The 57671-nt window shown below is 40.8% G+C and carries 37 protein-coding genes, 1 tRNA gene and 1 pseudogene (2 of these 39 cut by a window edge); 12 read left to right on the top strand and 27 right to left on the bottom strand.

Going from position 1 to position 57671, the window contains the following annotated elements:
* From ACYIB7_RS06840 to ACYIB7_RS06820, 5 genes are all read left to right on the top strand, one after another.
* Window positions 1-53 carry the 3' end of an HdeD family acid-resistance protein gene (locus tag ACYIB7_RS06840; protein ID WP_099464010.1) on the top strand. The gene continues 532 nt to the left of window position 1, outside the view, so 53 of the gene's 585 nt are visible here — the last part of the coding sequence; its start codon lies beyond the left edge, outside the window; it ends in the stop codon at window positions 51-53.
* 385 nt (window positions 54-438) lie between these two features.
* A complete protein-coding gene (locus tag ACYIB7_RS06835) occupies window positions 439-1695 on the top strand; it encodes a carboxypeptidase-like regulatory domain-containing protein (RefSeq protein WP_103983078.1) in 1257 nt (418 codons plus the stop codon).
* Between the two features lie 54 nt (window positions 1696-1749).
* Window positions 1750-2292: an RNA polymerase sigma-70 factor gene (locus ACYIB7_RS06830; protein ID WP_103983077.1), complete on the top strand. Its 543-nt coding sequence runs from the start codon at window positions 1750-1752 to the stop codon at window positions 2290-2292.
* Entirely contained in the window at window positions 2289-3146 is an 858-nt protein-coding gene (locus ACYIB7_RS06825) for a FecR family protein (RefSeq protein ID WP_480338376.1), read from the top strand. Before ACYIB7_RS06830 ends, ACYIB7_RS06825 begins: the two co-directional genes overlap by 4 nt.
* A 10-nt stretch (window positions 3147-3156) precedes the next feature.
* Window positions 3157-4710: an STN and carboxypeptidase regulatory-like domain-containing protein gene (locus ACYIB7_RS06820; protein WP_480338375.1), complete on the top strand. Its 1554-nt coding sequence runs from the start codon at window positions 3157-3159 to the stop codon at window positions 4708-4710.
* A 288-nt stretch (window positions 4711-4998) separates the two neighbouring features.
* Here the strand turns inward: ACYIB7_RS06820 and ACYIB7_RS06815 are convergent, their stop codons facing one another.
* From ACYIB7_RS06815 to ACYIB7_RS06770, 10 genes are all read right to left on the bottom strand, one after another.
* Window positions 4999-6294: a TolC family protein gene (locus ACYIB7_RS06815; protein ID WP_103983074.1), complete on the bottom strand. Its 1296-nt coding sequence runs from the start codon at window positions 6292-6294 to the stop codon at window positions 4999-5001.
* 5 nt (window positions 6295-6299) lie between these two features.
* Entirely contained in the window at window positions 6300-9341 is a 3042-nt protein-coding gene (locus ACYIB7_RS06810) for an efflux RND transporter permease subunit (protein WP_103983073.1), read from the bottom strand.
* An 11-nt stretch (window positions 9342-9352) separates the two neighbouring features.
* Complete coding sequence (locus tag ACYIB7_RS06805; RefSeq protein ID WP_103983072.1) at window positions 9353-10405, bottom strand: efflux RND transporter periplasmic adaptor subunit; 1053 nt, start codon at window positions 10403-10405, stop codon at window positions 9353-9355.
* A gap of 75 nt (window positions 10406-10480) precedes the next feature.
* Entirely contained in the window at window positions 10481-11443 is a 963-nt protein-coding gene (locus ACYIB7_RS06800; protein ID WP_103983071.1) for a DNA/RNA non-specific endonuclease, read from the bottom strand.
* 188 nt (window positions 11444-11631) lie between these two features.
* Window positions 11632-13827, bottom strand: coding sequence for an alpha-L-rhamnosidase-related protein (locus ACYIB7_RS06795; protein WP_103983070.1), 2196 nt, complete (start codon window positions 13825-13827; stop codon window positions 11632-11634).
* Window positions 13828-13843: 16 nt separating this feature from the next.
* Entirely contained in the window at window positions 13844-16474 is a 2631-nt protein-coding gene (locus ACYIB7_RS06790; RefSeq protein WP_480338374.1) for a family 78 glycoside hydrolase catalytic domain, read from the bottom strand.
* An 18-nt stretch (window positions 16475-16492) separates the two neighbouring features.
* Window positions 16493-18205, bottom strand: a complete 1713-nt coding sequence (locus ACYIB7_RS06785) for an alpha-L-rhamnosidase-related protein (protein ID WP_103983068.1) — start codon at window positions 18203-18205, stop codon at window positions 16493-16495.
* Window positions 18206-18238: 33 nt separating this feature from the next.
* Window positions 18239-19039 carry a rhamnulose-1-phosphate aldolase gene (gene rhaD / locus ACYIB7_RS06780; RefSeq protein WP_103983205.1) on the bottom strand — a complete coding sequence of 267 codons (801 nt, stop codon included), beginning with the start codon at window positions 19037-19039 and terminating at the stop codon, window positions 18239-18241.
* A gap of 32 nt (window positions 19040-19071) precedes the next feature.
* The gene (locus ACYIB7_RS06775) at window positions 19072-20328 is read right to left on the bottom strand and encodes an L-rhamnose isomerase (RefSeq protein WP_480338373.1); all 1257 of its coding nucleotides are present in this window, start codon (window positions 20326-20328) and stop codon (window positions 19072-19074) included.
* Window positions 20329-20350: 22 nt separating this feature from the next.
* Complete coding sequence (locus ACYIB7_RS06770; RefSeq protein ID WP_480338457.1) at window positions 20351-21778, bottom strand: rhamnulokinase; 1428 nt, start codon at window positions 21776-21778, stop codon at window positions 20351-20353.
* Window positions 21779-21904: 126 nt separating this feature from the next.
* Between ACYIB7_RS06770 and ACYIB7_RS06765 the strand changes: the two genes are divergently transcribed.
* Window positions 21905-22828 carry an AraC family transcriptional regulator gene (locus tag ACYIB7_RS06765; protein WP_480338372.1) on the top strand — a complete coding sequence of 308 codons (924 nt, stop codon included), beginning with the start codon at window positions 21905-21907 and terminating at the stop codon, window positions 22826-22828.
* 105 nt (window positions 22829-22933) lie between these two features.
* Window positions 22934-24664: a GAF domain-containing sensor histidine kinase gene (locus ACYIB7_RS06760; RefSeq protein WP_103983066.1), complete on the top strand. Its 1731-nt coding sequence runs from the start codon at window positions 22934-22936 to the stop codon at window positions 24662-24664.
* A gap of 75 nt (window positions 24665-24739) precedes the next feature.
* Here the strand turns inward: ACYIB7_RS06760 and ACYIB7_RS06755 are convergent, their stop codons facing one another.
* From ACYIB7_RS06755 to ACYIB7_RS06710, 10 genes are all read right to left on the bottom strand, one after another.
* Window positions 24740-27049 (bottom strand): GH92 family glycosyl hydrolase, encoded by a 2310-nt coding sequence (locus ACYIB7_RS06755; RefSeq protein ID WP_480338371.1) that lies wholly within the window; start codon window positions 27047-27049, stop codon window positions 24740-24742.
* Window positions 27050-27054: 5 nt separating this feature from the next.
* Window positions 27055-29412: a GH92 family glycosyl hydrolase gene (locus ACYIB7_RS06750; RefSeq protein ID WP_103983201.1), complete on the bottom strand. Its 2358-nt coding sequence runs from the start codon at window positions 29410-29412 to the stop codon at window positions 27055-27057.
* Window positions 29413-29563: 151 nt separating this feature from the next.
* The gene (locus ACYIB7_RS06745; protein ID WP_103983065.1) at window positions 29564-29968 is read right to left on the bottom strand and encodes a hypothetical protein; all 405 of its coding nucleotides are present in this window, start codon (window positions 29966-29968) and stop codon (window positions 29564-29566) included.
* An 11-nt stretch (window positions 29969-29979) separates the two neighbouring features.
* A complete protein-coding gene (locus tag ACYIB7_RS06740; protein WP_480336789.1) occupies window positions 29980-30660 on the bottom strand; it encodes an ABC transporter ATP-binding protein in 681 nt (226 codons plus the stop codon).
* Between the two features lie 211 nt (window positions 30661-30871).
* Window positions 30872-32872, bottom strand: a complete 2001-nt coding sequence (gene rho / locus ACYIB7_RS06735) for a transcription termination factor Rho (protein ID WP_103984455.1) — start codon at window positions 32870-32872, stop codon at window positions 30872-30874.
* Between the two features lie 193 nt (window positions 32873-33065).
* Window positions 33066-34385 (bottom strand): tRNA lysidine(34) synthetase TilS, encoded by a 1320-nt coding sequence (gene tilS / locus ACYIB7_RS06730; protein ID WP_103984443.1) that lies wholly within the window; start codon window positions 34383-34385, stop codon window positions 33066-33068.
* A gap of 92 nt (window positions 34386-34477) precedes the next feature.
* Window positions 34478-35242 carry a zinc ribbon domain-containing protein gene (locus ACYIB7_RS06725; protein ID WP_103984444.1) on the bottom strand — a complete coding sequence of 255 codons (765 nt, stop codon included), beginning with the start codon at window positions 35240-35242 and terminating at the stop codon, window positions 34478-34480.
* Window position 35243: 1 nt separating this feature from the next.
* On the bottom strand, window positions 35244-36341 hold the full coding sequence (locus ACYIB7_RS06720) for a Nif3-like dinuclear metal center hexameric protein (RefSeq protein WP_103984445.1): 1098 nt from the start codon (window positions 36339-36341) through the stop codon (window positions 35244-35246).
* A gap of 104 nt (window positions 36342-36445) precedes the next feature.
* Window positions 36446-38203, bottom strand: a complete 1758-nt coding sequence (aspS, locus tag ACYIB7_RS06715) for an aspartate--tRNA ligase (protein ID WP_103984446.1) — start codon at window positions 38201-38203, stop codon at window positions 36446-36448.
* A gap of 539 nt (window positions 38204-38742) precedes the next feature.
* Window positions 38743-39624: a PIG-L deacetylase family protein gene (locus ACYIB7_RS06710; RefSeq protein ID WP_103984447.1), complete on the bottom strand. Its 882-nt coding sequence runs from the start codon at window positions 39622-39624 to the stop codon at window positions 38743-38745.
* Window positions 39625-39946: 322 nt separating this feature from the next.
* On the opposite strand from ACYIB7_RS06710, the gene ACYIB7_RS06705 reads away from it, so the two are divergent.
* Complete coding sequence (locus tag ACYIB7_RS06705; RefSeq protein ID WP_103984448.1) at window positions 39947-40993, top strand: DUF4434 domain-containing protein; 1047 nt, start codon at window positions 39947-39949, stop codon at window positions 40991-40993.
* 120 nt (window positions 40994-41113) lie between these two features.
* On the opposite strand, the gene ACYIB7_RS06700 is transcribed toward ACYIB7_RS06705, so the two are convergent.
* Both ACYIB7_RS06700 and ACYIB7_RS06695 read right to left on the bottom strand, forming a co-directional pair.
* Complete coding sequence (locus ACYIB7_RS06700; protein WP_103984449.1) at window positions 41114-42370, bottom strand: Gfo/Idh/MocA family oxidoreductase; 1257 nt, start codon at window positions 42368-42370, stop codon at window positions 41114-41116.
* 128 nt (window positions 42371-42498) lie between these two features.
* A tRNA-Pro gene (locus ACYIB7_RS06695) sits at window positions 42499-42573 on the bottom strand.
* 173 nt (window positions 42574-42746) lie between these two features.
* Between ACYIB7_RS06695 and ACYIB7_RS06690 the strand changes: the two genes are divergently transcribed.
* Window positions 42747-43931 (top strand): DUF4272 domain-containing protein, encoded by a 1185-nt coding sequence (locus tag ACYIB7_RS06690; RefSeq protein WP_480338370.1) that lies wholly within the window; start codon window positions 42747-42749, stop codon window positions 43929-43931.
* Between the two features lie 93 nt (window positions 43932-44024).
* Here ACYIB7_RS06690 and ACYIB7_RS06685 read toward each other — a convergent pair whose 3' ends face one another.
* From ACYIB7_RS06685 to ACYIB7_RS06675, 3 genes and pseudogenes are all read right to left on the bottom strand, one after another.
* Window positions 44025-46016 (bottom strand): glycoside hydrolase family 97 protein, encoded by a 1992-nt coding sequence (locus tag ACYIB7_RS06685; RefSeq protein ID WP_103984451.1) that lies wholly within the window; start codon window positions 46014-46016, stop codon window positions 44025-44027.
* A 39-nt stretch (window positions 46017-46055) separates the two neighbouring features.
* On the bottom strand, window positions 46056-46325 hold the full coding sequence (locus ACYIB7_RS06680) for a zinc ribbon domain-containing protein (RefSeq protein WP_480338456.1): 270 nt from the start codon (window positions 46323-46325) through the stop codon (window positions 46056-46058).
* Between the two features lie 90 nt (window positions 46326-46415).
* Window positions 46416-46730: pseudogene (locus ACYIB7_RS06675) on the bottom strand (pyridoxamine 5'-phosphate oxidase family protein); the annotation flags it as partial.
* 140 nt (window positions 46731-46870) lie between these two features.
* Between ACYIB7_RS06675 and ACYIB7_RS06670 the strand changes: the two are divergent.
* Window positions 46871-48604, top strand: coding sequence for an SGNH/GDSL hydrolase family protein (locus tag ACYIB7_RS06670; protein WP_480338369.1), 1734 nt, complete (start codon window positions 46871-46873; stop codon window positions 48602-48604).
* Here the strand turns inward: ACYIB7_RS06670 and ACYIB7_RS06665 are convergent.
* Both ACYIB7_RS06665 and tsaD read right to left on the bottom strand, forming a co-directional pair.
* The gene (locus ACYIB7_RS06665; protein WP_480338368.1) at window positions 48601-49839 is read right to left on the bottom strand and encodes a CinA family nicotinamide mononucleotide deamidase-related protein; all 1239 of its coding nucleotides are present in this window, start codon (window positions 49837-49839) and stop codon (window positions 48601-48603) included. The genes ACYIB7_RS06670 and ACYIB7_RS06665 overlap by 4 nt on opposite strands.
* A 16-nt stretch (window positions 49840-49855) precedes the next feature.
* Window positions 49856-50875 carry a tRNA (adenosine(37)-N6)-threonylcarbamoyltransferase complex transferase subunit TsaD gene (gene tsaD, locus ACYIB7_RS06660; protein WP_103984454.1) on the bottom strand — a complete coding sequence of 340 codons (1020 nt, stop codon included), beginning with the start codon at window positions 50873-50875 and terminating at the stop codon, window positions 49856-49858.
* A 257-nt stretch (window positions 50876-51132) separates the two neighbouring features.
* Here tsaD and ACYIB7_RS06655 point away from each other — a divergent pair, with 257 nt between their 5' ends.
* Both ACYIB7_RS06655 and ACYIB7_RS06650 read left to right on the top strand, forming a co-directional pair.
* Window positions 51133-55617: a translocation/assembly module TamB domain-containing protein gene (locus ACYIB7_RS06655; protein WP_480338455.1), complete on the top strand. Its 4485-nt coding sequence runs from the start codon at window positions 51133-51135 to the stop codon at window positions 55615-55617.
* Between the two features lie 393 nt (window positions 55618-56010).
* Window positions 56011-57671, top strand: partial view of an Lcl domain-containing protein gene (locus ACYIB7_RS06650; protein ID WP_480338367.1) — the 5' portion only. Its footprint extends 478 nt past the window's final position; only the first 1661 of its 2139 coding nucleotides appear in the window; it begins with the start codon at window positions 56011-56013; its stop codon lies off the right edge, out of view.

Raw genomic sequence — 57671 nt, 5'->3', positions numbered from 1 at the left:
TCGAATTGAAAAGTCTGCATAAAAGAAATAAAGAGGTACAAAGCGAAGAATAACCCTCAAACTATTTTAATCATAAATCATTGTCTCACTATGCGAATCAGTAGTCAAGTAGAAATAGCATTTTATTCTCAACCACTTAACTTCTAACGAATGAAATGAATAATAGCTTCTTTAACTATTAACTCGCATAATCCTCAGATTCTGTTATTAACAAAAGAAAGTATTTTTTGTTCTAAAACACCTATTCAGCAAAAAAATCATCCCGATGAAATTAAAAAATCATCGGGATGGTTTTGAAAAAAGATCGGGATGGTTTTAGAAAATGCCAGCCTGAAAAAATTTCTATTAAATTCCTGTATTTTTTTATAGGGTTTTTATATCCTGAGCGATCCTATTAGTACAAAGAGGTTCTAATATTCACTTTAAATTAATACGGATATGAAAACGTTGTGTAAACAAATAGTAGAATGTATTATTATTCTCCTGATACTTTCAGGTACATCTTCGCTAAATGCACAAGATAACAATGGAGAATATATTACCATCAGTGGTGTTGTGAAAGATAAAAGCACAAAGAAACGACTGGAATATGTCAATGTAACTATTCCGGGCAGTAATATCGGGACAGTTACCAACGGTGACGGGGAATTTCTGGTCAAAGTTAATAATTTTGTCGTATCCAAAAATGTGGAAATTTCCCACATCGGATACAACAACTACATTATTCCTGTAAAAAACCAGAGCATTTCCGATGTTACGGTATGGCTGTCGCCTAATGCAAATGTATTGCGGGAAGTGATCATCCATGCACAAGACCCCCGTTCCTTAGTAGAAGCCGCTATTAGCAAAATTTCATCTAATTACAGTCCTAAAAGTAATCTATTTACCGGTTTTTACCGGGAAACTGCCCAAAAAGGGCGCCGCTACATCAATATATCGGAAGCAATCATAGACATCTACAAAACATCTTATGGGGAAAGGGTTGATAAGGATCGCGTACAAATATTCAAAGGACGCAAATTATTGAGTCAGAAACAAAGCGACACTTTAGTGGTCAAGTTACTTGGTGGCCCTAATCTATCAGTATATGCCGATGTTGCAAAAAATCCGGACATTTTACTTGATCTTGAATCACTGCCCTATTATTCTTTCCGAATGGAAGAAAGCACTACAATAGATAATCGCCCTCATTATGTAATTAATTTCCAACCACAAGCCATATTGCCATACGCTTTATATTACGGCAAGCTTTATATCGATAAAGAAAACCTGGCATTCAGCCGGGCGGAATTCAACCTTAGTATGGATGACAGAAATAAGGCCACCCGCGCCATTCTAAAGAAAAAGCCGTTCGGGCTTCGTTTCAAACCGCTGGAAGTTTCTTTCCTCGTTACATACAAGCAAAGAAACAACATCAGCTATCTAAGCTATATCCGGAATGAAGTGCGGTTTAAATGCGATTGGAAACGGAAATTATTCTCTACCAATTATACTATTTTATCCGAAATGGTAGTAACCGACGGCAAAGAACAAAAAGAAGGCATTCCTTACAAAGTAGCATTCAAGTCCAACCAATCGCTATCCGACAAAGTAGAAGATTTTATGGATGAAGACTTTTGGGGAGCTTACAACATCATAGAACCAACAGAATCATTAGAATCGGCAGTTTATAAGCTGAAAAAACAACATGATTAATATCTTGCTATCTTTTTCGTATATTTGAAAAAGTTTACCACTAAAAATGCGGTTATGCTGAACGACTTACTTGTACTTGCCAAGATTAAAGAAGGAAACATTAAAGCTTTCGAAAGTATTTTCAGGCTTTACTATTCGCCCCTCTGCCTGTACGCCGCCAGCATAACCGGACAAACAGATACCGCGGAAGAGATAGTACAGGATTTATTTTATACATTTTGGAAAGAACGGGAAAAGCTCCAGCTATTCCACTCGGTCAAAAGTTATTTATATGGTGCCGTACGAAACCGTTCCTTGCAAGTGCTGGAACATCAAGAGGTAAGAAACCGGTATAAAGAAGTTCTCTTGTCGAAAGAAGAAAACAGTACGTCTTCCCCACAAGAATTGTTAGAATACAAAGAACTCCAAGATTTAATCGACCGGACACTCTATCAATTACCTGAACGCAGGCTGCAGATTTTCAGGATGCATCGTTTTGGCGGTATGAAATACACGGAAATAGCAACAGCTCTTTCCATCTCTATAAAAACAGTTGAAGCGGAAATGACAAAAGCGCTTCATGCACTTCGTAAAGAAATTGAAAGTTATACAACATGAAACAACAAACAAATAAAAATATCAGTAAAACAGATAAAGCCTGGAACCAGCTATATTCAAGGCTCCAACAAGACGGACTGCTTACGGATACTGCCGAAAAAAAACGGAATGTTATCTTTTCGGTAAGGAATACAGGATGGGCGGCAGCTATTTTACTACTTTTCATATCCGCAACCGTTGCGCTATTGACAAATCGTCCTGTCAGCCCGGAGCCTGCGTTATTTACTTTGCAAAACAAACAAGATGCAACGGTTTTAGTTAAAACACTGGAAGACGGTTCTGTTATCTATCTGGCAGACAATTCCCAGATACAATACCCGGAACATTTCGCTACCGACAAAAGAACCGTATCTTTAAAAGGTAACGCTCTTTTCAACGTAAGCGGTAATAAAGAACGTCCTTTCCTGATCGAAACCGAAGATATGCAAATAGAAGTAATAGGTACTGCTTTCAACGTAAAAAACAGCAATAATAAGTTATTTGAATTATCTGTCCAGCACGGCACGGTAAAAGTAACTTACAGGCAGAATAACGAAAGTGTGTTTGTAAATGCCGGAGAAACAGCGACCCTCCTTTCGCGCCGTTTACAAATAAGTAAAACACAAGACCTGGGACAGTTTGCCCGATATACAAAACAAATGCAATTCAAAGACGAGCGGCTGGCAGACATCCTGCAAGTTGTCAATCAGGCAAATCCGGGAATATCCATAGAGACAACCCCGTCGATGAAAGAGCATCGCCTGACTGTCCGTTTCATAAACAACTCTCCGGAAGAAATTGCCCAACTGATATGTGCAGCTTTAAATCTAAAATATACGCGTGAAAAGAATATAGTATTCATTTCCGAACCCTAATTTTACGATCATGATAAAATGGGAAGCATCATACATTATTTGCTTCTTCCTGCTATTTATATCATTACCTATGCAGGCAGACGGAAATGATATGCTTGACCGGAAAATAGTCCTTTCAAAACAAAAAGGTACAATATACCAATTACTGGAAGATGTTTCAGAACGTTCGGAATTCTTATTCATATACGATAGCAAAATTATAGATAATGAAAAGAGGATAAAATTAAAAAAGAAAGAATATACAATCAGGGAAGCTATTTATGCCATTACAAGAAACAATAAAATCCAAATGCAAATTATCGGCAATCATATTCTACTATCCCTTCCGTCAAAAACAAACACGACTACTTCCATACCCATAGTTACACCGGTAATTAAAGACAGCACTTATTTCGACATTGGAGGAGTTTTACAAGACCATTATTCCAAAGAACCTATTTCTTTCGGAACTATAAGCGTAAAAGAAAATCCTATCGGAACAATAAGCAATCAGAATGGGGAATTCAGGCTCCGGCTCCCCGACTCACTCCGGCAATCGACAATTCATTTTTCACATATAGGCTACGAACCTCAGGAAGTAAGAAGTGAAATTCTTATAGATAAATACAACACGCTGGCACTCGAACCGAAAGTTATTCCAATACAAGAGGTTGTCATCCGTTTGGTAAATCCGGTCAAATTAATCCAAGAAATGCTGGATAGAAGGAAATCTAATTATACGGATCAGCCCGTTTATTTAACAACATTCTATAGAGAAGGTGTAGAGCATAAAAAGAAACTGGCCAATCTTACGGAAGCTATATTTAAAGTGTACAAAACACCATATAATAATATACAGCATAGCGACCAGGTCAAATTATTAAAAATGCACAGGATCAGTAATGAGCAAGACCATGATTCTCTTATCGCCAAAATAAAATCGGGTATCAATGCGTGCCTCACATTGGATGTTGTTAAAAACCTGCCCGACTTTCTCACTTTAGACGAAGAAAACCTGTACACATACGCGCACACTGATATTACCGTTATTGATAACAGATTGGCAAATGTCATTTCTTTCGAACAAAAAAATAACATAAGCGGACCTTTATACAAAGGTGAAATTTATATCGATGCGGAAAACTATGCCCTGCTCCGTGTGTTTTTCGAATATAATCCCAAATACATCAAAGATGCAGCCAACATGTTTATACGAAAAAAAAGTAAAGGACTTAAAATCATACCTCAAAAAGTTTCGTATACGATAACTTATAAATCATGGAATGAAACATATTATATCAATCATGTAAAAGGCGATTTATACTTTAAAATTAAGAAAAGAAAATCACTTTTTAACACAAATAATCTTCATACATGGTTCGAAATGGTGACTTGTAAAACGGACACTTCCGACGTAAAACGTTTTGTAAAGAACGAAATACTCCCTACCCGCACCATTTTTGGGGAAACAAATTTCATATATGATGAAAACTTTTGGGGAAATTTTAATATTATCTTACCCGAAGAAAAGTTATATGAAGCCATAAGTAAAATATCGTCAAAGATAGAAGAGACAGGCTATTAACTCTAATAAATCATAAAGCGAGCCTTTTCTCAAAGGCTCGCTTTATAGGTTTTTAATAGGTATTAGTCTTTAAGGCAAAAAGATTGTTTAGGTTATCTGCATGCAAAGATGCGCCATTTAATAAAACTGAGCAAATAAAAAAAGATATTATACAACACATTTTTAAAATTATCGAAACATCTTCACTGCTAATGCAATATTTTAACATTTAGACAGGGCAAAGATAAAATAAAAAGAGATTACCTCAAACAAAGGCAATCTCTTTTCAATATCCATTTAAACCAAAATTTACTGCAAACGGCGCAGTCCTATTGCTTTATTATATTGCGCTAAAGAAGCCTTTTGCTGATACCAGGTCTGGATCAAACTGCTATAAGACTGAATCCACGATAATTGGGCAGAAAGCACATCCAAAATAGGAAGTTTACCTTCATTATAGCTAAATGTATTCAAATCCAGGTTTTCTTCGGCAATCTTGCATGCTTCTTCCGCTACAGTTATTTGCTTCGTATTCTCCTTCAAACTGGTCCAGGCATTAGCCACTTCATTTGCTATCTGATCGCGTGTATTATCCATTGCATATTCCTTGCTGCGAAGAAGTGCCTTTTGAGAGTTTACCTCTTTAAAACGTGCTCCCCAATGAAACAATGGAATCTTCAATGAGGCAAACACTGCCGGAGTCCAAAGTAAGTCGGAACCTTTCACATTCAACATAGGTGTTCCCCAGCTACCTTGGAATCCTATTGCCAGTGTCGGATTATATTTAGCCTTCGACAAATTAATCTGACGTTTTTGATACTCAATATCCAATTGGGTAATTGTATATTCCGGACGGTTACGCAAAGCAACATCCTCGCCCACCTGCAAAGGCAGCATCTGATACATTGTAATGGAATCCGTCACTATTATCGGAGCCATAGGAGAAACCCCCATTAAAGAATTCATATTCTGCAACGCAATCTGATAATCCTTGTATGCCGAACTCTTATTAAGCTCCGCTTCCTTCAGCCGCGACTCTACCTGCAATAAATCCGTTTTACTGATCTGGCCGTCATTAAAACGGATAGTCAGCACATTTGCCAATTCCTGAACTATATCCACATATTGGCACATAACCTCATACATTCCTTTGCGGGCAGCTGCCGACCAATAATTCAGGTCGGCTGTATAGATTATATTATCCGTAGTTAATTCTTCCGCCTGTGATGCAATCTCGCCCTGTACCTGTGCAGCTTTATAGTTATTATAAATCTGCCCGCCTGCATAGATAGGCTGGTTTACGGTTGCACCCAGACTATAGGTATTATGATCCATTTCTATTCCGGGTATTCCGTCTCCCATTCCCAGTTCATATTTATTGATACGATACTGGTAGTTACCGGAAAAATCCACTGCCGGAAAAAATGCCGTCTTAGCAGCTTTTACAGCATGCTGCATAGCTATTCTTTCTTCCGCACTTTGCTTTATCTGACGGCTGTATTCAAGAACACGCTGTTTATACTCTTCTATCGAAAACCGGCCATCCTGTGCTTTTACAGACAAAGCTCCCAATAGTAAACAAGCTATTATTATTTTATTTCTCATATTACTTATTCAGATTTAATCTTAAAGAATATACAATAGGTAACTGGAAGTACGAATATTGTCAGGACAGTAGATATAAATAAACCGCCCATGATCGTAGCAGCCATACCGGCAAACATAGCATCACCCAACAAAGGCAACATACCAAGAATTGTAGTTCCCGAAGCCATCGTTACCGGAACAATACGCGTTTTTGTAGCTTCAATAACAGCATTTACCGGAGCCAGTCCGCTATTCATCTGCAAGCCTATTTCATCAACCAATACGATAGCATTCTTTATATTCATACCTATCAGTCCCAGCAAACCTAACATGGCAAAGAAGTCCAAAGATTTACCAAATACCAATAAACCTAATACAACCCCGATAAAGATCAACGGCAACATACACATAATCAGAATCGGTTTACGATAAAATTTCGGGAACAAGAATAACAATGTTATATAAATCAATCCGAACATTAAAGGTATATTTGCAGCAATTGCACTATTACCTTTATCTTGTTCTGACTGTTCTCCGAAATATTGCAATTTATACCCTTCCGGCACCTGGACTTTTTGCTGTATTTCCGTCCACAAATTATTAAATGCAGCCATTGTATTAGCTCCACGTTTAGGTTCGCACTGCATCATCATATAACGCTGACGGTTATAACGCTTCACTACGCTATATTCATAATCCAACGAAAAATCATCAATAACCTGCTCGACCTTAACGGAGCGGCCTTTTGCACTATAAACCGGCAAAGTCTTTATATCATTCAGGTTCATCGAATCGCGGTCGGCATCTTTCATTAAGATAGGCATAAATACATCGCCTTCGCGATATTCGCCCAACGGGACTCCATTCGTTGCCGAGCGAAGTGAATAAGCCACCTGCTGGCGAGTGATACCCAGTCTTAAACCTTTTTCCTGGGAATACAGCGGCTTCCATACCGGCACCTTGTTTCCCCAGCTATTTCGGACTTCCATTACCATATCATTCGAACGGGCAATATCCTGGGCACGCCCGGTTAATGCAACCAATGTATCTATATTATCACCAATGAAGCCAATTTCAATTGCTGCATCCGGAACCGGAGACAATGCAAATAGTGCCGAACGAGTCAAAATCTCAGGATAATTGGCAACCATATAATCATAAAACTTGCCCTCTTCCCCTTTTGCATCTTTAGCATCTTTGGTTTCAATCAACACATTTGCAAAATTAGGTTTCGGTCCTACCGACGAACTAGCCAAATAATAACGAACCGGAGAACCGCCCATTGTAAATGAATAAGACTTAATATTCTCATTCGTCTTCAAATAATTTTCAATATTCTTTACATTCCGTTCCACATCCTCAATACCATATCCTTCAGGGAAAATCAAATCTGCACGGAAGTAAGGCTTATTCATGATCGGGAAGAAACTCTGCGGCATAATACCCATAATAAACAGAGAGAGGAACAAGGTTGCAATAACAGATACCAATGTCACATATCTGCGTTTGATCAAACGAGCCAGCACCTTCTCAAATTTATGATACAACTTGGTATCGTAGGGATCTTTAGCTTCGCCCGGCTTAGCCTCTTTCAATATAAAGTTACCAAATGTAGTTGTCTGCGTTAATGCCAATATCCAGCTTAATCCCAAAGATACGGCTAATACAATAAACAAAGGTTTTACAATTTCGGCAACGGCAGCCGGAGCCAGATACATCGGCAAAAACGAACAAACTGCAATAAATGTTGCACCAAGTAAAGCCCATTGAGGTTTGGTTGCTCCATCTATCAAAGCCTGATAACGCGACAATCCACGCTTAATACCCACCTGGGCATTATCTGTCACCACGATGGCATTATCCACAAGCATACCCATTGCAATAATAAATGCAGCCAATGACGTACGGTTCAGCCCGACACCCCAGATAAGCATGATCAGCAATGTACCTCCCACAGAGAATAATAACGAGCTCCCCACCAACATACCGGCACGGGAACCCATCACCAGGAAGATAATAACAATTACAATCAACAACGATTCGATCAGGTTCAGAATAAAACCATTATTCGCTTCATCCGCAATCTTGTTTTCCGGATAAATCGTTTTCAGTTCCATGCCGATAGGGAAAAGCTGCTCCATCTCTTTCAGGTGATCTGATACGGCATTTCCTACAGCAACAACATCATCCTTTGCCCCTGTAGCCACACCTATACCGATTGCACGCTTACCATCTACACGCATTAAGTTAGAAGGCGGATCCATATAGCCGCGTTCTATAATAGCAATGTCTCCTAAACGAACCTCACTCCCGCTCTTCGTTACAATCAACTGATCGCGGATATCTTCAATACTTTTGTAAGTTCCTTCGGCATTTACACGTAGCTGATATGTCCCGGTGCCTAATTCCCCAGTATTTACAAGTAAATTCTGCGTTTGCAATACCTGTTGTATAGAATTGGGATCTATACCCAAGTTGGCCAGCTTAGGAACCGATATACGAATATTTACAACCTGTGTTTGTTCGCCATACAAATAAACTTTCTGAACACCGGGTATGGGGGTCAACTCGGTTTTTATCTTCTGCGCCCAGTCACGCATATCCTTATAAGTAAAACCTTCATCCGCAGAAAGGGCATAATAAATACCGAAAACATCCCCAAAGTCATCGCTCACATTAATAGCAGACGTTCCGGTAGGAAGTTGCGGCTGAATATTAGCTACCTTACGACGTAACTCATCCCACTTAACCGGCATATAATTCGGATCCAGTGTGGGTTGAAGTTCTATCGAGATTTTAGACATACCGAAATATGATTCCGATTTAATCTGATATACGTCAGCCATTGACTGTATCTCACGTTCAATAGGCTCTGTCACCAACTTTTCAACCTCTAAAGGGGTTGCGCCCGGATATTGCGTAACCAAGACGGCCTGCTTAATCACAAAGGGCGAATCTTCCTTCTTTGGCAATTTAAAAAAAGAGTATACACCTCCTATCAGCAGAACTGCCAAAAAGAAATATATAATCTTCTTATTTTCTAAAGAATATTTTGGTATATTCATTGTTTATCTGCTTAATCTGTTAATACTTTTACCTGTTGACCGTCAACTAATCGGGTGGCACCGGCTGTTACAATCTTCTCGCCAGCCTGCAAACCTTCCGTAACAACGACACGGTCTTTTCCCAGCAGTTCTTCTTCCTTAATCTGACGGCGTTCAACTTTTTGACTCTGGCTATTGTAAACAAATACATACATATTATTATTTCCTTCGCCTGCCACAATTGAGGAAATCGGAATCATGACTGCTCCCTCATTAAAACTTCCTGTTTCCACATGCAGGATCACGCGGCAAGAAAAGCCAACAGCGACCTTATATTTATCCAAATTAAACTCAGGATCATCTATATACAAAAAAACAGGAACGCCGGAACCATCGGGCGACGCTTCCACATATTCCTTCACTTTTGCCTTAAACCGAATGCCCTTGTAATTGTCAAACTCCACATAAAGGCTGTATGGGTTGGAAAAATAATTAATGCTCGATTCAGGCATTGTGTACTGTATCTGAAGTTTGTTCGGGTTAATCAAACAAACAATGCCTTGTCCAGCCTGCACTTTCTGATAGTTTTCAACATATTTTTTCTGAATAAAGCCATCAAACGGAGCACGCAATTTTGTTTGAGTCAACTGATTCTGTGCATATTCAAATGCTGCTTTCGCATTAGAATATGCAGCTTCGGTCGATTCATACTCCTGCTTAGAAATGGCTTGCTTGGACAACAGTTTCTCGGCACGCTGCAACTGAGCTTCCGCCGTTTGATATGATGCTTTCTTGGCTTCAAACTCCCATTTGAAATCCTGAGGATCTATTTCGGCCACCACTTGTCCTGTACGAATCTTCTGACCTTCTTCTACATTCAATGAGATGAGCGGTCCCGACATCTTAAATGCCAGGTCACTAAACTGATCAGGAGATACCACTCCACTGAATGACTTTTCCACCCTATTCAGAGAAACCACTTCCGCCAATTTTACAGGGCGAGGACCTTGCTCTTTCACAGGAGGTTGGCTACAAGATGATATCAGTGCTGCCAATGCTAAAACGGGGATTAATTTTCCACTCATTGTAAATCGCTTTTTATTATTTATTTTAATCTGTTTCTATAAAATACAACACAATGTATTGTGCTATTGTTTCGGCTAAAAAAACCATACATTCCAATTGATCCCAGCTTCCATCCTGCTCTCGTGATCGTCAGGAAAAGATGGAAAAAAGTCAATACCGGTTACCTTTTCTACACTATCAATCGGGATAGCGACCGACTCTAATGAAATATCCCTATAATCTCTATTTTCAAATAAAAATGCAATACCTTCGGGTTTATTGTTTACAATAGTACAAATTACCTTATAAAATAACGCAGGAACAGCTACCTTATTTTTCCCCATCCGTTTCAAATCGTCAGAAATTACAGGTCCGGTCACTATCAACAGCATTCTGTTATCCATTGCCCATAACCGACATTGCTCTTCAAGATCTTTCCAGATGCCTCTGTTCAGCCCTGGTTTCTGAGGACAGATATTACTAAAATAAAAAGATTCCCGCATTGCTTTTGCCGACCATTTCATATCGCCTGCCGGTGCCAAATGTCCTCTATCGTAGCCGGTTCGGGTATAATCTTCATTTGTAGCCGAGGCTCCTTTCACCATCGGATCGGGAACAAATTTATTAGAACGATTCGTTTTTTTGCTCTTTGCCTCTGCAGCAGTCAGCTCATAAGCTACCCAGTTGGCAATCCTGTAATCCGAATTATAAGAAACAGTATATCCTTCGTGCTTGACAACCTGTTCTTTCTGCTTAACCTGTAAACGGGGAATTTCGGCATTAACCGGAAGTTTAAATGATTTTGAGGAAGTTCCGGACGGTACAGCCTTTGTAATCTTCTTCTCAGGTATTTCCGGAATTTCTTGCCGATTTTCAGAAACCGGAACCGTCTTCTTTACCGGAAATAAATAATTATATACAAACAACGACGCAATTGCACATGCAACTACCACACTTATCCAAATAAACGAACGCTTCACCACAGATATAAACAGAGAAGCATGGTTTTGTTTTTTTGTTTTTTTTCGCGTCTGTGTTTTTTTTCTAGCTTTTGCCATTCACCTATTGCCACGTTGATGATCGGGCACAAAAGTAGACAAAATCTATATGTTGCACAACAGACAAAGCCGAATGTATTGGTTTATATTATGATAAAACGCGTCATTATTATGACAACAAGACAGCTTTGTTAAGGGGGTGAATTATAAATCATAGGAAAAAACGTTCGTTTATGCTATCGTAAAGTTTACTTATTTAGTTTATGTACGCCGGGGTAAAGTATTTCTGTCTTTTTACCGGGTAATAATAATTCAGCTACAGTACCTTCGGGAACTTTGATTCTAAACGCCTGTGTACGACCATTCTTCCGTATCTTTACCTCTATATTCCCATAATGCGTAGGAATCACCGCTTCTGCTTCGTGCAAAGAACCCAACTGAGGAGCGATCTTAAAGGTCTTGAATCCTGGAGATGTAGGTTCCACACCACAAACCTGCTGGCTCAATATTGTCAACGGCCCCCCGCTCCATGCATGGTTAATAGTTCCTCCGCCGAAACCATCTGCTCCTATTCCCCAACCTTCAAATAAGGTTGAATAAGGATATTCGAGCATTTTTTTATAACGTTGTTTCATCCGCAAAATAGCAAAATCGGGTTGATTCATTCTGAATAATGCTTCGAGAACATACTTCTCCATATAAGGACTTGCATTGTATTGTTCTTTAAATATCTTCAAAAGCGGTTTATATTTTTCGGGAGAAGCAAGCCCTGAAACAACAGCCATTGCCTGCGCACGATCATCTGTTGCTCCACGATAACCGGGAGCCCTATATTCTGTTCCTGTCCAGAATTTAGTATTAAAACATTTCTCGATCGTATTCATCATACGACAGATTTCTTTTGCATCCGATATTTTTCCCAACTGCACAGCAAAGGCATGCTCTGCTTTCAATGCCAAATAGTACCAACAGTTTGTAAGTACACCCATATCAACATTTTCGCCCCAGTCGCCCCAACTCCATCCACCATTACGTTCAATAGGAAGTCCACTGTCATCCGTCTTCCAAACTTCGTGCAAATAACGATGCAGGCCATCGTATATGGCAGAAACAAAAGAGCTGTCTCCACTATAATAATATTGGGTATAGAAACCATACCATCCAACCGAAGCCAACATTTGTAAAGGAAGTTCTTTTGCCCAATTTCCGGCAGGGACAGGAGAATAAAGCGTTCCGTCTGCACGCTGCCAATTTATTAACTCATAGATTCCTTTCAATGCCAGTTTCTGACCTTCGGGAGAAAGTGCGTAAAAAGCTTCTCCAAGTTCATTCACTTCATCGCCCCACCACTGAGCACGTTCACGGTCAGGACAGTCCATATAATTGTCGCGCATTGTTATGTACAATGTACGGGCACTACGCTTCCAAAGCTCATTCAGGAAAGGATCGTCACAACGAAATGCACCGTCCAGACCGGCATTATAACCTGTCTCACGATATTTGACATCCAACACCTTCACACCTTCGGGAATGATATAAAGAACCTCATGCCCGTTCATCCAGCCTAAACTTTCATATTCTTGCAGTCCGTTAGTTGTAATATACTCGGCACGAACATTCAATTCGCTACCTCCTCCATAATTATCGGTTAAAATATGAATTGTTTTTCCTTCGCCTGCCTCTACTTTCAGGTATGGCGTGACTTGCGCATTGTAAGGCAAACTACAGAAAAGAGTATCGCCTGCTTTAGAATACCTGACTTTAGGATAAGCTATCAACCCGCTATTCTTCCATTGAGGAATAGGACGTTCCACAAGTGTTCCGAATGTTTCTGTAGCAGCAACAACAAGTTGTGCACCCGGAAAAGAACCTTCAAAATCCGGTTTATACCAATCTGCTATCATCCGGCGGGCATCAAAACGGATATTGCTTTCCGCCAAACGATGATTGGGATAAGGTGCTCCGGTATTCTGATAAGCATCATAAAGTGTGCACTGCCAGCTTTCATCAGACAACAAAGTAACGTCTTCGCCTATGGCTTCAAACAGCAACCCTGCCTTTCCGCTGTTTACATGTGCAAAACCATCTTTTCCAAAATGCCAGACAAGTACGGCTATTGTATTCTCGTTCTCCCAAAGGTATGGTGCAATATCCACCACATCATAATAGGTACTATGCGGAGACCGACCACGTTTCAATCCGCCTTCAAAGACAACCATTTTTCCATTAATCCAAAGCCAATATTTAGTATCTGCGGCAATTTTAGCCAGAAGTTTATCCGGTACATGATGAATTGTGCATGTTTTACGATAAGCAAGCCATGTATTTGATGCACTCTGGCATCTTTCCGTTGTAATCCATTGAGCTTGCCCTTGTCCGGCTAGTTCCTGCCCAATTAAAAGCAGGAACACAAAACAGGTTAAAAGGAAAATAGATTTCTTCATATGTAATATATTATTATCAGAAAGTAAGTGTATGTGTTCCACTACCCAATGATTGGGTTTTACCGTCTACAATCACGTCGGCAGTACAACCGGCCGGTATAGTTACATCAAGTATCACATGATTGCCATCACGCTTCCATTCGCTCATGATACGTCCACGCACCGAATGATAATCTCCCCTGACCCAATCCAGTTCCTTCACAAAATGAGGAGTGATCAGTATATGCCCGAATCCCGGAGAAGACGGGTCATAATTAATACCGGCTAATGTATTCATCATCCAGGCAGAGACATCACCCATAAAAACGTGGTTGAGAGAAGCATCTGCAAATTTATCATTCATTTTCCAAGTTTCGGGTAAAGTAGTATATCCCATTGTTTCCACCCAATAGCCCCAGGATGGAGCTTCGGTTTTTAATATCATCTTCATTGCATCCTCAATATATCCATACTTTGTAAGCATGGCAGGGACAGTTTTACTACCAAGCAGCCCGAAATCAAGAAAACAATCATTTGCAACAATCTTGTCACGTAAAGTTTTCGCCACCAATTCCTCTTTACCTTCGGGAACAAGCCCCAGATATAATGCCACACCTTGAGCAGCTTGTGTACCTCCGGCATATTCGCCCGTTTCGGCATTGAAGAATTTTTTGTTGATGATTGCCTTTAACTCCCCGGCTTTCTGCTGATAAGGAGTTGCATCCTTCTTCAACAAACCTGCAAAACGCGCCATAAGTACATTATCCAAATAATAATATGCCGTAGAAGTATATTCCGTATTAGTAGAGGTTTTCCAGAATACCCAATCACCAATTCCATTCGCCAGTGTACCTTCCGGTGTTTCCTTCGTTTTAAGATATTCCAGATAACGTTCCATGGTTGGATACAGCTGCTCTATGCTATGCTGTGTACCATAATAATTATAAAGGGCATTCGGAATAATAAACATAGCCGCATCCCAAACCGGGCCCGGCCAATCACCATATCCCCAGGTTGCAGTAGGAATAATACCGGAAATATCGCCAATACTGTCGCGTTGGTTATCAATAAAGTCATTCATCCACTTTTCGTAGAATGTAATGCCATCGAAACCTAACAGACCAAGATCAACAGCGACATGTGCATCAGCCGTCCAGCCATTCTTTTCGCGTTGCGGGCAATCTGTGGGAATACTGTGTAAATTATTCACATAAGCCTGCATTGTAGCATCCCATATTTTAGTCAACATCGGATTACTGCATTCAAAACGCCCTACCGGTTTTACGTCCGTATGCACACTTAATGCAGTAAGACTCTGATTAGTAAGGACAACTGGTTTATCACTTTCCACTTCCACATACTGGAATCCATGATAAGTAAAAGCAGGTATAAATACCTCTTCCGTACCATCGCCCCGCAGTGTATATACGTCGGTCTGAAACATTTCGTAAGGTTTAACCGGATGGTAATAAATATTAATATTTCCCTGTTCCAGACGACCATCTTTTTTCAGCAGTTCACCATGTTTCAAAGTAATACGCGTACCACGTTCTCCTTTAACTTTGAGACGGCAGAAGCCTGCAATATTCTTCGGAAAAGAATAAACGTAAAGTTTATTGCCAAATGCTTTCATATCTGCCGGAGCATATTCTTGCGTAATACGGATAGGCGGCATTTGCTGAGCGACAACCTTAGAAGCCGGAGAGGCCGTAACTGTAACAGGCTTCCATTGGCTATCATCAAAACCTGTATTGTTCCAACCTTTTTCTTCCAATGTCGCATCATACATATCGCCACTATAAAGATCATTATAAATATACGGGCCAACGGCCGTACGCCAGCTTTCATCAGTCACAATACTGTCTGTGGAACCATCGTCATAGACTAAGCGAAGTTCGCAATACATACGGGGACGATCTCGCCAACGTGCTTTTTCGAAATCCCATACAGCAACAGACTGTACATTATACCAGCCATTACCTAACACGGCAGCTATTGCATTATCCCCTTCCTTCACCATACCGGTTACATCATGGGTAACATACAGAATACGTTTATCAAAATGTGTATATCCCGGATCAAGATAATGACCTCCTACCCTTTCTCCATTGATAAACATTTCGTTATATCCGGCAGAAGCCACATAAAGACGTGCATCCCGTACAGTCTTGCCTACAGTAAAAGTTTTACGGAACATAGGTGCAGGTTCAAAATCTTTATTATTGCCATCTGTTATCCATTTTGAAGAAAAGACAGGAAAAGAAAAATAGCCGGTTTCGAATGATGCCACTTCAGAAGTACGGCATTCGCGTCCATCGGCATCCCAAACCGTAACAGTCCAATAATAATGCGTAGCCGGTTGAAGCGACAGTTTACTTATTTCAGACATACGGTTTTCCGGTTTACTATTCTGCCAGTTCAACACTTTTTTGTTTTGTTTCATATCAGGGGAAGTAGAAACGGTGACTTCCGTATGTGTAGGTACAAAACTGTCATCAGTACTCTGATATTCCCATGTAAAGCGTGGTGAGGCAGTATCAATTCCAATCGGATCCGTCAGATATTCGGTACGCAAATTAACCGGAACAGTTCCTTCGTTCTTCCGGTCACAGCCCGTTATTATAAGTAAGGAAACGAGTAGCGAGACTAAAATAAGTTGTCTTTTCATGTATTAATATGTTTATGATTATTCTTTGATAATTACAATTTCCTCCGGTGCATCAATTGAACTTTTTACTTTTCCGTTTGCATCACGTTCATGGCGTATTTTTATTACTCCATGAGGTGTGGGAAAGGTTCCTTCCACCCATTGCAAATCACCCAATTCGGGTATAATGCGTACAACCCGGCAACCAGGTTCCACTACATGAACACCAAGTATAAATTCACTAAGCCATGCTGTCGGACCTGAAGCCCAGCCATGACAAAAACTATGTCTATACCCCTGATAACAAAATTTACCGTAATCACGATGAATGTCCTTCTTTCCTACAGGAACAAGGCTATCGATACGTGCCGCATCAGGCAACCAGTCCATATCAAAATCCTCCCAAAAGGTAGTAGCCCCCAAATCGAGCATGGCGCCCCAATAGGTACGGATAATATCTAAAGCACCTTTATAATTTCCGGCCAGTGCCATTGCACGAAGCATGTAATAACCATAAAAGGTTGAGAAGCCTTTAGCACCACCGACAGATATATACATATCATTTACTTTTCCGGGAACCATCAAGCCTGATATAGCCATAAGAGCCGCGGCTTGTTTAGTTCCGGCCGGATTCAAATACTGACCGGCTTTACGTGATAGTTGAGCCGCAGACTTACATCGAGCAGCAAGTGCTTCTTCATCCAGAATTGAACACAATTCCACTCCCGCATCAAAAGCTTGCACCATAAGTGATTGTAATCCTGCATGAACAGCTTCAGCATTCTCGCTGGACGGCCAGTCCAGAAAACGAAAACCATCCAATTGCTCTACACCCTTTTCATTTATTTTAGTAAGAAGTAGTTCTAACAACCCGGTAAGATATTTCTGCTGAGCTTTCAGATAATTGAAATCTCCCTGGTACTTATACCAGTCACGTTGAATAAGAAGCCACCAAAGAGAATAAGAACTGATTCCGTTCATCCATTGAGGTAATGGTGTAATATCACGAATCAGATCAAGGCTTTTAGGAACTACTTCGTTATAACCAAACACACTGCTCACCGTCATAACTTCAGGATGCAGATCACCAACCCACACAAGACGGTCGCGCTTAATGCCATCCCAAAGATATTCCTGCATATTAAGATGTACCGTATATGCTCCGGTCTTCCATATTTCATTCAGTCGTTCGTCGTTACAACTAAAAGAGCCCTTATATTCCAAATCACGATATATGGAGATAGCGCGGATTTCTTTCAAGTGCAGTTCCGCAGATTTATCAAGTAAATCAATACGGGCAAACCGGAAACCGGAGTTACCAGCTTCTGCCACCCCGAGCCAGGGCAGCTGAAGTGTGAAATCACGCATTGCATGATCATTAGATGCTCCATTATGACCATCAATATCACACATAGCCTCGCTGGCAGATTCGCCAAAGCGAACACGGACAGCTACAGGCTGATGTGACGGCGACATTCCTGTCACAAACTGGATTCCACCTTGAATCTCTCTACCGAAATCCAATAACACAGATGCCTGTTCCTTTTCCGTACTCTTTAGTATACAAAGATCACCGATTGCTAACTCAGATTGTCCGTTTCCCTGTTGTAACAAATTATTTATTCCTGGAATATCACAAGACTGCCACAGTATCTTTACAGGAGGAAGATACTCGCGTATACGGCTGTCACGCTGCTGAGCCCAACCGACAACAACACAAAACAAAGAAACCAGAGTAAAGTAATATTTCATGGTACGGTACACTATTCTTTTTACTCAATATAATTACAAATTGAATGCACCTACAAGATCATCGACCTGCTTGTCTGTCATTCCCTCAGGTTCATATCCGGCCATACGGGCGCTGAAATAGATTTGAGCTGCTTTACTAAGCGTATCAATAGCATCAAAACATTCTATTATATCTTCTCCTACAGCCAAAATTCCATGTTTCTCCCAAAAGACAACATCATGCTTCTCCAATTGCTTTATAGTTGCATGAGCTAACTCCAATGTGCCGGGAATCTCATATGGAACAATACCCACCCCCTTAGGCACAATAATACGGCATTCCGGTATCATACTCCACAGCGTACGCGTAATCACACCCGAATCTGTAAATGGTTTGCAATGTGTCATTCCGATAAGATCTGTCGGATGCGTATGAAGGACTACCCGGCTATCACGTCCCGACTTTCTGAGAAAATTATGCATCATCAAATGAGATGGTAATTCGGAAGTAGGTGATATAGGCTGTTCCGCTATTATTTCATATGCTTTTCCGTCAGCAGAAATACGTATTATAGCCCCATTAGCAAAAGGATCCTGAGCTATATAACGCATACGTTTTCCGGTTCCGGTCACGTAAAAAACATGTCCACACAATCCGGTCATAGACTCCGCCAGAGGAGTTAAAGAAGAGATAGAAGGCAATTGTCTTTCATCATCGCCCATCAACGAAGTAACATTTACAGAAATGTTCCCTCCGTTACGTTCGGCCCAACCTTTAGCCCATAAATAGCCGGCAACTTCTGCAATACGATCTATTTCCGCCATCAGCGGTTTATTACTTCTAAGTTCATCCATATCTGTTTCTTTATTCATTTTGGTAGTTTTTGCTATCGTTTTCCGGTTACTTCTTTCTCATAACGCTCAACCTCATTTATATATGACTCTCCTACCGGTACATCATTCTGCAAACAGAACATATCCCAGACGGCTCCCCAAGGTAAACTTTTGGCCTCTTCCTGCAAAGCCAGCCGTTCAAAATATTTACTTTCATCTTCATATTGGCAAAGTAAGCGGATAGGATCCAGTAAAGCCTGCATAAATGCTTTTTGCGTTGCCCGGCTACCGATGACATAAGCCCCGATACGATTAATCGTAGCATCAAAATAATCCAAGCCGATATGTACCCGATCCAGAGCATTACAACGAATAATCTCACGAGCCAAATCTAAAAGATCATCGGTCAAAGTCACTACATGATCACTATCCCAGCGAACCGGACGACTCACGTGCAACATTATCTCCGGCGTAAAAAGAAGTAAAGATGATACTTTGTCTGCAATACTTTCTGTTAAATGGAAATGACCTGTATCCAGTGTAACGATCTTATTTTTTTTCACCCCATAACCTAAATAGAAATCGTATGAACCCACTGTATAATTCTCCAAGCCGATACCAAACAGCTTGGCTTCTATACAATCTTTCATATTTTTATAATCAGCAGAATATATATCATCCAACGACTGTTCCAAAATGCGACGATATCTCAAACGATTAGCCGGCACTTCTTTACTTCCGTCATGAATCCACAAATTCATCATACAAGGATCATTCTGATATTTTCCCATCTCTTCACTGATCAGGCGACAACGTTTCGTATGTTCAATCCAGAAATTACGTATTTCATCATTCGGATTTGCCAACGTCAAATCCCCGCTTTTCGGATGAGAAAAAGAGGTACTGTTGAAATCCAATTTAAAGTCATTCACTTTCGCCCACTGCATCCAACTTTCAAAATGTTTCGGTTCTACGGCATCACGATCAACTTTTTTCCCCTGAAAATCGCCATATATCTCGTGTAAATTCAATCGATGCCGTCCCGGAATATATGACTTAGCTTTCAATATATCAGCGCGTAATTGATCTATTGTACGTGCACGTCCGGGATAATTGCCGGTTACCTGAATACCTCCGGATAAAGAATTACCCTGATTCTCAAAACCGGATACATCATCAGCCTGCCAACAATGCAGAGATAAAGAAATCTTCTGCATATCATTTAAAGCTTTATGCACGTCCACTCCTACCGCAGCATATCGTTCGACTGCCACTTCAAATGCCTGATGAATCAAACTTTCTTTTATCATGGTACTATTTTACTATTATAAATTAATTGTTTTCCGGATAAAAAATTTCGACAGGAAGTGATGAAGCTATAATACGCCGCATCTCCCATCTATCAGCAACAACACCCAGAGCTTTTGCCTGTACCATACAATTGCCAACAGCAGTTGCCTCATAAGGTCCGGCAATCACGGGACGCTTTATGGCATTTGCCGTAAGCTGATTCAAAAAATAATTTTTTGCGCCACCACCTATAACATGTAATTTATCTATATCAAAAGATGTCATTTCAGATAAAAGTTCAAGAACCTGCCGATATCGATCTACTAAACTTATAAAAATACAACGTACAAATTCTGCATTTTCCCGGGGAGGAATTTGACCAGTTTCGTCACAATATGTTTTAATTGCAGCAGTCATACTTACAGGATTAGTAAAACAAGGGTTATCCGGATCGACAAGAGAATAAAAAGAAGTCTTATGCTTTGCCATCTCCATAATTTGCTGATAAGAATAAAAACATCCTTCTTTATTCCACTCTTTCCGGCATTGTTCAAGCAACCACATGCCAGTAATATTCTTTAGAAAACGGATCGTCCCTTCTATTCCTCCTTCATTTGTAAAATTATGTTTGTATGAAACATCGTTAATAACAGGTTGATCTGTTTCTATTCCCATCAAACTCCATGTTCCGCTACTCAAATAAGCAAAACGAGAATCGGAAGCCGGAACAGCTACAACGGCAGAAGCAGTATCATGTCCAGCCACCGCTACAACAGGAATTTTTCCTATTCCTGTACTACGTGCAAGTTCATCAGTAAGAGAGTCTATTATTGTTCCGGGCATAACAACCGGACCAACTATGTCTGATGGCAGACCTGCCACATCAAACAATGCGGTCTCAAATTGTTTTGATCTGGCATTTAATAATTGAGAAGTAGAAGCATCCGTATATTCGCAGATTCTTCGCCCGGTTAATAAATATGATAACAAATCAGGTATGAATAATATTTGATCCGCATGTTCCAAATACGAGCACTTTTCTTTTTTTGCCCTGAAAAGCTGGAACAAACTATTAAATTCCATAATTTGAATACCTGTATAATCATATACTTCCCGCCGGGAAATACACTTGAAAAACTCATCAGGAGTACCTTTTGTATATGGATCACGATAAGCGCGCGGAAGTCCGAGTAATGAGCCGTCTTTACCAATATAACCGAAATCTACTCCCCATGTATCAATACCGATAGAATCTATATGTATTCCTTTTCCGGCACAAAGAGCCAGTGTCTCTTTCAATGAATCATACAAACGATATATATTCCAATACAATTTACCATGAATTTCAATTAATGTATTCGGAAAACGATTTACCTCCTGAATGGAAAAATGGTTTTCTTCCAAAGTTCCTACCATAGCACGACCGCTAGTGGCTCCTATATCAAAAGCTAAAAAGTGGTATTTTTTCATCATCAGATCAAGTATATCTTTTATTGATAGCAAAAATAAATAATCAAATCCTTATATTATTTATGAAAATGATATTAAACCTTTCAATTCTGACAGTCTTTTATACTCATTACAACATATTTTTGTATGTTTGCTTCCAGAACCATCCCCCGTCTTAAAATGAGTGGAATAAAAAAAGATCAGCTACATTATCTCTCTATCAGCCCAACGGACGAAGACTGGGGTATTGTCGTAACGACCATCGGTTACCAATTTATTCCTCCCAAAGGACAATATCCATTATCACGCCATCCTGAAAATTATGATTTCAAACCCCAAAACGGGCGAGTACTCAACGAATACCAGCTTGTTTATATCACTAAGGGCAGTGGATATTTTTCGTCACAATCCTGCAAGAAAAAAAAGGTTAGTGCAGGAACCATGTTACTTCTCTTTCCCGGCGAATGGCATAGTTATTATCCGGATACAGAATCCGGTTGGGATGAATATTGGGTTGGCTTCCGTGGCATCCATGTAGACAAATGTATTAAAAACAAATTCTTTAACAAAGACGAACCCATGCTTCATATAGGAATAAGTGCTACCATAGTAGGCTTGTATGAAGATATCTTAAAAATCGCCTCTCAGGAAAAATCAGGCTATCAGCAGATGATCTCCAGTATCGTTCTACATATACTGGGGACTGTTTACTACAAAGAGAAAAACAATTCCTTTACGAATACATATATCGTCGATAAGATTAATGAAGCACGTATATTAATGAAAGAACATATCGAAAATCCGCTAACACCAGAAGAAATTGCATTTCGATTAGGGCTTGGCTACTCATGGTTTCGCAGAATGTTCAAAGAATATACCGGAGTTTCACCCGCTCAATACCAATCACAACAGAAACTCCTGAAAGCCAAAGAATTGCTAACGGCTTCTTTTTTGAATATATCGGAAATAGCCTTCATACTAAAATTTGAAACTATCGGACAGTTTTCAACTTTTTTCAAGAAAAAAGAAGGGCTAACTCCTAAAGAATTCCGTGAAAGGAATCATTATTAAGTATCATAATACTTACATTAACATAATCTACAGCATTTAATATACAAATTTAAAAATTAACCAGTACTTTTGCCCGGAACAAATGGAAAACCCATATTAGTCAAAATGAATACATCCCCTGGCAGTTTAATAAATATATCCAATAATGAAGTTGATTACAAAGGAGACAATTTCCTTGAAAATTTAATTTCGTTAAGAGAGATTATGTCGAAAATCCTGAAAATTCTAATCAATTTTGAACAGGGGGCAGCTATAGATCATGCATTGCTTAAAGTTTTAGAATTTTTCGATGTAGACCGTGTCTATATCGGCATTTTAGATGAAAAAGAACGTATGGTAGACTTTACAAACGAAGTTACCTGTGATGGAATCCTATCTATGCGCGAAGACCTACTTCGTCGGCTACATACAGAAGATGTACCCTGGTGGATAAAAAAGATAAGTAACGGAGAAGATATTATACTCAACGACATAGAATCAATGCCTGTAGAAGCATGTGCAGAGCATGAACTTCTTAAAATACAAAACGTACAATCATTAATATCCATTCCTGTATTCTACGAAGGCAAAGTACGTGGTTTCATTGGCTTGGATTCAGTCAAATTAAAACGATTCTGGACAGCTTTCGACCTGGAAAACCTGCGCGTATTTGCCGACATCCTTTCCATTGCTATCGAAAGAACCCATGCCAAAGGTATAGCAAAATATACAGAAGCAGAAAAACTAAAGAGTGAATCCAAATTTCAAATCATATTCGATAAGTTACCTTGGGGCGTGGAATTGTATGACGAAAACGGAAACTTGTTAGATTTGAACCAAGCAGACTTAAACATTTTCCAAACCTCTAAAAACCTAGTACTAGGTGTCAACATGTTTAAAAACCCGAATATACCTAAATGGGTGAATAAAAAGCTAAAAAAAGGAGAAGACGTAGAATTCCGACTCGATTATAACTTCAATACTGTAAACGAGAGTGGCTATTATAATTCGGATAATTTTAAAGGCATAAAACATTTACAAGTAAAAGGTGTTCCTTTAAAAGATATAGACAACAGCATATTCGGCTACTTGTATATGGTATTTGATGATACCGAAAACCAAATGAAAAGGGAAGAAATGTGGCAAAAAGAGCTTGAACTTGCAAAAGTAAAAGAAGCAGATGTCTTAAAATCTGCATTCCTCGCAAATATGAGTCACGAAATACGAACGCCATTAAATGCAATAGTCGGCTTCTCCGATATTATTGCTGAAACATACGATCAGGAAGAAAGACAAACTTATCTGGATATTATCCATAAAAACAATGATCTTCTACTTCAATTAATCAACGACGTCCTTGACTTCTCCAAGATTGAAGCAGGTACACTGGATTATCATATCGAAAAACTGGACATAAAGGAGATATGCGGAGAAATAGTTATTGCCAACTCTATTAAAATGAAACCGGGCGTAAACCTTATATTCAGCAACAATTTACCTTCCATTTCGTTAATGACTGACGAAAAACGTATCATACAAGTTATATCAAACTTCATAAACAATGCTATCAAATTCACTAATGAAGGAAGTATAACTCTTTATTACGAAAAAATAGACGACACTATAAAAGTCTGCGTGAAAGATACAGGTATCGGTATTAATGAAACGGATCAAAAACACATTTTCGAACGTTTTGTAAAAGCTAACACATTCAAACAAGGTACAGGCCTAGGATTAACCATCAGCAAAACAATTATAGAATATCTGGGAGGTAATATCGGTGTGGACTCCGAAGTAGGAAAAGGGTCTACTTTCTGGTTTACTTTGCCATTAAACAACCCGAAAAAAACAGCATAATATAAGCCGTCTCAAAATGAAAGCGGGTGTTACGTTGATCGTAACACCCGCTTTCATTTTACCATCGATCAAAACCTATTTATCAATTGGCATCGGAGCAGCCGAAGGAGGAGGCGTTGCTATCCCCCATTCTTTATTGGCTTTTGGCCCCATTTCAAATTCCAATAAACCACCGGAAGCAATGTCACTGTGATTAAACCAAGGTTGATTCAAAGCAACGCCGTTTAATTTGGCCGATTGAATATATTTATTCTCTTCAGATGCATTATAAGCCCTTATTTCAAAGGTGTTTCCGCCACCCATATCTATTTTAACGTCTGTAAATACCGGACTACCTATATTATAAGTAGGCGAACCTGGAGTAACTGGGTAAAAGCCCATCTGGCTAAACACAACAAAAGCAGACATTCCACCACCATCTTCATCACCCGGAACTCCCATCAAATCATTGCGAAACCACTGATTAAGCAACGTACGGATACGTTTCTGAGTCTTCCAAGGCTGACCTGCATAGTTATATAAATAAGGTATATGCAAACTTGGTTCGTTTGCCATGGAGAACATACCTACATTGCCTGTATGATCGGGCAAGAATGAATAAAATTGCCATTTAGACATACCGAGCGGCGTATTGAACATCGAATCGAGAGCCGATATAAAAGCCTCATTACCGCCTATTAAGGAAATCAAATCGGCAATATTATGCTGCACGTCCCAACGATAAATATAACCATTATTCTCTCCATAATAATCGCGGGCGCCTAATCCGCCGTCATAACGGTAATCCAATGGTTCTATAAACTTACCGTCTTTATCCTTCGGATGGAAAAATTTGGTAACCGGATTAAACAGATTACGATAATTATACGCCTTCGATAAATAATAATCAGCTTCATCCGTCTTACCTAATTCCCGGGCAATCTGCGACAAGCACCATTCATCGTAAGCCGTACCCAGAGTAACAGCCACCGGCTGACGTTTCTCCCAAATAGAAACATTAGGAACAGTTTCCTTTTCTCCCGGCTTCAAAGCAGGGATATAACCATGCTCCTTGTAAAATTCATCCAGCCAACCGGCAGGAGCAGCCGACCATGGTATCAAGGTCTTCTCTTCTATTCCTTTTTTTGCCGCAATATATGCTTTTTCCAGCTCAAAACCACGTGAACCTTTACGGTAAGCATCAATAACGGTAGCTACAGCATGATTAGAATTCATACGACGGGAGTCTCCTGTTACTTCCGGGAAAGTAGGCATCCAACCCGTACCCATCTGCTCAGCCATCAAAAGATATGAATTAATAACATCATCCTCTTTCTCATTATCTATCAGGATGCGCAACGGATGAGTAGCACGGTAAGTGTCCCATATCCAATCGTCGGTATAAAACGGACGACCGTCATCTTCATGTATCTTTCCGTCAAAAGCACTATAATAGCGTCCATCTTCACTTAATGCGACAGGCCGTTCATAGCAACGATACAAAGAAGTATAAAATACAACTTTATCATCCTCGCTACCGCCGGTTACCTGGATCTTGCCTAAGGCATCATTCCAGTCATTACGTGCAATCTTGGCAACTACATCAACGTCATAAGCAGCTATCTCACGTTCAAGGTTTTTCTTAGCTTGCGCTTCATCGATAAAAGAAATACCATAACGGACGCCCAGGTTCTTTACGCCATCGCCAAAGGCCAGAACTAAAGCCGCATTTTCTCCTTCCACCGTATTATCACCGAACTTAACGGTTCTGCCTGCCAGTGCACCACAGTTTTCGGGTTTCTTATCTGTTTCGGCATACAGATATACTTTTGTCTTCTTGTCTACATATTGATAACCGCTTACTGCATTTCCTTCGGCTTTCAATTGTCCGTTACGACTGTTAAAGACAAGATAAGCAGGGCCATCTTTCTCAAAAGTAATCTTGTAAACAGCGCTTTGGTGCGACGGAGCAAAATCCACATCAATATTGTTGTCATCCAGATATACCTGATAGCGATACGGCATGATCTTCTCGCGGTCATAACTATAGTCGATAACCGGTTGCAGCCCGGCTTCGTCACCTTGATACGGACTCAGATTAAAGGCAGAACTACCTCTATGGCTGGTTACTATAATTGGCAAGCCTCCCAAACGGTCGCCCGTAAAGTCTGCCCGTTCAGGATATACACGAAGCATGCTGTTTGGCAAATGCACGGTAGGATACGTAGGAACCAGCAAATGGCTGATATTCCCCATATACGGATTTACGTAATCTACCGGGGCTTTCCGGTTTGCCGGATCATGTCCTCCTCCGGGAGCACACGAAGCCAGCACTAATGCCGAAGCCGCCACAAAACACACTTTGCCCATATGTGTTAGTGCTTTTGTCTTAAAACAACTATTCATACTGTCTACTTTTTCTTCTTTGATTTAGGTGCCGTAACCGGAGATAGTTTACTGATTCCTTCCTCGTTTACAGAGAATGAATACGGCATATCTTCCGGATTAATGCCCCGGGTATAATTAGGCTTATCACCCATCTTATAGTCGATAACGCCACCTTTGAACAGATCGTTATGATCCAGATAGTTCTTCGTATAATTCTTACCGTCGAACGTCATAGACTCGATATAGATATTCTTCTCACTATTAGCCGGAGCATTGATAACCAGGCTGTTTCCATTCTCAAAATGCAACGTAGCCTTCTTAAACAAAGGAGCACCCAACACATATTGTGTTGTTCCGGGAGCAACAGGATAGAAACCCAAGGCCGTAAACACATACCAGGCAGAAGTCTGTCCGTTATCCTCATCACCGCAATAACCATCAGGACCCGGTGTATACATGCGGTTCATTACCTGACGCAACCAATACTGCGCCTTCCAGGGCTGACCGGCATAGTTATATAAATAGATCATGTGCTGGATAGGCTGATTGCCATGCGCATAGTTACCCATATTCATAACCGTCATTTCGCGTATTTCATGGATCACCTGGCCATAATAACTATCGTCAAACAGGGGCGGGACATTGAATACGGAGTCGAGCATCATCACAAAGTTTTCCTTGCCACCCATCAGGTCGATCAATCCCTGCGGATCATGGAACACAGACCATGAATAATGCCAGCTGTTACCCTCAGTAAAGGCATCGCCCCATTTCAACGGAGAGAACGGAGCCATAAATTCGCCGTTTTCCTTCTTGCCACGCATCAACATAGTTTCCTTGTCATACAAGTTCTTATAATTCAATGCACGACGGGCATACAGCTCTACTTCCTTCTTAGGGCGTCCCAAGTCTTTTGCTAACTTCCAGATACACCAGTCGTTGTAAGCATACTCTAATGTACGGGCTGCATTTTCATTAATATTTACGTCATAAGGGACATAGCCCAGTTTATTGTAGTATTCGTGTCCTAAACGGCCTGTAGAAGACACTTCCGGATGTACATTCTCTGTTCCATGGATCAACCCTTTATACAAGGTTTCCAGGTCATCCACCTTAATGCCCTTCATATAAGCATCCACCAGAACAGAAGCCGAATTGTTCCCGACCATACATCCACGATGTCCCGGGCTGGCCCATTCGGGGAAGAACCCGCTTTCTTTATATGTATTGATCAAACCTTCCTGCATCTCCTTGCTCATCGAAGGATACATCAGGTTAAGGAACGGGAACAGACACCGGAATGTATCCCAGAACCCTGTATCGGTAAACATATAACCCGGCAATACTTCGCCGTTAAACGGGCTGTAATGAACCACCTTTCCGGCTGCATCTATTTCATAAAACTTACGGGGGAAAAGCAACGAACGGTACATGCAGGAATAGAACGTACGGAACTGGTCTAACGAACCGCCTTCTACTTCAATACGTTCCAACACATCATTCCAAGTCTTCTTTCCTTCGGACACCAGTGTTTCAAAGCTATCGTTACCCAACTCCTTCATGTTGACAGCCGCCTGGTCGAAGCTGATAAACGAAGAAGCCACACGGGCATGAACCACTTCGCCCTTCTTCGTCTTAAAGCCGATTACAGAACCAACATGGTCCGAAGTCTGTTCCTTCACCCCTTCCTTCAAAGTTGCATCGGCAAAAGTAGCTTCATAAGTAAACGGTTTATCGAACTCGATAATGAAATAGTTCTTGAAGTTACCAGGCACACCACCGCTGTTTTTCGTACTGTAACCCATTATCTTATTCTCCTCCGGAATCACCTTAATATACGAACCTTTGTCAAAAGCATCGACAACGACATACGAATTATCCGATTCGGGGAAAGTAAAACGGAAAAGGGCGGCACGGTCTGTCGGCGTAAACTCCGTCACCACGTCATACTCTGCCAGATAGACCTTATAATAGTAAGGCTTGGCAACCTCTCCTTTATGCGAAAACCAGCTGGCACGCTTATCCTGGTCAAACTCGGGCTTGCCTACAACAGGCATAATAGCAAACTGCCCGTAATCATTGATCCACGGGCTTGGCTGGTGTGTCTGTTTGAATCCACGGATTTTGTTAGCCGTATATACATACTGCCATCCGTCGCCCATCTTGCCCGTTTGCGGTGTCCAGAAGTTCATACCCCATGGACGGGCAATGGCAGGATAGGTATTCCCTGTCGAAAGTTCAAAACTGGATTGTGTCCCCATCAAGGGGTTAACATACTCTACCGGGTCGAAAGCTTCATCTTCAGTAGCTGCTACGGCTGGTTTGCTATTACAAACTAAAATGGTTGCTAAAGCGAGAACCAAAACATACTTTTTCTTCATTGTGCGTTTAATTTGCAGTATAAACTTAAGTTTCGGACGGCAAGATACAACATTTATTTCACATGTCACGTATTTCACCGAAAAACATAGGCCAACACTTGTTTATTGTAAAACAAGCTCTATATTTGTAAAAATTACTAATTATTAATCATTAACCTTCTGTAAAATCGAAGTCGAATACATGGGGTAAATCCGGTGTTGCAGCTTTAAACTGCTCCTTATAATTTGCTTTTTTGCCATTATGCTCAACGGAGAAGAAAGTATTGTTTCCCCATGAAGAAAGAACAACGCCATACTTTATATGAGGCGACAATTCCCTGGCTGTCCGTTCCAACGGACGGGAAGAAACGGCTGAAGATCCGCCCCATCCGGATCTGTCCATGCGGAAGATGGAAGCGGCATTGGGCTGGCACGAATCGAAATGATTATCGTACGATACCTGCATCATAATGATCATAAAAGCAGCGTAAGCGATACTCAGACCAAACACATTCAGCAACATCGCCATCTTGAAGCGCCACAAGACAAATATGAAATTTCGTATAATAGTCTTCATCTATTTATCCATTAAATAAACTCACTAACCGAAGATACAATACTACCGTCAAACAAATTGATAACACGGTGGGCAAAGCTCGCATCATGCTTGGAGTGGGTCACCATTACAATGGTGGTTCCTTCCTTATTCAGTTCGGTGAGGAGTTGCATTACCTCCGCCCCATTCTTTGAATCCAGATTACCGGTAGGCTCATCCGCAAGGATGATCTTCGGGTTGGAAACCACTGCACGGGCGATAGCCACACGCTGCTGCTGACCTCCGGACAACTGCTGGGGAAAATGGGCAGCACGGTGACTGATATTCATTCGCTTCAAGATATCCGTTACCATCTGCTTACGTTCGGAAGCCTTTATTTTTAAGTAAGTCAATGGAAGCTCTACATTCTCGAAAACATTCAATTCATCTATCAGGTTGAAACTCTGGAACACAAATCCTATGTTACCTTTACGAACCTGCGTGCGTTCCTTCTCTTTGAGATGGCCTACTTCCAGATCGCCCAGATAATAATTACCCTCAGAAGGGTTATCCAGCAAGCCGAGAATATTCAACAAGGTTGACTTACCGCAACCGGAAGGGCCCATGATAGCGACAAACTCGCCGTCCTTTACTTCCAACGAAACCTTGTTCAATGCTATTGTTTCTACTTCTTCCGTACGGAAGAACTTACTTAAACCTTCAATCTTGATCATAATCGTATTTGTTTTATATTATTAATTCTTACGTTAAACATAGCTGTTTACAAATATTCAAATAACATGCCAAAGTATATATATTACTATTTACCAAACGATTAACAAATCAAATAATATAAAAAAATGTCCAATAATTAGACACAGATGTCTAATTATTGGACACTTCAAGTATATTTTCCGTTACGAAAACGGAATTATATCTTACTCATCAAGCATTCATAGATGCAAGAAATTCCATATTGTCTGTTGTCTGCTCCATGCGTTGCTTAACAAACTCCATAGCCTCAATTGAGTTCATATCAGACAAATACTTACGCAAAATCCACATACGGTTTAATGTGCTTTCGTCTTGCAGTAAATCATCACGACGCGTACTTGAAGCCGTAATATCGACAGCCGGATAAATACGTTTATTGGACAACTTACGATCCAACTGCAACTCCATATTTCCTGTCCCTTTAAATTCTTCAAAGATCACATCGTCCATTTTAGAACCTGTTTCCGTAAGAGCAGTCGCCAAAATAGTAAGGCTACCGCCATGCTCTATATTACGGGCTGCACCAAAGAAGCGTTTCGGTTTCTGTAAAGCATTCGCATCCACACCTCCGGAAAGCACCTTACCGGAAGCCGGCTGAACTGTATTATAAGCACGTGCCAGACGAGTAATTGAATCTAACAAGATTACTACATCATGCCCACACTCTACCATACGTTTTGCTTTATTCAAAACAATCTCGGCTATCTTCACATGACGTTCTGCCGGTTCGTCAAAAGTAGAAGCAATAACTTCAGCATCCACACTGCGAGCCATATCCGTAACTTCTTCAGGACGTTCGTCAATCAAAAGAATAATCATATAAACTTCAGGATGATTAGCAGCAATGGCATTAGCAATATCTTTCAGCAACATTGTCTTACCAGTCTTCGGCTGAGCTACAATCAAGCCGCGCTGTCCTTTTCCTATCGGCGAGAACAAGTCTACAACACGAACAGCTATGTTATCGTACACTTTCGGAGCACGGCGAGCCGTAAGCATAAACTTTTCGTCGGGAAACAATGGAGTCAAGTGGTCAAAAGGAACACGATCGCGAACTTCTTCCGGACTACGTCCGTTTATTTTATCGACCTTAACCAGCGGAAAATATTTTTCTCCTTCCTTCGGAGGGCGAATTGCACCTTCTACCACATCCCCCGTTTTCAATCCAAATAATTTAATCTGCGACTGAGATACATAAATATCATCCGGAGATGTCAGGTAATTATAATCGGAAGAACGAAGGAAACCATAGCCATCAGGCATCATTTCCAGTACACCTACTCCGGTTAAAATTCCATCGAACTCATATTGTTTTTCCTGAGGCTGATTATTATTGTTATTATTACGCTGGTTATTATTGTAATTGTTATTCTGACGATTATTGTTTTTATTATTGTTGCTGTTATTCTGTTGAGGAGCACCCTGTTCATTCTGTACAGGACGGTTAGATGCTTCTTGTTTAGGATGTGAGGGGGCAAATGGAAAAATTTGATCGAGTACGGAATTCACATCCGGATGACGGAATACAACACGTTTTGGTTCTTCTTCCGTAGTATTAGCAGCGACCGGGGTAGTTGTTATAGTCGTGTCCGGAGTCACTATTGCTACTTCTTCGTTTGTTGTTGTTTCCGGTAAGCTTTCTTCTACTTCCGGCATGACAGGTGGTAATAATGGTTTTTCTTTTACCGTTTTTTCTACCACAGGAACTTCAACGACTTTTGATACGGTTTGTGAAGTCTTGGTTACCACTACTTCTTCTTTCTGGGAAACCGGTGCTATAGCCCCGGCAATCTTTTCTTTCTTTTCAATACGAATCCGTTTTTTACGATCCTGTTGTTGCTCTTTTTGTTCTTTCTTTTCGGCTGCAGGTTTTGCTTCCACCTTTTCAGCAGCAGGTTTTGCTTCCTGTTTTTTAGCATCTTCTTTAGGTTCAACCTTTGCCGTCTTTGTCACAGTTTTAGAGGTCTTTTTGGTACGGGTTTGCTTTTCCGCCTTTTTAGCCTCTTTTTCGGCTTGTATTCCTGCGAAAGAAATTGCTTGTTCATCAAGGATCCTATATACAAGTTCCTCTTTTTTAAGGCTACTGACTTTCTTAATACCTAACTCTTCCGCTATACTCTGAAGTTCAGGAAGAAGTTTTTCATTTAGTTCTAGAATGTTATATTTTTGCATATTGCGAAGTAAATAATATAAACGCCGCACGCACAGCCATGGAAAGACGCGTGCACAACGTTATTATTGTATCTTAATTAGTTTAAATGTTTCATGTAAAAACCGGATTGTCTAACTAACTCGAATTATTAGTAACACATCTGCGGAGTAAATCTTTGCAAATGTAAGAACATTTTTACAGATTCAGTTGAATTCAACAAAAAAATTTTACAATCAGTATATGTTTTGTTGTTTTATCTATACGAAAACGATTATCAGACCGCTCACCAACCAACCAAATGATATTATCTCCACTACATAATAACCATGTTTGTTCTTTCTGAAATATAGTATATTTATGATCGGAAAAATAATCACTTAACTTTTTACGGCCAGTCATTCCAAAAGGAATAAACCAATCTCCTTCTTGCCATGTTCGCAATGAAAGAGGAAAAGTAAGCTTATCATAATCAAAATAAGCTATGTGCTTATTTTTCTCAATATGAAATTCCTTATTTAAAACAATCTTACGGAAAGATAGTTCAACAGGTTCACTACATTCTGTTGTTTTTTCATCTAAAATATAAATTTTCGCCTCTTTTTCCTGTAAAGAAGACAAAAATAAATAATCGCGATCTTTAATCAAACGGTGGGTAGAAGAATAAAACTGCCTGCCTGATTCTCCTCGTAAAGACAAATAAATATCATCAGTTACTAATCTGGTAAAATTAAAAGGTTTCAACAACTCATACAAAATAGTATCAGGCAATGGGAAAGTGAGCAAAGTTTTTACAGAAAGGCTATCTTCCGTAACCATTATTTGGTTGCGGGCATTTTCTATCACATTATTATATATAGTTTCTACAGCCGATAAATGTTCCGCCGTTCTTGCTATTGTATTCCGTACTGCCGGATTAATCTCCTCTAAAAGCGGAAGTACTCTCAGCCGTATAAAATTACGTGTATAAGCATCCGACAAATTTGTACTATCCGTAACATATGAATAGTGTTGTTCGGCCAGCCATTTAAGAATTTCTTCACGGCTCACCGGCAACAACGGACGTACGATATATCCATTCTTAGGACGAATGCCGCGCATACCGCGTACACCTGTTCCACGAATCAGGTTCATTAACAACGTTTCTACACTGTCATCCCGATGATGAGCAACAGCTATAGCCTGAGCATCCAGCTTACAACGCATCCCTTCAAACCAAGTATAACGCAACTCACGGGCTGCCATCTCAATAGAGATATGTTTTTCTCCGGCATAAGCAGTCGTATCGAAATCGACCTTATAAAAAGGAACATGCAATGAGCCGGCAAAGTCTTTTGCAAAATGTTCATCTCTAATAGATTCATCTCCGCGTAAATGGAAATTACAATGAACAGCCATACACGGATAATCCAAACGTACAAGCAAGGCCAGCAAAGCTACAGAGTCAGCTCCGCCACTCAACCCAACTAACACAGGCCTGCCATCATCAGCAAGTAACCGGTGTTTTTCTATATATGTACGAATGGTATTTATCATGATAAGTTAATAACCAATTCCCCTCTTGAATTATAAGCAATAAAGCCTTTACTCAAGAGGGGAATCCAATATTGTCTATCTAAACAGAATACTTAATCTTCCACACCTGCCAATTCAGGGTCAATCATAATACGTCCGCAATATTCGCAAACAATGATCTTTTTACGTAATTTAATATCCATTTGTTTCTGAGGCGGAATCTTGTTGAAGCAACCACCACAGGCATCACGCTGGATATACACTACCGCCAAACCATTGCGCGCACCTTTACGGATTCTTTTAAAGGCAGCCAACAGACGAGGCTCTATGACAGCTTCCAGTTTTTTAGCTTTTTCACGAAGTTTTTCTTCGTCTTGTTTTGTTTCAGAAATAATCTGTTCCAATTCATCCTGCTTCTGAACTAAATCTGCCTTACGGCCGTCCAGTTTTTCAGTAAGTTCAGCAATTTCATTCTTCTTGGCATTAATAGCCTCGCCAAATTCGCGGATCTTCTTTTCTGAAAATTCAATTTCCAATCCCTGAAATTCAATTTCTTTTGACAAATTGTCGAATTCACGGTTGTTGCGTACATTATCCAACTGTGATTTATATTTTTCAATCAGTCCGGTAGATTCTGTAATCTTATGTTTTTGATCAACAACAGAAGTTTCAAAATCTTTAATTTCTGACTGATAATTCTGAAGACGGGTTTCCAGTCCTGCAATCTCATCTTCCAAATCCTGTACCTCCAAAGGAAGTTCACCGCGAAGCGTTTTGATCTTATCAATTTCAGTCATCATCGTCTGAAGTTGATACAGTGTAGAAAGCTTTTCTTCAACTGTATATTCTTTTTCAGCTGATTGTTTATCTGTAGCCATTCTATAAATATTTTACTGGGTTTGAATTAACACTCGATAAATGCACTGCAAAGGTAGGGAATTTTTTCGATATTATATTATAAAAGATGTCTTTTGTACAGACTTCGGATTCATAATGCCCTATAACTGCCAACAAAATACGATCTTCCACATCATAAAAGTCATTATACTTAGCTTCTCCGGTTATAAACACATCTGCCCCGTAGGCTATGGCATCTTTTATCAAAAAGGCACCACTTCCTCCGCAAACCGCCACTTCACGAATTTGCTTACCTGTAAAGGGCGAATGTTTCACGCATCCTACATGAAACAAATCCTTGATTCTTTGCAGAAAACTCAATTCATCCTCACTTTCCGCCAATTCTCCTACCACACCCGAACCTGCCTGGTTCCAAGTATTATCAAGCGGATAAAAATCAAAAGCTGGTTCTTCATAGGGATGAACGGATAGCAAAGCACGCATCACTGCAGATTTACGGAAAGCCGGTAAAATCATTTCTATACGAACTTCTTTTTCTATATGCACTTCTCCTATTTCGCCACAAAAGGGATTGCATCCTTCATTAGCACGGAAAGTTCCTTCGCCATACAGATTATAACTACAAGAATCATAATTACCAATACTTCCTGCTCCGGCATTAAATAAGGTAGTACGCATAATTTCGGCATACGCTTCGGGAACAAATGTCACCAGTTTTAATAACGCATTTTTCTGAGGACTGAGAATACGGATATTCTGTAAACCCATCATCTCTGCCAAACGATAATTTACTCCGCCTACTGCATTATCCAGATTCGTATGGGCAGCATAAATAACCAGATCATACTTACAGGCTTTTATCAAGCAACGTTCTATATAAGTAGAACCGGTAAGCGATTTAAACGCTTTAAAGGCCAAAGGATGGTGAGAAATGATCAAATTACACTCTGTTTCAATCGCCTCGTCTATTACCTCTTCGGTAACATCCAGGCAGAGCATCGCACCTGTAGCAAGCTGATTCACATCACCAACCTGTACGCCGGCATTATCGAAACCTTCCTGCAACGGCAGTGGGGCAAAATGCTCTATTTCCTTCAATATATCTTTTACCTTCAGCATATCATTCCTAATATCTGTTTTTGATTCCTTTCGGAAGAAAATTAAATTCCATCCGGGAGAAATTGAAATTTCTCCCGGATGGAATCTTTTTTACTTACACGGAATTATTCTTTTACGTTGACTTGTATGCAGAGTTCTTCCAACTGAGAATCGTCGATAATTGACGGGGCATCCAACATGACATCACGTCCGGAATTGTTTTTCGGGAATGCTATACAGTCACGAATTGAATCCAAACCGGCAAACAATGAGACCCAACGATCCAGGCCGTAAGCCAAACCTCCATGAGGAGGTGCACCATATTTGAAAGCATTCATCAGGAAGCCGAAACGAGCTTGTGCGCTTTCTTCCGTAAAGCCAAGCAAATGGAACATTTTATTCTGCAACTGGCTGTCGTGGATACGGATAGAACCGCCCCCTACTTCAACACCATTGATAACCATATCATAAGCATTAGCACGAACTGCACCCGGATCGCTATCCAGCAACGGAATATCTTCAGGCTTCGGAGAGGTAAACGGATGATGCATTGCATAAAATCGCTGATCTTCTTCACTCCACTCAAACAACGGGAAGTCGATCACCCACAAACAAGCAAATTTATCTTTATCACGCAAACCTAACTGACTGCCCATTTCCAAACGCAATTCGCATAGCTGCTTGCGAGTCTTCATTATATCATCGCCTGAAAGAATTAAAATCAAGTCACCCGGTTTTGCACCAAAAGCTTCTTTCATCTTCTGCAATGTTTCCTGCGTATAGAATTTATCCACACTTGATTTTACACTGCCATCTGCTTCCACACGGGCATAAACCAAACCTTTAGCACCAACTTGCGGACGTTTCACAAACTCGGTCAATTGATCTAACTGCTTACGGGTATAAGTAGCCGCACCTTCAGCACAAATACCGCCAACATAAGCTGCATTATCAAATACTGAAAAACCGTAACCTTTCAAAATATCCATCAACTCGACAAACGGCATGCCGAAACGTAAATCCGGTTTATCGCTTCCATATAGCTTCATAGCATCATGCCAAGTCATACGCTGAAATGCGTCTTTTATCTCTACACCACGAATTGTTTTAAACAGATGTTTTGCCATTCCTTCAAAAGTAGTAATGATGTCTTCCTGTTCAACAAAACTCATTTCACAGTCTATCTGTGTAAATTCAGGCTGACGGTCGGCACGTAAATCTTCATCACGAAAACACTTAACAATCTGGAAATAACGATCAAAACCCGAAACCATCAACAATTGCTTCAGTGTCTGGGGAGACTGCGGAAGTGCATAGAATTGTCCCGGATTCATACGTGAAGGAACAACAAAGTCGCGTGCACCTTCGGGCGTAGAATTAACCAGAATAGGTGTTTCTACTTCTAAAAATCCTTGTTTATCCAAATAATTACGTATCTCGAAAGTCATTTTATGACGTAGTTCCAGATTCTTGCGGACAGCATTACGACGCAAATCCAGATAACGGAATTTCATACGCAAATCATCTCCGCCATCGGTCTCATCTTCAATCGTGAATGGAGGGGTAACGGCCGGGTTCAGGATATTCAACTCCGAAACAATCAGCTCTATATCTCCCGTTGGTATGTTTGAGTTCTTACTGGAACGTTCGCGCACTATTCCAGTTACCTGAATAACATATTCACGTCCCAATTTATTTGCTTTTTCACAAAGAGAAGCGTCTACTTCCTGATTAAAGACAAGCTGTGTGATACCATAACGGTCGCGGATATCAACGAACGTCATACCACCCATTTTACGTGTTTTTTGCACCCATCCGGACAAAGTAACTACAAGTCCTTCATCTGCCAGACGTAAGTCGCCACAAGTTCTCGTTCTGTACATTTCTGATTTATCTATTTAATTTTCGTATACTTACAAAAGATTGTTTTCAAAACAACCCGCTCCACCGCAGACTAATACGTTAAAAAAGCTACGGCAACCGCAAAGATAAATATTATAATAATATTATTATTCATTGCTTATTATTAATTTCAAATGAACATTTAATACTTTATATTAAAGTCCGGATAAAAAGTTTTGAACCTGATGCGGCAGCATAGAACAGGTTTCATCACATGGTTCACATTGAACTCTTAGTACAGGAGGAAAATATGAGTTATTTGATAAATTGAACATAGCGATAATGCCGGGTATTACTCTCTTTAATCATAAACATGAGCATAACGAAGAACATGAACATACAAAGAAAGTTCAATTCTCCCCGCACTTCGAATTAGTTTACGACTTAATTCATTTAGAGCACTTCCATTTAGAGCCGGCCATAGATTTCTCTTAGACAAAACACGGCAACCATTTATGCTAGGTATTCATTGCGCTTATGGGTTTTAATTCGGTTGTTTCGACATATAATTATCTCAACATTATCTCGGTAACATAGGAAACAATTGTAATATTTTTTCTCTGTCCGGTATATTTCCGTATTCACAAACTTCAAAAGCTTCAAAATAAGTTATAGATTTAATCTGTTCCGGAGAATACCACTTTAACGCCGGCTCTGTATATCTATCAGACATCTTCTGCCACAAAAAATGATCAGCCGACAATTTTCTTTTACCCGTCGCGTCAGCAGGCACGTCATTTTCATAACCTCCATTCCATGGCAACCATTCATATACCTGTGATTCATGAGCACAAATAGCATCTAATTTCTTTTCTACCACAGGAGTTATATCAATTACGATATCCGGAGAAAAAGGATTTGGTTTTAGGAAACTATCCTGCATATATAAAAACACTGGAGCTTTTAACAAAGGTTCGCCTCCCGGAACCATTAACGGAACAGAAATCATATAAGCTGCATCTTGTACGATTGTTGATGCATACCGATGATCCGGGTGATAATCATTCGGGCGGTGGGTAATTACAATATCAGCCTTCCAGTCACAAATCATACGGATTACCTTTTTCCTATTTTCCAAAGTAGCCATTAATTCGCCATCATGATTATCCAAATTTTCATATACGATACCTAAATGGCGTCCGGCTTCTTGCATTTCCTTTTTTCTCCTGGCAGCTAAGGCTTCCGGCTGCATCTGATGGTGTCCTTTATCACCATTCGTCAAAGAAACGAACTTTACCTTATGCCCCATTTGAGCAAACAATGCAGCCGTCCCTCCAGCATTCACATCACAATCGTCCGGATGAGCCCCAAACACAATAACACGAATTGGCTCACCTGCACACAGACAAGAGAACAACGATACCATGACTAAAAAGATAGTACCTACAAACAGCTTTTTCATACTTAGCAAAAAATTTTAATCTTACATCAACAAACTTATTATAAAAAATCACACTGATTCTATAGTTAAAATCAATTTTATGAATAATAGAGTCTTTTTATTTTGTACTCGCACAAAAATACAAAAAACAATGCTAATTAAAGAAAAACATTTATTTATTTTTCAATCTTCCACTATTTATTATCAAAACACTTCTTCAAATTACCATTATTTATAAATTAAGTCAAATAAAATAGTCTTTTAATTATTATTTTTGCAGCATAAATATATAATTAACAACTTAATTTATTAATCTGGAGACATTTTATATTTAATACTAATTATGGATAGACGCAAATTTCTACAATTAACAGGACTAGCTGCCACTGCAGCATTGATACCGAACAACTTGATAGCATCAAAGTACAAACAAAACCCGAATATAAAACCGGTTGCCGGCTCCTGGTTCGAGTTTCTACATCATTCTCATGTTGCTGCAAAATATTGGAACCCTATTCTTTATAAATACACTGATGAACAGTGGCGGGCAATGATAAAAGATATCCGCGACTTAGGTATGGAATATCTCGTATTACTTTCAGTTGCCGATGATGGAAAAACTTTTTATCCTTCCAAATTGCAACCCAGGTATGATTTGGCTTCTCCCGATCCATTGGAAACAGTCCTTAGCGCCGCTGATGAATTTGGGCTAAAATTCTTTGTCAGCAACGATTATTGGGGAGATCCCCGCGAATTGGGTAAAATGATGACAGGCAAAGAAATTGCAGCCTTACGTGCTAAGGGCATGGAAGAGGTTGCCGAAAAATACTCCCATCATAAGAGCTTTTACGGCTGGTATTATCCAAACGAATCAAACCTTGTTGAGACAATGGATGATATCACAATAGGTTATGTAAATGATAATTCCAGACTGGCTCATGAGTTGACCCCAAATTGTAAGACAATGATTGCTCCTTACGGAACGCGGACTGTAAAAGCTGACGATTATTATGCAAAACGGTTGGAAAAACTGGATGTGGATATTATCGCTTACCAAGATGAAGTTGGCGTACAAAAATCAAAAGCAGGAGAGGTAGGTAAGTATTTTGAAGCTTTGTCTAAAGCTCATAACAAAGCAGGGCGTGCAAAAATCTGGGCAGATCTGGAAATTTTTGATTTTGAAGGGCCTGTCTATACTAGTCCGGCAATTCCTTCTACATTCGACCGCCTTTTAGTGCAAATGGAAGATGTTTCTCCTTTCGTTGAAAAAATATTGATTTATCAATATAGCGGATTAATGAGCAAACCCGGCTCAATTGCAACATTAGGACAACCTAAAGCTGATAAGTTTTATTCTGATTATGCAGCCTGGCTGAAATCTCAGCGGTAATTAATCTTTTCGGGTTGCTTCCACCAACTAGCACTTCTCAGCAAATAAATAAAAAAAGCTATCACAGCAGGAATATCCTTTCTGTGATAGCTAAAATATTTCAAGTATTATCCAAAAGGATCAGATATTCCACGGAGCACGCATCGGCTGATTGATCAGGCGATTCGCTGCCTCATCGTCAATAAACTCCAGTTTTACGGGATCAAAATTCAAAGTACGGTTCAAGCGGAGAGCAATTGTTCCCAAGTTGACAATTGTCGCCGAACGAAAACCATTTCGCTCGTTCAATGCAAATGGTTGACGGGTCTTCACACTTTCCAGGAAGTCTGTCACCTGAGGTTCCGGCTCAGGATAATCGGCCAGCTTTTTCTCCCAATTCGGAATATCACATACAAAATTCTTATACACGTTGCCTTTCGGACCTGATACATAAGGTGTTTTAGGATCACCGAAATCTTCACCCCAAAGTACGATCTGACAACCATCATCATATGTATAAGTGATAGAGCGCCATACACCTACTGCATCAGGGTGTTGCTGCGGAGCATCTACTTCCACCTTCACAGGACTGGTTTCATCTTTACCCAAAAGATATTGAACAGGATCAATATAATGCTGCCCCATATCTCCCAGACCTCCTCCATCATAATCCCAATAGCCGCGAAAAGTTTGATGTACGCGATGAGCATTATATGGCTTATATGGAGCCGGCCCCAGCCAGAAGTCGTAATCCAGTTCCTTTGGTATTGGTTGCGGTTCGAGATATTCTTTCCCTACCCAGAAAAATTTCCAATCGAAGCCGGTGTGTTTACTAATGGTCACCTTCAACGGCCAACCCAACATACCACTTTGAACCAACTTCTTTAATGGTCTTATAGGAGTTCCTAATCCATAAAATGAGTCAGAAAAACGGTATCTGGTATTTAATCTGAACATACGCCCATTCTGTTTTATAGCCTCCATGACCCGTTTTCCTTCTCCAATAGTACGGGTCATCGGCTTTTCACACCAGATATCTTTTCCCGCTTTCGCTGCTTCAACAGACATAATTCCATGCCAATGAGGCGGGGTAGCAATATGGACTATGTCTACATTCGGATCTAAAATCAAATCACGGAAATCATGATAAGCCGCTATCTTTTCATTCACCAGCCGCCTACCCTGCTCCAAGTGGTTTTTGTCTACATCACAAACAGCAACCAAACGTGTCCCCGCATAGTTTACATGGCCACACCCCATGCCTCCTGTTCCTATAATTCCTTTTGTTAATTGATCACTTGGGGCAATAAACCCCCTTCCTAACACGTGACGTGGCACAATGGTAAAAGCAGCCACCCCTCCAAGAGTCTTGAGAAATTCTCTTCTATTCGTTTTCATACATTATTGATAAAAGGCACATTGTTCTAAACCGGTTACAAATTTACAAAATAAAAAGAAATTACATCGAAAACCTGAGGGTATAAAAAAAGACCAGACAGCTAATAAAAGCTATCTGATCTTCTATGTCGGGGTACCAGGATTCGAACCTGGGACCCCCTGCTCCCAAAGCAGGTGCGCTAACCGGACTGCGCTACACCCCGTTCTGCGAATCAGGAACGTTGTTTATTTCTGATTGCGGTGCAAAGGTAGGCTTTATTTTTTAAACTCCAAACTTTGGACAACTTTTTTGTAAAAAAAATTACAACATCTTCCTTTTTCCATATTTCAAACGTATCTTGCTTCCATTAATCATTTACCCTAAATTTATATTGTCATGGAAAAAAGAAATATCACATTATATACGGTAATTGGCAACCAAGCCCGCATCCCGGAAGCTATCAAAAAACATTTCAATCCTGTAGCTAAAGAGTATGACGAAAAAGACAAACAACTAACCTTGATACTACAGGACGATACCGAAATGACATTCTTTTTCAATCACAGCAACACCAATCCCCAATTTGTAAGCAATCATCAAACAGGTATGGCAAATTACTTCGCGCAAGCTGAGACCAAGCATGAAGACATAAAAAAGAATATCATATACCAGATTCAATATTTTAATTCCATAACAGGAATCACTTTCGAAGAAAACGAAGATCAGAATCGTACCAATTACATTATTAACACAATGTTTGCTATAGCAAATGAGATAAAAGGGTTCCTACTTTTCCCGGCTATGGAAATATACAACGGAACAGGCGAACTGGTCTTTTCCATAAAAGGCGAAACAGAGTTGGAAAAATTTTCACCCATTGCAAATGCCGACTATCTGGATACCAACCGACCGGAAGACACCGAAGCCGATAAAGCCAGGCAACGACACTCTATTGAAAAGTTAAAAGAAAAAGGCATACCTTATGCTTCACATTTACGCAGTTCCATAACAGAAGCAGAAGCTCAAATACGCATGCCGGAAGAAATATTGAAACGTCTCGCATCCCTGTTTGCAGTTTCTGTTTATTCCGAAGTTATGTTATCAGAAGAAGGAAGCCGCGAAAATGCATTGGAATATATAGACGAAGTGAAAAAACGATACCCTATTTCCCTTTCACCTGCCGAAACAGCTTATATTGACAACGAATCTCCCGAAAAAAACGAATGCGTCCAGTTTGTCTGGAGATACGAATGTTGTACTGTATTGCTTTGGGCATTAGGGCTGGATAAATTAAATTACCCAGACGAAATATGCGACGTTCGCGGAATCGCTTCTATTTTATGGAACCACACTCTGGATTCTTTACAAGAGAAAATCCAGATGCGGGGAAAAGACGAAATATTAGATGAAGCCGACCTGATTCTCCGCTATAATTGGGCTTGTGTAGATGCCAGAATACACGGGAAAGAAACACCGGCATCTCTGGAAAGCGGAGTTGTACAAGAACGCCACTATGTATTCAACTGGCTAACAGGTGCCAATAATCAAGCAGAATGGGACGACATACAACCTAATACATAATATGAAAAAAGATCCCGATGATTTGACTAAATCATCGGGATCTTTTTTATAAATGGCCGGGATGAATTCCCGAAACACCAATTCTACATTTCATTATTTATAAATACGGGCAGCATAACCACCGCCGGGAGCCATTTTTATATTCAACTTGCGATCAGCCGGAACAGAAAGAACTTCCTTTTTATAATCACAAGCCGCACGATCGGCATTGATACCATCCTTAAATAATTCTATTTTATAATTGCCTTCGCCCAAGAAAGAAAGATCAAGAGTCAACTCCCGCGGTTCCCAGTTTGTCAAAGCACCAACATACCAATCATCACCATACTTACGCGCCATAGCGATATATTCGGCTACTTTGCCATCCAAAGAAACAGTTTCATCCCATACAGTGGGAACATTGACAATAAACTCCGTGCATTCTTTTTCGCGCATATAGTTAGATGGATTATCACAAAGCATATTAAACGGCGATTCAAATATCACATAAGTAGCCAACTGGCGGCAACGTGTTCCCTGACTCATAGGCTCAGAATTAACCGGACGATAATTCCAACGGGATGCATTACGCATAGCTCCCTGTGTGTAATCCATCGGACCAGCCATCATACGAATATACGGAATTGTGACATCATACGTAACCATATCATACGATTCGGGCGACCATTTCAATTGCTCCAAACCGTTTACACCTTCATAATTCAGCACATTCGGATATGTACGCTGTAATCCGGTCGGTTTAAATACACCATGAAAATCCACAAGCATCTTATTTTCGGCACATACTTTAGCTGCTTTGTAGACAAACTCAACCATCTTCTGGTCATCACGATCCAGAAAATCTATCTTAAATCCTTTCACACCCATATCTGCATAATGCTTGACCACATTTTCCATATCACGCGCAAAAGCCCAATAACCAGCCCACAAAATAATACCTACATTCTTTGCTTTTCCATAATCTACCAATTCTTGCAAATTGATTTCAGGAATCACCTGCAACATATCTGCCTGCAGATTCACTGCCCAACCTTCATCCAATATAACATACTCGATACCATGAGCCGAAGCAAAATCTATATAATATTTATAGGTTTCGTTGTTTATCCCAGCACGAAAATCGACACCATATAGATTCCAGTCATTCCACCAGTCCCAAGCGACTTTTCCGGGTTTGATCCACGAAATATCACTCACTTTGGAAGGGGAAGCCAGACGATATACCATATCACAATCGGCCAGTTCTTTATCATCTGCAGATACAGTAAACACACGCCAAGGGAAAGAACGCGTACCTTTTGTCTTCGCAATAAAATTCTCACGTTCTTTGACAAGCATCTGCAAACGGTTATGTCCGCCTTGTTCTTCTATTTTAGGATAAGGAGCATGTATTGCTTTCAAACATGGCTTATCTGCTGAGTTATTCAGAAACATTCCGGGAAATTCTTCAAGGTCGGCTTCTGTAATACAAACTTTCTTACCATTATCCAATTCCACCAAAAAAGGAAGTATCATTAAACGCTGGTTGTTCAGCTTAGTAATAGATTCGTTTACATAAGGTTGCTCAAATGAATTAAAATATTGCTTCTCAAATGTTTCAGCCTTATTGTTTACATAAGCGGCAAACGTTTTATGGTCTTTAGAAAAGTTATATTCAGCTTCCTCTCCTACCACAATAATATCACCTTTCTTTTTTGTTACAAAACGATATGCCAATCCTTCGTTATACAAGCGGAATACAATACTGTAATTACCCGCAAAGGAAATGGCAGCTTCGTTATATTCATCCTTTACTACGGATTTCTTGTAAAAAGGAGAAAGTATCTCCTTATCAACCGAAGCCTTCACCACTTTTAACACTTTAGGTTTAGCTCCCAATACTTCCCCATCCTGTAATGTCATAGAAATACTGGATGGAGCCAAAACCTCACTCCCGTCATGAGTTAACGAAAATTGAATATCATCGCCAACCGTGATCTGCGCCTGCAATACTTTATCCGGCGATTGCAGATTATAATTCTTTTGGGCCATTGCAGGCATACTTCCCAAAAGAACACAGAAAAACAATAATGCTTTTACATTCATGGTATTATGGTATTAAATATTTACATCTCAATCTGTTGTTTACTTCTTCCACCGTTTGAGTTTTGGGAAAAACTCTTTCATCTGTGCAATCGCTTCTTCTTTCGAGAATTGAGTATTACAGGCTCCGTTAAACTCGTCAAGATATTTAACGCAATGTTCAATCATCCCGTCCATTGTACAATCCTGAGTAAATCCCTCATCCTTGTAGCAATAACAACAATACTCCTGATTCACCGAACCGTCTTTATTTGTTCCGAATAATTCAGATGTTTGCATTGGCATACCACAACTCTGGCAGAAAAGATTCATATATTTTCCGTCTTTTACAAATACATTATCAATCCAATAAGTGGCGGATTCCGGAATAAACTTCAATACGCAATATTCAGGATCATTCACACCTCCCGGAAAATGTTCCAGCATCCAGTCTCCCCAAAGAGTATGTTTCAGCGCTTCGTCAGTTACAATTTCCACCTCACCAGTGTAAACAATACTATTGCCACCCTCTACAATAGACATTCCGGCTTTAGGATTAGCTTTGAAATGAGCCGTCTTTGCCGAACTTGTTCCGGTAGATACATAAATATCTCCTTTCTCATCCTTGATTTTTACCATTGCAACCGGTCGCGGATAACCATTCTCATCAATAGATGCCAATGTAATAATTTGTGCATTGGCTACTATTGCAGCAGCTTTTTCCTGTATTGATTCCATTTTCTATTATTTTAATTATACGCAAATCTAGTCATAACTTCTTATAGTTGAAAAGTACCTGTTGATATTTTTTCGCAGTTATTAATTTCTTATCTTTGCCCTTATTCAGAAACAAATGTTCTATTTTATCTATCACACACATGAGACCACTCTATCTATTACTATTTTGCTTCACATTTTCTCTGGCAAATGCACAATGGCGCTGGTATAATCCGCAGAAAACAGATATTCCGGTTATTCAGAATCAAGGCTGGACAAATGAAATAGGAAAAACATATGTAAGACTTCCCAACCGGGCTGAACAAGCCGTCAGACCGATAGTATGGGAATTGTCGCGCAACTCGTCGGGCCTCTCCATTCATTTCTACAGTAATGCACCCCGGATAAAAGTCCGCTACACGGTAAGCGGTCCGTTAAACATGCCTCACATGCCATCTACCGGTGTATCAGGTGTAGATATGTATTGTAAAGACGAAAACGGGAAAAGCCATTTCTGTTACGGCGGATATTCTTTCGGCGACACAATCCAGTATTTTTACAATATCACAGAAAAGAGTCCGCTTCATTCCCATGGATATGAGTATAGTTTGTATCTTCCACTGTATAATAGTGTACAATGGATGGAAATAGGTGTACCCGATAGCTGCGAATTGACATTCATTCCTGTTTTTCAGGAGAAACCTATTGTTCTGTACGGAACATCCGTTTCCCAGGGGGCATGCGCCTCACGTCCGGCAATGGCATGGAGTACCATCATGCAGCGGTCTCTGGAATATCCGTTGATTAATCTAGGCTTTTCAGGCAATGGCCGTCTTGAACAAGGTGTTTTGCAACTCATTACCGAAATAGATGCCCGTCTCTATATTCTGGATTGCCTGCCCAATATATATGGAAAAACAGAACCGGAAATAATCCGGTTGGTATGTGATGCCGTACATCAGATACGAGAAACAAGAAATACCCCTATCCTGTTAATCGATCATGCAGGATGTAGTAATGCAGACACAGACAGTAGCATGTTTAATGCTTATACGCAAAAAAACATAAGCCAGCACAAAGCATTTGATCAACTGATAAAGGAAGGCGTAAAAGACATTTTTTATCTTTCGCATGACGAACTCGATCTGCCATCCGATGGATGGGTAGATTATGTACATCCCTCCGATTATGGAATGGAAGCACAAAGTCGCGCCATTGAAAAGAAAGTACGTGAAATATTAAAACTACCTGTTGGCAAGTTATCTACCACTACACCCGTAACCCAACGCAGAGAGCCGCACAATTACGAATGGCAGGCACGCCATCAGGATATTCTGGCTTTAAGCCAAAAAGAAACACCCAAAGCCGTTATATTAGGAAATTCAATTACCCATTTTTGGGGAGGAGAGCCTATCGGGCCACGCCGGAACGGCACAGATAGCTGGAACAAAGTGATGCGGAAAGAAGGTTTTCACAATATGGGATTTGGTTTCGACCGTATCGAGAATGTTCTTTGGCGTATTTACCACGACGAATTAAGCGGATTCGAAGCCCAAAAGATTGTATTAATGATAGGGACCAACAACGTGGACATAAACAGCGACAATGATATTATCGAAGGCCTTCGTTTTCTCCTGTCGGCCATTCGCGAGCGCCAACCAAAGGCAGCTATCAAAGTTGTAGGCATTCTCCCGCGAAAAGATCGCGAAGCACGGATCAAACAACTTAACGAACAAATTAATAAAATGGTCGATAAAGAAAGCTGTATTTATATTGATGCCGGTGTAGCTCTTCTTGGAAAAGATGGCAAAATAGACGAATCCCTATTCAGCGATGGGGTACACCCAAATGAAGAAGGATACCGGCTCATTGCGCCGGCCATCGCTTCATTTTAAAGTAGATTCAGCAACATCAACAGTGCAGTGTTAGCAGAACGTTGGATATTTTGTTCACGAATAGCCCCAAAATGATAACATTCCGACACCACTTTATCCTTATAAGCGGCTGCAATCCAAACTGTACCTACAGGCTTATCAGGTGTTCCACCCCCGGGTCCGGCAATGCCTGATGTAGCAACCGCACAGTCACAACCTAAAACCCGAATAGCTCCCATAGCCATCTGTTCCACAACAGGCTGGCTCACTGCTCCATATTGCTTCAAATCATCTTCGGAGACTCCGAGCACATTATGTTTTACCTCATTACAATAAGACACCACACTGCCTGAAAAATATTCAGAGCTACCGGCCACAGAGGTAATCATTCCTGCAATACGTCCTCCGGTACAACTTTCGGCCGTTCCCATCATTAAATGCAAAGAGCGTAACTTCTCCCCTACCAATTCTTCCAACGGTTTGTCTTCTTCCACCAGAATACTTCCTTCCAATAAGGCATGCAATTTATTTTTCTGTTCGGATATAACCTGTTCCGCATCTTCTTCTGCGGATGCGTAGGCTGAAAGACGAAGACGGATAATTCCGGGTTGAGGAAGATAGGCCAGTTTAATAAATGAAGGTAATGCATTTTCAAAATCGGCCAGTTTAATTGCCAGAGCCGATTCCGAATAACCGGTCACCCAACAAGTCTGATGCTTGATAAACAGATCACGGCGATATTTATTTTTCAAACGGGGAATAACTTCATTCGTCATTAACCATTTCATCTCATAAGGAACACCCGGCATGGAAACCAGTACCCTGCCACCATCCCTTTCAAACCAGGTACACGGAGCCGTACCTGCCTGATTCTGGATTACGGTACATTTATCAGGAACCATTGCCTGGCTACGGGTAAGTTCATTCATTGTACGCCCGGTCCGGCAAAAAATACTTTCTATATTTTTATACACTTCGTCTGAAAAGTGCATATCGCTATCAAAGTATTTACAAAGCGTCTTCTTGGTAATATCATCTTTAGTAGGACCGATACCACCGGTCACAAGTACGATCTGTGCCCTGTGCATAGCAGCATCAAAAGCATCCAGCATATCTTGTTCTTCATCCCCAACCGTAGTACGCCATACAACATGGAAACCTTCATCACCCAATTCCCGGCCCATCCAGGCCGAATTCGTATCAATCACCTGGCCAATAAGCAACTCATCACCTATTGTTATTATCTCTACATTCATCTCATTATTCCATTTATCAGATTAGCACCCTCGAAAACGGAGCGGCAGCCATCGGACAGAAATCTTTATCCAAATACTTATAATATCCGGTAATAGCTACCATGGCAGCATTATCTGTTGTAAAAGCAAATTTAGGAATATGCACCTTCCAGCCATACCGTTTAGCATGATCAAGAAAAGCATCACGGAGCCCTGAGTTTGCCGACACGCCACCAGCAACGGCCACTTCATTTATGTGCAGGTCTTTTGCCGCCTTACGCAATTTATTCATTAAAATATCGATAACAGTAGCTTGCAACGATGCACATAAATCTTTCTTGTTATTTTCGATAAAGTCCGGATCTTCCTGCAACCTATCGCGCAGTGTATATAAAAACGAAGTCTTCAAACCACTGAAACTATAATCATATCCCGGAATATGCGGTTTGCTAAACTGAAAAGCATCCGGATTACCCTCGTTAGCCAACCGGTTTACTACCGGTCCGCCAGGATAGCCCAGCCCCATCACCTTTGCACATTTATCGAAAGCTTCTCCGGCAGCATCATCTATTGTCTGCCCTATCACCTCCATGTCGTTATAAGCGTTCACCTTAATAATTTGCGAGTTACCGCCTGAAACCAGTAAACATAAGAAAGGGAAAGAAGGAGCATGATCGTCATCCGGTGTCTCTTTTATAAAATGAGCCAATACGTGTGCCTGCAAATGGTTTATCTCTATCATCGGAATATCCAGTGAAGTAGCCAATCCTTTGGCAAAAGAAGTTCCAACCAGCAAAGACCCCATCAACCCAGGTCCACGTGTAAATGCAATAGCACTCAGTTCGGACTTATCGATACCGGCACGTTTAATCGCTTCAGCCACTACCGGAATAATATTTTGCTGATGGGCACGGGATGCCAATTCGGGAACAACTCCGCCATAGGCTTCGTGTACAGCCTGACTGGCAATTACATTTGACAGCATCACACCGTCGCGGATTACGGAAGAGGAAGTATCATCACAAGAAGATTCTATCCCTAATATCGTTACACTCATTATCTTCTTCTTTTTTCTGCAAATTAACGAAAAGCATTCGGAGCAGACAAACAGTTTAACACATATTGAACATCAGACGCCTGTCTCAAAAAACGAGATGTTTCTATAGGTTTCGTCCTAATGAAACTGATTTTTCCTTTAAAAGAAACCGAAAAAAGTAATAATCAAGTTTCCCGAAGGAAGTGGAGAGTCAAAGAATTTATGTAAATTTGTTCCCGAAAAACAGAAACGATATCAGAGGGCTTAAATACATAATCATTACCCTGCTTACTTTATTCTGGATATTCTATGCGGTTCCGGCTATTTTGGTGAGCGTTCCTTTCATTCAGAAAAAGCTATCGGCAACTGCAACCAGTGAATTATCGGCACTGCTGGGTGTTCCTGTAAAGATAGGAAAGGTAGACATCGAATGGTTCAACCGTTTGGTGCTGGAAAACCTGTACCTGGAAGACCAGGAAGGCAAAGTTTTATTCGAAGCGAACCACGTGGCAGCAGGGTTTGAAGTATTACCTTTAGTTGAAGGACGTTTCGTCTTTACAACTGTGCGCTTATTCGGATTTTCGGTAAACCTGTCCAAGAAAACACCTTCTGACAAGCTCAACCTCCAATTTGTAATAGATGCTTTCGCCAGCAAAGACACGGCTAAGAAAGATAAAAACATAGACCTTCGCTTTAATTCCATCCTGATAAAACGGGGAAATTTCAGTTACAATATAGCCAGTGAAGACACTACACCTGGTAAGTTCAATCCAAAACATGTAAATATCCGGAACCTGAGTGCAAAAATCTCATTAAAAGCATTCAACAAAGACAGTCTGAATGCAAACATTAAAAAAATGAGCTTTGACGAATCATCCGGTTTCTATCTGGACAAATTATCCTTGAACATTGTTGGGAACAGGGATAGTGCGTTTATCAACAACTTCGAAATAAAACTCCCTCAAACAGACCTGAAAATAGACCGGGCAACCATTGATCTTGCCACCGTAGACAGCATTTCGCAACTCATAAACAATGCTCCTTTAAACCTGAATATTGCCCCTTCCCAGATATGCCTGAAAGATTTGTCACCTTTCGTTCCGGCCTTCAGGAACTTTACGGATACAATCGAATTATCAGCCGAGGCATCCGGCTATATCAATAATATCGACCTGAAACGCCTGACACTGAAGTATAGCGACAAAATGCTTTTTATCGGGAAGATGGAACTGAAAAACATTACCCATCCTGAAGAGGCTTATGTATTCGGGCAGGTCAATAAAATGTATATCACTACAGAAGGATTATCGGGGCTGGTAAATAATTTCAGTAAACAGCAGATAATTTTACCCGCTCCTATCGTGAATCTGGGAACTATTAACTTTACCGGAGAAATATCGGGATTCTTCGACAACCTGGTGGCTTTCGGTAAACTTTCCTCGGCAATAGGCTCCATACAAACCGACCTTATTTTCGGCAGCAACAAAGAAAAAAATATAGCTGCCTACCTGAAAGGCCACATTGCTTCTTCCGAATTGCACATAAATGAGCTCTTCAATGAAGAAAACCCGTACGGTAACACGCGTTTTGACATCAGCCTGGATGCCAGCCGTCCGGTTAACGGATCATTTTCGGGTTCTATCAAAGCAAAAATCAATGAACTCGATTACAAGAAATACAAATACGAAAATATCCAGCTTGCCGGCAAATTCCAGAAGAATGGTTTTAATGGCTCGCTTGAAATAAATGATCCGAATGGTACGCTTTACGCCGAAGGAATATTTAAACACCAGGGCAAAAACTCAATATTCAACTTCACGGCAGACCTGCAACACTTCAAGCCGGATAACTTACACTTAACCGACAAATATGAAAATCCGGAAATATCACTGTCCATGAATGCCGATTTCACCGGAGACAATATAGATAACATCGAAGGTAGTTTTACAATAGACAATGTATCATTTAAAACAGCCCCCAGCAGTTTCTACTTAAAGAAACTGGAAGTAACGGCCTCCGGCCATTCGGACGACCGTTTGTTGAGTATTAAATCGGATATCCTGAACGGAGAAATAGCCGGGGCATACTCGTTTAAAACAATCGTGCCCAGCTTCATGAATACGTTCAAAGGCTATATTCCCGCATTAATAAACGTGACACAAAAAAAACAGAAGACACAGGAAAACAACTTTTCCTTATTGCTCACAATCGAAAATACGGAAGCTTTATCGCAAACATTAAAATTGCCTTTTACGGTGCAAACCCCAAGCCGTATCATAGGACACTATAATAACATATACAATAAGTTCAGAATAGAAGCATTCCTGCCCAAATTCAAAATTGGTAAATCCATGTTCGAATCCGGCTATCTTACTTGCGAAAATCCGGAAGATAAAGTAGACCTTCAACTCAAGGCGATCAATTACAATGCTAAAGGCTTACGCAATTATCTGGACTTGAAAGCGGATGCGAAAGAAAACCGGCTTAACACTTTGATAGGATGGGCAAACAACAAAAAACGTTTATTTAAAGCCGACCTGTCAGCCTCCGCATTATTCGTTGAAGAAGAAAACGAAAAAGCCTCTCCCACATTGCGGACAGAGATTACGGTCAACCCAAGCCCTCTCACAATAGCGGATTCGTTATGGCACATAGCTCCTTCAGGTATAACAATCAGGGATGGTAAAATAAACATACACAATTTTCATGTCTCCCACGACCAAGAATATATCCATCTGGACGGTATTGTCTCCAATGAGCCTCTCGATACGCTGAAATTGGATTTAAAGCAGATAGAGCTTAGCTATGTATTCGACATCCTGAATATCCCGGTACTACAATTCGGTGGCAAAGCTACCGGAAAGTTCAACATCAACGACCTTTATAACAGCCGTATGTTAAACACCGACCTGGAAGTTCAGGATTTCTCATTCAACCAAGTAAAACTAGGACGCCTGAATCTGTTCAGCGAATGGGACGATGCCCAGAAAGGGATATTGATGTTAGGCAGTATTTATAAAAACGACAGCACGTGGACGGATGTAAACGGCTATGTCTTTCCTGTCGGGCCGAATGACGGATTATCCCTGCATTTCGATGCAAACGACATGAATGTAGCATTCCTGCATCCGTTTTTAGACAAGGTGATCAAGAACCTGCAAGGACGCGCCTTTGGCAACATCCACCTGCACGGCCCGTTTAAAGCGCTTTCGGTAGAAGGAGACGCATATATACAAGACGCAGGCTTGGGTATCGAATTTCTGAATACATACTATACATTTTCTGACTCTATTCATCTCGATTCAAAATCTGTCAACTTACGCAACATAACAGTGCTGGATAAATTTGGCAATACCAGTAAAGTGAGTCTCAAATTCAATCATAAACACTTCCATGATTTCGACTTCCAAGTAAATGTCAATGCCAACAAAATGCTCATGTATGATGTGCCGGAGAAACAAAATCCCATGATTTACGGCACCGTATACGGAAGCGGAACAGCAACCATAGCCGGAAATGAAAAGCTGATAGACTTCGATATCAATATGCAAAGCGAGCCGAAGACATCCGTATATCTCAACTTCATGAACAACAACTCGGTCACGGATTACGACTTCATCTCTTTTGTAGATAAAAAGAAATTGCTGAAAGATACGACTGTATTGTCAACCGATTCGGTAAAGCCCCCTCTGTTTGCCAACGACGAAGGAGCCGAACTGCGAATGAACTTCTTGCTGGACATCACACCCGATGCCAATATAGAACTGATTATGGATCCTATTGCCGGCGATAAAATCAAAGGGAACGCATCCGGCAGCCTGCAAATACAATATGGTACGAAGTCCGATTTACGCATGTATGGTGGAGTGAATATTATAAGCGGCAACTACAATTTCAGCCTGCAACAAATCATACATAAAGACTTTAAAATACGCGAAGGCAGCAGCATTGATTTCCGGGGCGACCCGTTCAACGCAAATATGAACATCAATGCCATTTATAACCTGACTGCCAACCTGGCCGACCTGGACCAAAGCCTGGTTATGGAAAGCCCGCGCCCGAGCGTTCCGGTAAACTGCGTATTAAAACTGGACGGCATGTTGCGTACTCCCGCAATTTCTTTCGACCTGGAATTGCCAGGCTCCAACGAAGAACTGGAACGCCAGATGAGAAGCTTCATTGATACGGAAGACATGATGACAAGACAGATCGTATACCTACTTGTGTTGAATAAGTTTTACACCCCCGATTACTCTACCAACACGAGGTCGAGCAACGAATTCAACGCCGTAGCCTCCTCTGCCATATCATCGCAGCTATCCGGCATATTAAACAGTTTCACCGACAAAGTACAGATCGGAGCAAATATCCGTGCCGGGCAAGAAGGCTTCAACGATAGAAATACCGAAATGGAAATGCTGCTCAGTAGCCAGCTACTGGACAACCGTCTGCTGATTAACGGCAACTTCGGCTATAAAAACAGCTACTACAATACGAACCAGAAAAACGTTTTCATTGGAGAATTCGACCTGGAATATAAACTGACTAAAAACGGAGAAATACGTTTAAAAGCCTATAACCATGCCAATGATATGTATCAATACCTCAAGCAATCCCTTACCACGCAAGGTGTAGGCATCATGTTCAAAAAAGACTTTACACGTCCTTCCGAAATATTCAAACGCAGGAAACGTCTGCTCCCTCCTGCCATACCACGGGATTCAACAACAATCTCCACCGCCCCGAAAGATTCTATCAAATAAATCCCTATCTTTGCCCCCGCAACATCTCATAAACAAGATGAAATACATTCCTTGTATAAGACATATATCTGCGGAACATACATGTTCCGCAGTCCTTCTTCATGAAGAAGGAAATTTTGCAAAAAAAACGTAACCTTTCCTCCACCCACCTTTTTCACGTAAAAAACAATCAAAACATAGCAGGCTGCAAGGGCAGCCTGCCCAAAACGTGTGTCCGTACCACACGGAAAACCTCCGTACACCTACAAAAGTATCACCGACGCACCGGCGGAGCCTCCGTACCCCTACAAAACCATTGCCGGAGCTCCGGTGATACCTCCGTACACCTACAGAGCCTCTACAGAACGGATTTCTCAATTTTCAACCTAATATTAACTCTTTAAATTCAAAGTTATGGAACAAACAAAAGCGATCAAAACCCGCTACCTTACGACCGGTTTCCTGATAATGCTGGCAATGCTGCCTGCATTGACCGCATGCAACGACGACGACGACGGACTGGAAAAAGACCCCACCACAGGACACACCCTGACACTTACACTCAAAACCGGTGTAGAAGCCATACCGGAGACGAGAGCGCTGATCCGAGAAGCAGCCCCGGAAAGCGAAGCCGCGCAAGCAGGCTTCTGCTACGAACTGGTATCGAGTGATGCGGACAGCGTTGCTGTTTCCAGTCCGATGACCAAAGCGCCAACAACGCTGAAGAACGTCTACGCCCTCCTTTTTAAAAGTGACGGAACATTCAACGGCAGAGCCAACATCGGAACCATGACGGCAAACACAAACACATACGTAACCTTTACCAACGTGGCAGACCCGGCAGCAACAAGTTGCCGACTGGTGATTGTAGCAAACGACAATGCGGCAACAAACAACTACGCCAGCACGGGAGGAACAGGAAACTTTGCGAACTTCACAGGAAACTATGCCGCCTTTCAAGCGCTGGTGATGACGAACACGATCAGTTCGGATGCAGACGTACCCTACGCCGGAACGGCAACGGTGAACTTATTTGCCGGTGGAGTAAACGCAACGACATCCGTACAACTCTACCGCACGCTGGCGAAAGTAACGGTAGTGAATCAGACCTTCTCCATACCCTACAGCTCACAAGGCGGAGGAAACATACCGCGCACAGGAATCCAACTCGTAAACGCAGGAAAAAAGTGCTTCGGAACAAAAAACAACTACGACGGAACAGGAAACAACACTAACACCGCAGGAGTGGAGAACTCCACCTCCGTAAATGCTAACACCGTAACCTGGTATGTAGGAGAAAACGTACAATCCGGCTACTCGGCCACTAACGCCACCGAAAGAAACAGGCTGAAAGCACCCGATGCTGCGAGGGTAACGCTGACGGGAAGCAAAACCCTCGCAACAGACGATGCCTACACATGCCACTTCGACGTCTTTATGGGCAAAAGCAGCGATGTAAGCGACTTCTCACTACGCCGACACACAAACTACACGCTGACAGTAAACGTAAACAATTCACTTGAATTCATTAGAAACTATGTAACGAATAGTAGTGGCAACCTATATTACAAGAATGACGATCCCCGGATATGGCACAGCGTCGCTTCTGTATGGATATCGGTTAATCAACCGTTGGCCAATACATATAAAACTTGGACAGGAAGTGATTTAACTAATTATCCACCTTTCAATTACGATGGTGGCGCTTCTTCCGGTACAACGGGTTCCGATTATATGGGCGTTTCTTCTACCGCTACTGTAAATACGCCTTATTCTTTCGAGGTTGAGAAAACAGAACGTGGCAGTGCTTCTACTCATCAGCCTGCTACTGATTATTGTAAAGGATTAGGTACAGGTTGGCGTATGCCAACAATAATAGAGTTATTCGCTATGTATCAGAATAAGGCGGCATTAGAATCCGTATCTGGCTTCGCTGCATTCCTCAGCCAGTGGTATCGGAGTAGTTCGGTCTACAATGGTGATGACCTCGGACGCTGCATATTGTACTTCAACAATGGCAATTTCAGTGACAACAACGCGGGCTACGACCTCTATGTCCGCTGTGTGCGGGATAA

The organism is Parabacteroides sp. KHUB-03, assembly GCF_056640975.1.
This window is presented reverse-complemented; position numbering and strand designations above follow the sequence as displayed.

Coding starts and splice junctions, on each gene's coding strand:
- ACYIB7_RS06835 (WP_103983078.1), top strand. CDS start 439: ATGAAAACGTTGTGTAAACAAATAGTAGAATGTATTATTATTCTCCTG.
- ACYIB7_RS06830 (WP_103983077.1), top strand. CDS start 1,750: ATGCTGAACGACTTACTTGTACTTGCCAAGATTAAAGAAGGAAACATT.
- ACYIB7_RS06825 (WP_480338376.1), top strand. CDS start 2,289: ATGAAACAACAAACAAATAAAAATATCAGTAAAACAGATAAAGCCTGG.
- ACYIB7_RS06820 (WP_480338375.1), top strand. CDS start 3,157: ATGATAAAATGGGAAGCATCATACATTATTTGCTTCTTCCTGCTATTT.
- ACYIB7_RS06815 (WP_103983074.1), bottom strand. CDS start 6,294: ATGAGAAATAAAATAATAATAGCTTGTTTACTATTGGGAGCTTTGTCT.
- ACYIB7_RS06810 (WP_103983073.1), bottom strand. CDS start 9,341: ATGAATATACCAAAATATTCTTTAGAAAATAAGAAGATTATATATTTC.
- ACYIB7_RS06805 (WP_103983072.1), bottom strand. CDS start 10,405: ATGAGTGGAAAATTAATCCCCGTTTTAGCATTGGCAGCACTGATATCA.
- ACYIB7_RS06800 (WP_103983071.1), bottom strand. CDS start 11,443: ATGGCAAAAGCTAGAAAAAAAACACAGACGCGAAAAAAAACAAAAAAA.
- ACYIB7_RS06795 (WP_103983070.1), bottom strand. CDS start 13,827: ATGAAGAAATCTATTTTCCTTTTAACCTGTTTTGTGTTCCTGCTTTTA.
- ACYIB7_RS06790 (WP_480338374.1), bottom strand. CDS start 16,474: ATGAAAAGACAACTTATTTTAGTCTCGCTACTCGTTTCCTTACTTATA.
- ACYIB7_RS06785 (WP_103983068.1), bottom strand. CDS start 18,205: ATGAAATATTACTTTACTCTGGTTTCTTTGTTTTGTGTTGTTGTCGGT.
- rhaD (WP_103983205.1), bottom strand. CDS start 19,039: ATGGATGAACTTAGAAGTAATAAACCGCTGATGGCGGAAATAGATCGT.
- ACYIB7_RS06775 (WP_480338373.1), bottom strand. CDS start 20,328: ATGATAAAAGAAAGTTTGATTCATCAGGCATTTGAAGTGGCAGTCGAA.
- ACYIB7_RS06770 (WP_480338457.1), bottom strand. CDS start 21,778: ATGAAAAAATACCACTTTTTAGCTTTTGATATAGGAGCCACTAGCGGT.
- ACYIB7_RS06765 (WP_480338372.1), top strand. CDS start 21,905: ATGTTTGCTTCCAGAACCATCCCCCGTCTTAAAATGAGTGGAATAAAA.
- ACYIB7_RS06760 (WP_103983066.1), top strand. CDS start 22,934: ATGAATACATCCCCTGGCAGTTTAATAAATATATCCAATAATGAAGTT.
- ACYIB7_RS06755 (WP_480338371.1), bottom strand. CDS start 27,049: ATGAATAGTTGTTTTAAGACAAAAGCACTAACACATATGGGCAAAGTG.
- ACYIB7_RS06750 (WP_103983201.1), bottom strand. CDS start 29,412: ATGAAGAAAAAGTATGTTTTGGTTCTCGCTTTAGCAACCATTTTAGTT.
- ACYIB7_RS06745 (WP_103983065.1), bottom strand. CDS start 29,968: ATGAAGACTATTATACGAAATTTCATATTTGTCTTGTGGCGCTTCAAG.
- ACYIB7_RS06740 (WP_480336789.1), bottom strand. CDS start 30,660: ATGATCAAGATTGAAGGTTTAAGTAAGTTCTTCCGTACGGAAGAAGTA.
- rho (WP_103984455.1), bottom strand. CDS start 32,872: ATGCAAAAATATAACATTCTAGAACTAAATGAAAAACTTCTTCCTGAA.
- tilS (WP_103984443.1), bottom strand. CDS start 34,385: ATGATAAATACCATTCGTACATATATAGAAAAACACCGGTTACTTGCT.
- ACYIB7_RS06725 (WP_103984444.1), bottom strand. CDS start 35,242: ATGGCTACAGATAAACAATCAGCTGAAAAAGAATATACAGTTGAAGAA.
- ACYIB7_RS06720 (WP_103984445.1), bottom strand. CDS start 36,341: ATGCTGAAGGTAAAAGATATATTGAAGGAAATAGAGCATTTTGCCCCA.
- aspS (WP_103984446.1), bottom strand. CDS start 38,203: ATGTACAGAACGAGAACTTGTGGCGACTTACGTCTGGCAGATGAAGGA.
- ACYIB7_RS06710 (WP_103984447.1), bottom strand. CDS start 39,624: ATGAAAAAGCTGTTTGTAGGTACTATCTTTTTAGTCATGGTATCGTTG.
- ACYIB7_RS06705 (WP_103984448.1), top strand. CDS start 39,947: ATGGATAGACGCAAATTTCTACAATTAACAGGACTAGCTGCCACTGCA.
- ACYIB7_RS06700 (WP_103984449.1), bottom strand. CDS start 42,370: ATGAAAACGAATAGAAGAGAATTTCTCAAGACTCTTGGAGGGGTGGCT.
- ACYIB7_RS06690 (WP_480338370.1), top strand. CDS start 42,747: ATGGAAAAAAGAAATATCACATTATATACGGTAATTGGCAACCAAGCC.
- ACYIB7_RS06685 (WP_103984451.1), bottom strand. CDS start 46,016: ATGAATGTAAAAGCATTATTGTTTTTCTGTGTTCTTTTGGGAAGTATG.
- ACYIB7_RS06680 (WP_480338456.1), bottom strand. CDS start 46,325: ATGAATCTTTTCTGCCAGAGTTGTGGTATGCCAATGCAAACATCTGAA.
- ACYIB7_RS06670 (WP_480338369.1), top strand. CDS start 46,871: ATGAGACCACTCTATCTATTACTATTTTGCTTCACATTTTCTCTGGCA.
- ACYIB7_RS06665 (WP_480338368.1), bottom strand. CDS start 49,839: ATGAATGTAGAGATAATAACAATAGGTGATGAGTTGCTTATTGGCCAG.
- tsaD (WP_103984454.1), bottom strand. CDS start 50,875: ATGAGTGTAACGATATTAGGGATAGAATCTTCTTGTGATGATACTTCC.